Source organism: Moorena sp. SIO4A1 (genome assembly GCF_010672065.1).
GTDB lineage: Bacteria > Cyanobacteriota > Cyanobacteriia > Cyanobacteriales > Coleofasciculaceae > Moorena.
Window position 1 is genome coordinate 1 of sequence record NZ_JAAHHX010000013.1, and the last position, 43680, is coordinate 43680.

The window sequence follows — 43680 nt, forward strand, 5'->3', positions numbered from 1 at the left end:
TTCTCAACAGTACCAATAGAAGAGGTGGGACAAGATAATAGGGCTTGAAGAGCTCTCAAGCGTTCTGTATCATTAGCAGGTTGATGATAAACTGCAGACTGCTGATCAGCACGATGAAACACTTCCGGAGTCATCCAACGGCAGGTATCACAATCAATACAGGTGCTATCGACGTAAAAGTCACCACTAATATTTTGAGGGCGGCGTTGGTTGAGATGAGCCATAACTGTCTATGTCATAGGGATTGCGCTTAGTACCAGGCCAGATAGCTAAATCAATTGTAGCGAAAGGGCATTTTTCAGTTACACCCATGTAGGACAATAAGGCAATAGCCAAACTCTAAGCATTTGGCGAGATTACCAACCCTAATCCTATCGTGACTAAATTTCTGTTTGTAACTGACCTTGACAATACTTTAGTAGGGGATGATCAGGCTCTGCTTAAACTGAACCCTCTACTAAGTCAGCATCGCCAAGAACATGGTACAAGAATCGTTTATGCTACAGGGCGATCCCATAGTTCCTACCACGAGCTGAAAGCCGAGAAGCCACTTCTTGATCCAGATGCTCTGATCACCTCTGTGGGTACAGAAATTTATGATAATGATGGCCAAGATACGCCCAATCCAGACTGGTCGTCCAAGTTATCTCAAGGCTGGGATCGGGACATGATTGTGGAAACGGCTGCTCAATATCCTGACTTAATTCCCCAAGTAGAATCAGAACAACGTCCCTTTAAAGTCAGCTATCACCTGACGGAAGAAGCAGCTTTGACGGTGCTACCTCAACTGGAATCTCAGCTTCAGGCAACGGGTCTTAATTTCAAGTTGATCTATAGTGGTGGGAAAGACTTAGACATTCTACCCAGCAATAGCGATAAAGGTCTAGCGGTAGAATTTTTACGACAACAGTGGGGAATTGAGCCGGAACGGACAGTGGTTTGTGGCGACTCAGGAAATGACATTGCCTTATTTAGCGTTGGCTTTTCCCGAGGAATTATAGTGGGTAACGCCCGACCAGAACTTCGGGAGTGGTACGAAAACAACTCAGCGGATTACCATTACATGGCTCAAGCTAACTGTGCAGGTGGTATACTAGAAGGTTTGAATTATTTTAGCTTTTTGTGTCAGTAATGGTCGCCAATAATTAAGAAGTAGTTACAAGTTGCTGGTTGTTAGAGTTACAAGTTGCAGGTTGGTAGGTTGCAGGTTAATCGAGTTACAAGTTGCAGGTTAATCGAGTTAACAACTTGCAGGTTGGTAGGTTGCAGATTAATCAAGTTACAAGTTGCAGGTTGGTAAGTTGCAGGTTATGCTCTCAACTATCCTTCACTATTTTCGTGGTGGAGTACAACCTTAAACCAACCTTGGCCAATAGGCCACGCTACGCGAACAACCAAATAACCTCCCCTACTTCGGACGCCAAAGGCGAACAACCAAATCACCTTAAACCTTAAACCTTGGCCAATAGGCCACGCTACGCGAACAATCTTGGCCAATAGGCCACGCTACGCGAACAACGTTTAACCAACCTTAAACCTTGGCCAATAGGCCACGCTACGCGAACAACGTTTAACCAACCTTAAACCTTGGCCAATAGGCCACGCTACGCGAACAACGTTTAACCAACCTTCAACCTTGGCCTATTGGCCACGCTACGCGAACAACGTTTAACCAACCTTCAACCAACCTTCAACCAACCTTCAACCAACTAACCTTCAACCTTCAACCAACCTTCAACCTTCAACCTTCAACTAATGATCAGCTATCTCAAGGGGACAGTAGCTAGCATTCAAAAAAGCACTGGTAATCGCGTAACTCTGATTCTAGATGTCAACTACATTGGGTATGAAATACAAATCACTCGCCGTTTGTCCCAGGAGTTGCCCGTAGCTTTATCGGAAAAAACCGTGCAAATCTTCACCCATTTGCAAATCCGGGAGGAGCAACAGGTGCTATACGGTTTTGCTTCAGCCGCTGAGCGGGATTTGTTTCGTCAGTTAGTTAGTGTCAACGGTATTGGTGCTCAATTAGCGATCGCACTACTGGACACCTTGGGATTACCTAATTTAGTCCAAGCGATTGTCACAGGTAATATTCGTGCCTTATCCAAAACCCCTGGTGTGGGTAGCAAAACCGCTGAACGCATTGCTCTAGAACTGAAAACGAAGTTGGCTCAATGGCATAAGGTATCAGAGGTAGAGTCCCCACTATCTGCTAATGGACTCTCACCAGGAATTCAGGAAGATGTGGAGATGACCTTGTTAGCTTTGGGATATGAAAATGATGAAATCGCTCAAGCACTCCATGCTATCAGTGAGGATCCTCAGGTCGCTAAAAGTAAGAATGCGGAAGATTGGATTCGAGAAGCGATCGCTTGGTTGAGTCGCTGATCATGTTCCTGATCGCATCTATAAATATAGCGGTTCCACGAGTGAGGTACATCTGGATCAGCGCTACTAGGGGGAGAGTGGGAATAGGGGGAGGAGGTTGAAGAAATTTGGGTTTACCTCATCCCACAACAGAACCGCTATAATCTAACCGAAACCTGAAACCTGAAACCTGCAACCTGCAACCTGCAACCTGCAACCTGCAACCTAATAAATTACCCTTCGAGCACGAAATCCTTTAAGAGTCTGGGGCAAAAAAGAACAAGCTAGGGTTTTAGATTTTGGTAGATCGCAATCAAGACAATCGCCAGTAGAAGCTTTTACTCGTCTAGGAAACTTGACATGGAAGGTAGACCCCTTACCCACCTTACTCTCTACCGTAATCGTTCCTTGCATCAACTTGACTAAAGATTCTGTAATTGCCAGTCCTAAGCCGGTACCCGAGTACTTGCGAGTTGTGGTTTGATCAATTTGTTGGAACTCCTCAAAAATATGCTCTAAGTCATCTTGGGCAATTCCAATTCCCGTATCCCTAACAGTGAGCATCAGCCAGTCGGTGGAAATTTCCTTGACTACCACCTCTACCCTGCCAATTTCGGTAAACTTAATCGCATTGGAAACCAGATTGACCAAAATCTGCCGCAGGCGGAGGCTATCATTGATTACCATGGGATTTTGTAAATTGGTTTGGATATACAACCCTAAATCCTTCTGAGCAGCTAGGCAACGGAATTCATTGATAGTTTCTTTAATCAACCTGTCCAAATGCAAACTTTCCAAGGTTAACTCCAGACAAACTGCCTCAATTTTGGACAGGTCAATCATATCCTTAATCAGAGTCAGTAGATGTTGAGCATTATTCACAATGCGATCGATTATATCTGCTTGTTGGTGGGTCAAGGAGCCCTGACGCTGACGCAATAGGACCTGGGAAAAACCAATAATGGCATTCATGGGAGTCCGTAACTCATGGGATATTGTCGAAACAAACTGGGATTTCAACCGTGCTGCTTCCAACAATTGCAGGTTCTGTAGCTTGAGGGATGCATCTCTGATTTCCAGTTCTCGATTCTGCCGAGCCAGCATAGTGTTCTGAAACTCTAAACGCGCTTCTTGCTCCTCTAAGGCTTTAATCATGTGAGCATTATCAATTGCGATCGCAGCTTGTTCATTAATCATGCGAGCATTATCAATTGCGATCGCAGCTTGTTCACCCACTGCTCCTAGCAGATTCCGACCTGATTGGTCTAATCCCTCTGGGTCTTCCCAATTGCCAATACCTAGTACTCCCAAGCGTCCTGCTTGCACAGACTCAATCGCCACAGCGTAAATAGCTGTAGGTACTTCCTCTTCCGGATGCCGCGCATCCCAACCCTTGCGATGAATTAACTGAGATTTGCCAGTTAAAAAGACTTGAGATAGTAACCCTTGCTCAAGGGGCAAGATGTCTTCCCAGTGGAACTTTTGTGTATGAATTCCCTCGGTAACCCTTAATACTTCAGGGTTACCGAGGGAATTATTGAGAATGATGAAACAAAATTCAACCCCAGCAATCGCTTTAGCTACCTCCGATACGATCTCTTGCAACAGATTTGGAAGGTTAGTCAGTCGTTGATTGAGGAGATTAGTCAACTGGTGTAGGGTTCTCAATTGCTGTTGCTGTTCATTGAGAATCGTAATTACCTGCCTGAGATCATCACTCGCCTGGTTTGCCTCTCGGTATAAGCGCGCATTTTCAGTGGCTAGGGCAGCGCGACTAGCTAAATCCTCAGCCAACTTCACATCGATCTCATTGTAGCGGCGACCTGAGTCACTCCTGACAAACCAAATTGAGCCCAAGATTTGTGAACCCATTCGTAAAGGTACACAAATGTAACACTTAATTTTCAATGCCTGTAACATCCTGAGATGGTCAGGATCCTCAGCAGCAGCTCTTAGGAATTGATCAGAAACCTCAAAATAGGTATCCGTACAACCTGTACGTAAAACCTTGCCATTGCCATACTCTTCATCCCCCTGGGGAGGGTAGCAACGGTGCAGTTTCCAAATCAACTCCTCTTGCTCTGGGTTAACATGGGCAACCGCAAGACGCTGGTAAGACTGGGGAGTATCATAGCTATCAACTCCCGATACTACATCAATGGCACACCAATCAGCAAAGCGAGGGATTACCAGCTGCACTAGATTGTCCAATGTAGTCTGGTAATCGAGGGAAGCTGAAAGTACAGCAGAAGCCTCCGCCAGAAATCGCTGGGATTCTTCTGCTCGCTTCTGCTGAGTAATATCAGTAATTACACCAGACATCCGGAATGGTACTCCTTGATCATTCAACTGGGCTTTGCCACGAGCAGTACAGTAGCGATCTTCTCCAAAAGCACAGGGTAGGTGAAATTCTACATCCAGTTCAAGATAATCTTGTTGGTAACTAGCCACCGCCTTAGTAACTTTGAGTAGATCTGAGGAATTTAGTAACTTAAATAAGAGATCAGGAGAAAAGTTATGGTGGTACTTCCCTATCTGTTCAGGGGACAAGCCAGTAATTTCATAGAAGCGGTCATTACAATACAGTTGTTTAGTGATCAGGTTCCAGTCCCAGATCCCGTTCTTGGAACCTTCTAGCACCAAGCGGTAGCGTTCTTCGCTTTCTTTCAGCCGCTGATGAGCTACAGCTGCTTCCCGTTCTGCGCGGTAGAGGCGAACTGCATTAGAGAGGCTACGTAAGAGATTTTCTGGTGAGATTTGGCTTTTGGTCAGATAGTCCGATGCTCCAGATTTCATCAGCTCAACCGCAATTTGCTCATTAATTTGCTCGTTCCCCTGGTCACTCAACACAATCACAGGGACTTCAATCCCAGCATCACGGATTTCTTTAACCAGAGTCAATCCGTCCCCATCCGGTAAGTTATAGTCTAATAGAATGCAGTCCAAACTCGCTTGGGTCAGGGTAGAGTTAGCGCAGCGTGATGCGATGATCGACCTAGCGCTTTTGCTGTCAACTGCAACAGCTATTTTTACGGGTATACCCCCTCTGTTAAGAGCTTTAATTATGGCTTTGCAGTTAACTTCATCATCCTCTACGATCAGTAGTCTGATAATCTCGTCCATGATTTAGCGGTTGAGCTGTTGTCATTGGTTATTGGCTAATAATGATTAGTGGATAGTGGGTAGTAGCAGTTCTTGACTGACAACCGACACCTGAGGAGGCTAAGGAATTATATTGAGCCGACTCTATTGTTTAAGTTGAAGTATTGCTCAAATTTAGTCAACCTTACGGACTTTACAATCTCTCCACGTCGCTTTAGATTGTAGGCTTCTACCTTACCTCGGTACTAGTAGGAGAGCTTCAGTAAAAATACCGATCTGACTAGGTACAGGACATCCCACGGTTGTGTAGTATCACCGAAACATTTGCCAAATCGATGAGAATCGACTAGGTATGAGTATACTTGTATAAAAACTCCCTTGATTAGTAATCTCACCCATCTAGGGAATGAACCCATGCTAATTTTCCAGTGGTATTTCCTGAGAAACAAACTCCCTTAGATAGATTTTTTAGGGGGTTTTACTCCCTATTGTATCCTGCTGTTGGATGAGGGAGCATGGGACGATCCGCAGATGAGCATAAAGAGTAGGATTTAGCGGAATTGGTCATTTCGTTCTGGTGAGACTACCTTAGTTACTCAATAAGCCGATCGGATGTCAATCCTGTTGAGAATCTCCTCTAACCGTTGGAATGGGAAATCCTGCCAACCCCTATGACAATTAGTTTTGGCACGACTAACCCCTTATACTCATAGAGTGTAAAGATTATAATAAGTAACTACCCATAGGTGCGCTCTTACTTGGCGAATTAAATTCGCCACGGGTCGCACCTCCTGTAAATTCTCAATAACTTTATATCTGATAGCGTAATCGTTTTTGACAAATGCTTTCATTCCAGCTCACTTTAAGTGATCGTTGCCAAGAGATGGTCTTTTGGAAACTCTATCCCAAAGTCATAAATATCTACAACTACCAATAGGTGGAGATCATGATGATTTTTACCAAAACTTTACAAATTTACTCTAAAAATCAATAAACTATAAATCTCACCCCCCTAGACGTTAATGATGGGTAAAATTCGTGTGGCTCTCATTGAAGACCATGATCTGACTCGGATGGGTCTGCGAACAGCCCTCCAACAAAGTGGTGAAATTGAATTGGTGGGCGAAGCGGCCAATGCCACTGAAGGACTAAAGTTACTCGCGGAATCTAGACCAGATATCGGGATTGTCGATATTGGTCTTCCTGACATGGATGGAACTGAATTAACTAGACAATTCAAAGAGTTTCAAGCAAAACAGGATGATTCTAAACAGGATGATTTTCCCACCAAAATTATGGTACTGACCTTGCAGGATGATGAAGAAGCCGTACTAGCCGCTTTCGCCGCTGGTGCCGACTCTTACTGCATGAAAAATATCACCTTTGATCAATTGCTAGAAGCTCTGAAAGTGACCTATGAAGGTAATGCTTGGATTGATCCAGCCATTGCCAGGATTGTACTTGAGCAGATCAAACCAAGCAAAGACACTCAGCCTACTGAAGCTAGTGAAACGATAGCTATCCATGCTGCTCCCAATGAATACAATCAAATGATTGAAGCTTATCCTTTAACGGAAAGGGAATTAGAGGTTTTGCAGTTGATTGTAGAAGGTTGCAGCAATGCTGTGATTGCCGAAAGGTTATATATCACTGTGGGAACTGTCAAAACTCATGTCCGAAATATCTTGAATAAACTCTGTGCGGATGACCGTACCCAAGCAGCTGTCCGTGCCCTCCGCTCTGGCTTAGTTATTTAAGATTATACCATAAAGTAACTTTTTACAGTTATAAGGTTAGTTGGTTGAAGGTTGAACGCGCACGCGTGGCCAATAGGCCAAGGTTCAAGGTTGAAGGTTCAAGGTTGAAGGTTCAAGGTTGAAGGTTCAAGGTTGAAGGTTCAAGGTTGAAGGTTCAAGGTTGAAGGTTCAAGGTTGAAGGTTCAAGGTTGAAGGTTCAAGGTTGTTCGCCCTAGGGGTCCGGTGTAGGGTAGGTTGAACATTAGAGCCTTAACAACTCAAAGCCGGATGTATAATTGGCAACCTGTAACCTAAGCACTCAGCTATCAGCTATCAGCTATCAGCCATTAGCCTTGGCCAAAGGCCACGCTAAGCGAATGGCCACGCTACGCGAATGGCTCACGGCTGACGGCTGACGGCTGAATGCTTACCCTGTAACTGGCAACCTGTAACCTTGGCCAAAAGGCCACGCGTGCGCGTTCAACCTTCAACCTGTAACCTGTAACCTGTAACCTGTAACCTTGGCCAAAAGGCCACGCGTGCGCGTTCAACCTTCAACCTGTAACTGGCAACATTCAACCTTCAACCTTGGCCAATAGGCCACGCGTGCGCGTTCAACCTTCAACCAACCTTAAACCTTCAACCCAAATGACTATCAAGGTCTACCTTGCTGCCATCTAGCGATCGCTTCTTGGGCAGCCTCATAGTAAGGGGTATCTTTTGGGACTAATTTTGCTGTGTTAATCGCTGAAAGAAACTTGCCTCGCGATGCACGGGACTTAGCAATCAGATAAATCTTATCGCTAGCTTGAGCAATTAACGCTTGTGCTGTGGCATACTTAGGTTGACCCGGTGGAATCTTACGGAGGGTTGCGATCGCACGATTATAACTAGATGCTTGATTACGTTGCACTTGTTTGATGGCTGTTTGGATAATCTGTTGATTCTGCGACTTCTGTTGGGATAGAATCTGCCACTGTTTAATAGCATTGTTAGCCAAAGCATAAACAGAAGGGTTATCTTTAGGAACTAGTTGGGCAGCTGCTATCGCTCCTTCAAAATCACTTTTTTTTGCCCGTTTCTTGGCTAGAGCCAGAATTGAATGACTCCAACTAGTGATATATTGTTGTGTCTGATCATAAAGAGGATCCCCAGGTTTCACCTGACGGGCAATTGCGATCGCATCACTATACACAGATGCCTGCTTCGGTTCAACTAACTGTCTTGCCTCGTCCAAAGCTGCTTGATTCGCCTTAATCCCACTCGGTTCCAGCGATTTCTGTGCTTTAGTTTCCAGGGATTTACTCTTGGAATTTGGCAAGGGAGCTGGAGTTGCCTGGGATGTTGACCCTGCAGGTAATGTTACTGGGGAGTTACTGACCTTGGTAGTCTCTGGTAATTTGGTAGTTAATGTGGTATTGTTCCTGTTTTGTATTACCTGCTGACTAATCAAGCCTTCCTGGTTACGGACAACAGTTAAGCTCACTAGTCCTAACAACAAAGCTATACCACTACCCCAAAACAACCATTCTCGCCATGACGATAACTCTTCTGTATCAGTTTGAGGCTGGCTGTCTGAATAAGAAACTAAAGCTACTGAGTTAGATGACTCCTGGTTTGAGCTGTCAGTGTTAGTGGGTAAAGACCTATTTTGATTAAGCTTTACCACAGATAAAGGTTTTTTGGCAAATTCACTCTCAAGATTCTTCTCATCTTTAGAAAGAACTACCTTGGTAGCTTCTGAGTCAGTGCTTGGGTCAGCCCATTGATTTTCTGGTGGTGAGCTTGCCCCTTCAGGCCAAATTTGTTGTTGTCGATACTCCTGTAAAGGAATTACCGTCAGAGGAATCTGAACTGGTCGCCAATGGTGTTGGCTCAACTCCGGTAGCCGCTCCCTGAGATACTCGTCAAGATTTTCAAGGGTAATCTCAGTATGATAGTAACCCAGTGCTTCTAGAAGTGCTGAGGTGAATAAGCCATTCCCTAGAGCCGCCGCTTCGTGAGAAAACTGGTTGAGTTGACTAGAAAGTATCAGGGAAATATCCATTTTGTAGGCTAATTCCACTGTTTCAGCACCAACTGGTTCACCAGATGGCATTCCCGGTGAGCGGTTTATGTCTAACAATACCAGGATTTTATTGCCCCCCATAGTCTTGAGAGAAGAAAACAGGCATTCTATTGGTATACCTGTTCCTGGAATATCATCTGGATTGCCATCAATCGGCATGAGGTAGTCAACTTTATCCCAACTGACCCCACAGCCACTGAACAAGAACCAACGCCAACTTTCTGGAGAACCTGGACTCTGGCGAATCCTGTCGAGGCATCTTAAAATATTTTCTCGGTTGGGGTAGGTTAAAAAATCATCAATCGGTGGTGAAGTATCAGTTAATAAAAGAAACTCAGTGGGTTGCAGATGAGCTTGGTCTACAAAAAACCCTTGTAGTCTTTGAGCGTCTGCTTGACCATAGTTTAGAGGTTGTAAGAACTGATAGCGGTTGATGCCAATTGCTATACCAGCGTAATTTGCCATTTACCCCATACCCTAGTGGCTGAAACTAGTAGATTTTATGCCTATATATGCCTAATTTTATTACTATTGCTGTAGTTTACCCTTACACTTAAATTCTAATCCAACCCTGTTAAGCTTAACCTAACGGCTTAACTTTATTAATTAATTAATTATAACAATATCGAACCTAGTCCACCTTTCAAGGCTCTTGAAGTAGTTTTTGTAAATCTAGTTTCTGTCAAGATTTTCCTTCATCATGAATCTTTTCCTTTTTTGGCCTAATCAGAGGATATAATAGTATGTTGTCCAAATTAATCCGGCTATTGGTATTGCCCGGCTTAGTAGGGGTTAGTTGGCTGACTACAGTTGCCATTGTTCCCCAAAGCGCGGAAGCCAAGACAGCTCGTATTAATGTTACCCTCAATCGTGAGCCTGACGAAACTTACCAAGGCTTTATGCGGCGTGCTGAAGTAGTTGCTAGAGCAGCAGCTCAACGCAGCTTCGATAGTGACATATTGACTACAAAGGTAGCGATTACTATTCTAGGACAAAATCAAGGAGAAATCGCCCCAGTCTTGTTGTTAGAAGTCAGCCGTCCATCCTGGAAAAGACGACCGGATGCCAAGTATTGGGCAACTTACTTTCCCAATACCCAGTTCCTACTGCGAGTTGAGGAACCTGATTTTTCCCCTCAAAGTCAGCCACAGTCCCTGGAACCAGCCAACAACCAGGCTCCTGAGCCACCACCAGCCAACAACCAGGCTCCTGAGCCACCACCAGCCAACAACCAGGCTCCTGAGTCACCGCCAGCAAACAACCAGGCTCCTGAGCCACCACCAGCCAACAACCAGATAGAAGACCGAGATACAAGACAATGAAATAAGATAGAAAAGCTGTCTAACAATTTAAATAATTTACACTTATGGCTGTTCCTAAGAAGAAAACCTCAAAATCCAAACGGGATAAACGTAAAGCTAACTGGAAGCGCAAAGCGCATCTGGAAGCACAAAAAGCCCTCTCTCTCGGTAAAGCAGTCCTGAGTGGGCGTTCTAGCTTTGTTTATCCAACACAGGAAGAAGAAGACGAAGACTAGGTTTACTCCTGCCCACCGGGCGATGACGGCGTATCGCTTATTTTTCCCATGGTTCCGGTGGGTTAGGTATCACGAAGACAACGCGCTATACACCCTGTTGCCCTAACACCTCTGACGACTTTCGGGTCTCCAAGCTACTTACCTAGCTTAATAGATCTGAAGCTAATACTGAAGCTAGGCGTGAGAGTCATGACTCATCAAGGAGTGCTGTCTTCTCACCGCCGTTAATAAATTTTCAAAATTTTCTAGCCCTATTATCAGTATCCTGGTGAGTATATACCAGGGAAAGTCCAACCCTCAACCCCTACCGGACAACTATCTGAGGTCACGGGTTGCTGGGAATTTAACTGGCATATCTAAAATTGATTTCTGTTCGTTAACTGTTGGTGGTTAACAATTAACAGAAAATCATGAGTCGGGCTGTGCCAATTAGATGTATCACAGCTTAATACCATTGAGTTGAGTTTCAAGTAAGTGCCAGACAATTTACCAAACATTTTGAATGGTTAATTGTTAAATTTTGCAACTCAATTTTGCAACTCAATTTTTAATCTCAATGGTCAGTAACCAAGCATAAGTTCGTAACTCCACCAATAATTGAAATTGCCCAATGATAAGAAAAATTTTAATATCTGTAGCTGGTCGGGGACTGTGTGAAGAAATGTTCAACATGTTGGCCGAAATTCCTGCCATACAACAGGCATCGGTCACAGTCCTACATGTGGTGCCTCCTCAAGTCACGGCTGAAGCCATGTCAGCTAAGTTAGAAGAGGGGGGTAAGATTTTAGCAGATGCGGTCAAATCCTTAAAGGTTGACCCCAGCCGAATCACGCCCAGACTCAAACAGGGAGACCCTAAAAATATCGTTACCCAAGTGGCAGACGAAGAAGAAACCGACCTGATTATTATGGGTTCGAGAGGACTAACTCGCCTAGAAGCGATTTTGGAAAACTCCGTTAGCCAATATGTGTTCCAATTGTCCTCCCGCCCGATGTTGTTGGTCAAAGACGATGTCTACGTCAAACAAATCAGACGGATTATGGTCGCAATGGATAAATCTGATGCTGCTCAAAATTCCTTCGAGTTGGCTCTATCCCTAGTGCGAGACATGAAGAATGTTCAACTATATCTAGCTCGTGTCATTCCCGAAGCCAAACCTGATCAAGTGATGAGCAATGCTGAAGCAGACCCAGTTCTCGCAGAGGCAGCAGCAAAAGCGAAAAGGCTTGGTGTTTCTTACCGTTGTGTTCTAAGTGGCGGTAAGCCCGGACCAGGAATCTGCGAGTTAGCAGAAGACAAGAACATCGACTTGCTGATTCTCGGTTCTCCTGACCGTCGCCCTTCTATGGCCAAGAGTTTAGTAGATTTAGATCGATTACTCGGGAATTCTTTATCAGACTACGTCAGAGTGAAGGCCAATTGCCCAGTGTTGTTATCACGCACAACTACTTGAAGTAGTCAGTTATTAACCATTAGTCATTAGCCATTAGTCATTAGCCATTAGTATTGCCAGTAAACCTCTTGTTGGTTACATGTTGCTTAAAAAGGGTTCATGATCAAGGTTTAATGACAAAGGGTTAATGACTAATTATTTAAACTTCCACCTACTTGAGATTTCACTTACTTTAGTGGTGGGAGCTAGACTCATAAATCCGGTAATCGCTGATAATCCCGCCTACTTTAGTGGCGGGAGAAGTCAACTTCACCGTTATTTAATTGAAATTAATTATACAACGTTATACAAGGTTATACAAAAAATCCCTTGGACTTTCATCCTGGGAAGAATCCCACGCTGACCTTTGGCTAAGGAGCAATGCTTGGGCTTTTGGTACAGGCGTGGGGATTATCACCAGATCAGCTAACTAGTTTCCTGAGCCTTCACGGCTCGCGGTTTGGATATAAAGAATTAGCAGGAAAACCGCAGGCACCAGCACAAACAAAATGCTGGCAACAAACCCTAGATCGTTAACTTGCATGATTATTAGTTCCTCTAAATCGTTTTTAACCCACCAGCTATAGGATACCATTAACACGGCTGTTCGCGAAGCGTCGCCTTCGGCGAATCGAAATAGAAGATTGAAATATAAGCCTGGCAGGAGGAAATCCGGCTAATGGTAGATAAGCGGGTTGAAAATCCTGGTGAGATACATTCCATTGTCTTAGCTTTATTCCCTACTCCCTACTCCCTACTCCCTGCCCTTTGGAGCAAGCTACGGGAACAAACCCAAGACGAAAGCACCTCACCCAATTGATCAATGCTATAAACCCTATGTAAGCATCTATACAAGGAGCAGTATTCAGCTGACAATCTCTCGCCAGCTAGCTCTAAAATCCCTTGCTATGGTTAGATGGCAGCAGATGGGGATTTGCTCTTCAGGGTTGGTTTAGTTTTAACACTCACAGGTCCATTCACCAAGACTTGACAGGCTAATCGGTAAGTATCTGGCTTTTTCTTTAGTTTCCGATTTTCTACCTCAGTTCTAGGGGATAAATTTTCTATGCCTGCCACAATTTCCACAATACAGGTACCACATTGACCATAACCGCCACAATTGACCAGCTTGCCCCGAAACGTGTAGAGATCTATGCGATTTTGCAGCATTTTCTCTCGTAAGTTCGCTCCATTGGCAGCAATGACTTCTTGGTCTTCCTTGACAAATTTGATATTAGCCATGATTTGTCCCAAGTCTGATCTTATTTTCTGATAGTATTTCTATTTTATTAAGGAATGTTAAAAAAATAAGCATCCCTGGTTAATGGTTCATGGCTAAGTTGGCCATAAACCATTAACTCTAAAGCAGAGCAGGTATTCTGTCAATTTAGTTTTGCGAGTTAGGGCAAGGTTAATCCTATTAGATATTAGAGATCAGTCCTTAACGTCTAATACCTAGGGTCTAATACCTAGTGTCTAATACCTAAGATCTAATACTTAGTATCTAATACTTAGTGCCTAATTGGGACAAGTCTAGTTTACCCCTTAATTCAATTAAGATCGAATACTACGGAATATCACTAACTTTACTGTCTGGTAGATTACTCACTGCCCGTTGCAAGTTGGCCAGAGCGCGGTTGTAGCCCAGAATTGCAGTAAGTCGGTTAATCTTAGCCCGGGTAAGGGCGGTTTGCTGGTTAATTACGTCCGTTTGGGTACCAACCCCTGCCTGAAATCTTAACCGAGCTAGCCGGAGGCTCTCTTCTGCTACGTCTAGGGCCAAGGATGCCGTTTCAATACTCTTTTTATTGGAGTTTAATTGAGAATAAGCTTGTTCGATCTCAAAGCGTATTTCATCCCTTTGGTCAGCAAAACTGCTTTCTGCTAAGGCAATATCAATATCTTCCTGCCTGGCTCTAGCCATTGCTGCTCCGCCATCGAAAAAATTCCACTGCAATGTTGCCCCTACCGAGTAACCATCACCCATGGTAACAGTATCATTGAAGTTATCAAATAGGTCGATTTGACCAAATACACTCACCTGGGGTCTGACCGCAGCCAGAGCAATGGTGCGCTGTTCCTTGTTGATCTGGCGTTGCACCAGTTGCTGTTCCAACTCAGATCGGTTTTTATAAGACAGGATCAGGCTATGTTCTAGAGATAAATCCCAACTTCCAGCAATTTCGATGGGATCGGCTGCCGTAATTTCTGCGGATTGAGATAAGTTTAATAACTCCGCCAGCTGACGTCGGGCAATACGTTGGTCACTCAGAGCATTGGTCAACCCTTGAGAGTCATTGGCTAGCTCAACCTGCTGTTGCAAGACCTCAAATCGGGTGCCTAAGCCAGCTTGTTCCAGTAACTCGGTATCCCGTAAAATCTGAGCAGACTCAGTGACTGCCGCTTGGGAAATCTCAACACGAGCATCAGCCTCTTGTAAATTGTAATAGGCAAGGGTGACCTGAAGTCTGATCTCTTCAGAAAGCCGTTCTACCTCCAGCTGCTGCAACTTTACCTGTTCCTCCCCTAGCCGGACTTGTGCTGGTCGTTGCCCACTAGTGTATAGGTTATAATCTAACCTTAGGGCTGCATTGAAAGTTCCTGACGGCTCATTGATTGGAAGTAATCCTTGCTGGACTCTTATCTCGTCTGATACCTGTCCTGATGCACTATCGGCATAGTTAATTCCTGCAGTTGTTGTCAAATTAGGATACCAAGCACTTAAGGCTTCTTGGAGAACAAACTGATTACGTTCCAAGGTCAGTTGCGCTTGCTGTAATTCCTGATTATTACGCTTTGCCAGTTCTATGGTCTGTTGCAGGGTAATGGGCTGTGTGATATCGATCTGGACTTCCTGGCTTTGGGTAGGAAATGATAAAGGATTGGGGTCAGGATCAAGAAACTCTGGCGCAGAGGTTCCAGGGGTTCCTGAGCTTCCAGAGGTTTGTGACATTAATTCAGGGTTTTCCCCTGTGGCAGATTCAACCACCGTATCCTCACCAACGTCTACGGATTCCGTTCGCGAAGCGTCGCCTTCGGCGAATGGCGCTGCTAGTTCAGCCACCGCAGGAATCGACTCCTCCTGCTTTGGCTGGTCAGTAGGCAGGATGGTTTGATCAATAATTTCTTGGACTAATTCTTCTTGGACTAATTCTGCTTCTGAGAGTGAGGAATCTACAGAGGGAATAGACTCCTGTTGCTCTGGTTGATTGGAAGCTGGGGTAGTGTTATCCATGACTTCTACCACTAGCTTCCCTACCTCTGGGTTTGGGGCTGCTTCTGTTAAGGATTCTTGGTTAGGTGTAGCTACTGAGTTACTCTGAGGCTTAGTAAGTGATGGTAAATCTTCTGAGGCTCCGGATTCCATGCCGCTCAAGGCAATTGCCGTCCCCACACCCACAGCTAATATATAACGAAAAGTTGGCATAGATTTTACAGTTGATTTTAGTCTTAGCAGAACTACTTCTCTTGCTCAATTTAGCAACCAATGGCAGGATAATGGCTTGCTATTGGGTTTAGCAAAGGAATATTCCCGGTTTGCATATCTAAATCAGGATTGAGCCTCAAATTGCCATTTTTATAGGAGTTGCCTTTTAACAAGACTTTATTATAGTGGGCAATGGCTTCACAGTATCCTCATATTGGCAATTTTCTGTTGCAGGGAGAAAAGTGACTAGATGCGTTTGCTTTTAGCGGAAGCAAAGCTTCATCGCTTTTAGCGGAAGCGAAGCTTCATCGCATAACCCCTAGAATAATCTGTCACACATTTCAATTGTGAATAGGGGCTGATCAGGAGATTGGGAGATGGGGAGATTGGGAGACTGGGAGATCGGGAGATGGTAGACTGGCTTTTGCACAAGGGTCGCGATTGACCGTAGGTCACGCTACTTGAGGTGGAAATTTAAATGCATATTAGCTGACTGCTTGCTGTGATCGTAAAACTGGGTTGAGTAGGGATGGGAAGATAGGAAAATTGCAGGATGGAGAGATGGGAATTGATCAACTTTTTGTCAATCCACATATCGGGTTAATCGGTTAAATTATATTACTGAGCCGATGATATAGTATCAGGAATTGGCATCAATTACGATAAAACTCTTCTTTTTTGACCTTAGGTTAGATTGCGGTGGGGTTGAACAGCCGGACAGGTTTTCCAGTCTGCAACACTACCAAAGCATTATCTCCGTTTTTGTCAAGATTACTTGATAGTCAGGGTTAGTTTTGTTCCAAGGGATTTGCCTTCGCTTTTAGCGGAAGCTGAGGCCTTTGGCCACGCGGGGCGCGTTCGCTTCATCGCGTAGCGGCTCGTACCGAGCATCGCATTCTATTGCTTAATATCTATTAATAATCGACCAATTAACCAAACTGTGTATGTCTAAGGTCTATAGCTAAGGATTGACAGTGGGATAATGTTCTTTCTTGAAACAAAGCGTTAGCAATCGGGCAATAGACCTTCTTCCAGTCAAATAACCTAAGTTTTTAAAAAATAAGCAGCCATAAAAATAAGTCGCCCATGGAGCAAAAATTCATCAATAAAAATTACTTATTTTTTAAATAAGTTTTATGAATACATTTATAGTATTTATCATAGATATTTGTGATAGGTTTTTATCTATTTATATGACGTATTAACTATTGCCTTAAAATCCATACTTTTTCGGTTCCCTGTTCCCTGTTCCCTGTTCCCTGTTCCCTGCTCCCTGTTCCCTGTTCCCTGTTCCCTGTTCCCTGTTACCTGTTCCCTGTTCCCTGTTCCCTGTTACCTGTTCCCTGTTCCCTGTTCCCTGTTCCGCTGTTTATACACTTCATCGCTAGCCTAACTTTGTCTATTTTTTTTCTATAGTTTTTTCTAGTTCAGATTAGATAATTTAGTCAGAAAATTAAGAGCACCACTGACTAATTAATAATGATAAAACCCTGAACTATATATTATGAAGCACTCTGACGTTCAGCATAATTATAATGTGGTTAACCTATAAAAGTGAGAAGCCATTAATTACAAAAAATCTTGAAATTTTTTATTTTGGAGAACTTTGATAGCTTTTTTGATGTCCTGGGTACGGTCTTTTTTTGCAATTAAGGTAGCATTGCGATCGCGTACCACCACCACATCGTCTAAACCAATAGTAACAATCACCTCATCGTCACTACTAGAGTAGACAATTGCTCCTTGAGTATCCAGTTCTACATGATTAGCCATTGCGACATTTTTAGCATCGCCATTATGCAAGCGTTCTAAGGCATTCCAATCTCCCAAATCATCCCAACCAAAGGAGGCTGGTAAAACATAAGCTAGCTTTGTTTTTTCCATCAAAGCATAGTCAATACTTTTCTTCTCTAGCTCAGCATAAGCCGCCACACCTTTTTCTTCTAAAGGGGCAATAATTTCTGGTGCATGGGTGCGCAATTCATCTAAAACTACCCCAGCCCGGAAAATGAACATCCCACTGTTCCAGCTGAATCGACCAGTAGACAAAAATTCCTCAGCCGTCTCCTGGTTAGGCTTTTCGGTGAACCGACTGACCTGATACACTGGCAATCCCTCAAACGTGCCAGTCTTATCACCTTGCTCAATGTAACCGTAGCCTGTAGAAGGGTATTGGGGGGTGATGCCTAAGGTTACAATCGATGACTCAGCGGCAGCCAATTGAGCAGCCGCCTTGATAGTTTGCTGAAACCCTTGCTCATCTTCAATCCAGTGGTCAGCAGGGAAAAAGCCCACTACCGCATCTTCTCCGTAAGCCTTAGCAATCTCTAGAGTTGCCCAAGCAACCGCTGGTGCTGTATCCCGTCCTTCTGGTTCCGCTAATAGATGCTTCTGGGGTAATGATGGTAGTTGTTGAGTCACTCCCTCAGCTAACATAGCAGAAGTAATCACCCACAAGTGTTCTGGCCCGACCGTCAGCTTACTCAATCGGTCAGCCGTTGCCTGCAAAAGACTCTTGCCACTACCATCCAAACATAAAAACTGCTTGGGTCGGTGCTTACGGCTCAACGGCCAAAACCGTTCTCCTTTGCCACCAGCAAGAATCACAGGGATGAGAGAGTTATCCATGATGTAGCCTTAACTGTAGTTTTCTGCTACATACTAACCTCACTTTCCCTGATTCAGCTGCTATTGGCTGTAGATTATGAAAAATGGTTAAAGTACTTCTTTAGCCATTACATTAGTTCTTACATTAGTCCTTAAATTAGTCATTTGTCCACCAATTCCTTCATCCCTGTTCAGGGATTGCTGTTGTGCATTGATCACAAAGGACTAATCACTCTTAGATGTTCCTCAAAGCGCTTTCACCAGGAGCTTTAGCCGTGGGTAGCCAAAGCGCTTTTTTCAATTAAGCCACTTTGAAGGTAGGCAAAATGCTTTATTGGCTTTGACTTACAGACTTATAGACTTATAGGCCAACAACAATATCTTAAACTGTACCCAAAGGCTACAGTTTAATTGGATAGCCAACTATAGGCTTGGAACTTGAATCCTTTAACAGTCATCACAATTCATAGGTAGATTTGGATACAGGTGTGATTAATAATGCCTCAGCTTCAACACCCCAACCATCACCCCAAGAGGGTGATACAGGAGTTTCCTACTCTCAGCTTGACCTGACTACAGACCTAGACGCTTCTGTGTCTGGATTAAGATTAACCTTTGCCCCCTATTTGCGGTGGGTATTCTGGAGTAGCGCTTTTGTCCTGACAGCAGTTATTTCTGCGGCTTTGGGAGCTACCTTAGCCCTAGTTACCCCATTGTCGCCCCTGATTAAATCCCATTCTCAACCCGAAAAGGCTAAAATCCCCCAGAATCAACCAGCCGCTTCTGAGCACAAGTCTTGGCGTAAAAGCTTTCCCTACAACCTGTCACGACCGGTGAATATCCTGGTGATGGGCATAGACCGAGTCCCAGATGCGTTGCCAGGTTCCCCAGAGGTTTTTGGTGGTCGCAGTGATACCCTATTGCTGTTGCGCTTAGACCCCAAGGACCACTCCGTGAATATGCTTTCAATTCCACGGGATACGAGAATAGAAATTCCCGGTGTTGGGATAGTTAAAATTAACGATGCCAATGTCAAAGGTGGATCTACCTTAACCGCAGAAGTGGTTAGCCGTACCTTAAATGATGTGCCAATTGATAGGTATGTGCGCATTACCACTGATGCATTTCGGGAACTTGTGGACTTGGTCGGTGGGCTGGAAGTCTTTGTGCCTGAGAGGATGGAATATGTAGATCTCACTCAGAAACTGGAAATTGATTTAGAACCAGGGTGGCAAACCTTGAATGGAGACCAAGCCGAACAATTTGCTCGATACCGAAAAGACAATGGTGATATTGCTCGGATACAGCGGCAGCAGATCTTACTCAAGGCACTGCGCCAGCGTTTAGTTACTCCCAGTGTCGTGCCTCGTTTACCAAAAATCCTGCGAGTGATGCAGCAGTATATTGATACTAATCTTAGCTTAGAGGAAATCTTGGCACTGGTCGGTTTTGGTCTAGAGGTTGGCAAAGATAATATCAGAATGGTACTCTTGCCCGGTCGATTCAGCAAGGCTGATGAATACATTGCCAGTTACTGGCTGATGAATTCACGAGGGCGAGACCGAGTGATGAGTGAGTATTTCGAGCAAGAGCCCAAATACAAGAGTTCATTAAAGCGCCGCCGTTCACCCCATCGGGTCAGAATTGCAATTCAAAATGCTACCGATGACCCAGAACTTGGTCGCCGTGTTGCCCGGTATTTAGCCAGAAATGACTTCTACAATGTCTATTATGTCTCAGATTGGCCTGACCGCTTGTCCCAGACTGAGATTATTGTTCAGCAAGGGGACATAAAAACAGCAGATATTGTCAAAAAAGTCCTGGGACTAGGTAGAGTAGAAGCATCCTCTACTGGTCATCTCAAATCTGAGCTGACGATTCGAGTCGGTGAAGATTGGTTAGAGAGGGAGTTTTAGGCTTTAAGTTTTAAGGAGTCAGGTTGACAAGTGATTAGGGTGATTTGGCGACGCTTATTGGGACTAATTTTAGTTCTGGTTATGGCTTGGCTATGGGTGCTTTTATCGGCTACTCCTGCCTATGCTCAGGAGAATACAGTAAATCATGCCCTTACGGATTTGAGTTATCATGACTATTCCAATCAGAATTTAGTTGGTGGCGTATTTGCAGGCGCTGAAATGCGAGGCACAAACTTCCAAGGTGCTGACCTGAGTGGATCTATCTTCACCAAGGCCAATTTATTGAAAGCCAATCTCGAAGGTGCAAATCTGACCAATTCTTTGGCAGATCGGGTATTTTTAGACCAAGCTATTTTGACCAATGCTATTTTGACCAAGGCAATTATGAATAGCACCAGGTTTTACGATGCCGAGATAACTGGTGCTGATTTTACTGATGCCTTGATTGACCGCTATCAGGCTAAACTGATGTGTAAGCGTGCTACTGGGGTAAATCCTGTAACTGGTATCTCCACACGGTATAGTTTAGGCTGTCGCTAGGCTTAAGGAGTTGAGTTGGGCTAAGGGGTTCCAGAGCAGGATGTCTTGTAATAATTGCTGATAACCAGCCACATTGGGATGGAGACCATCTGGAGATAGGTGTTGGAAGCACCAATCATAACCACGGGACGTCCATAAATCAAAAATGTCCAGATAGGGAATTTGACGCTTCAGACACGCAAGGCGAGTTGCTTCTTTGTAGTAGTACTGGTCAGCATGAGTGTAGTAAAAACAATCGAGAAAGGGCATTTTCCTTTCATCAACTGGTACCATGCCCACAAATAGCACTGGACAGAGTTGCTGAGCTAGCTCAAGCAGATTGGCTAGTTCTTCCTGGAAACTCTCAAAATTAGTAAAATTCTTGCCATCGGGACGTCCTAAACGGGCTGAATCGTTAACGCCCACCGATAAAATAATGGCATCTGGTACACGGTTTCTGAGTTCACCACGACTGCGAAATTCATGTTCTAGTCGCTTGTGGACTTGGGTAACCCCATCACCCCGAACTCCCAAATTGTAGAGTACATGACCAGGACTATCGGGTAACATCCACTGACGTCGCAGTCGCTCTACCCAGCCGCCACCTTCTGGATCTCCAAATCCATAGATCAGACTATCTCCGAGGACAACGAACTTCAGGGGAGTTCTTTGAAGCTGATGGAATGACTCAAAGCTAGGAGCGGCAAGTGTTTGCATAGACAAGATTTATTTGGTCAGATAATTGTTAACAACTCGACACACTCTTGATAGCTTAGCAATGGTATGATTTTTTGTATATGTAAAAGGTACATCTACCACAGGAGTCAATCTAAGTACTCTGACCCCTAAGGTAGCCCATCAATGCGATCGCATCGGTGCTGCGATACTATTGAGAGATACCATGTACAGACCCCATTTACCAAAAATTTTGGGTTTAAAGCCCCGTCCTTCTAGGACGGCTTTTGATTGAAACAAGAAAAAACTTAATATTATACACGAAGTTTGTTGTATAATTAAGATAGGTACAGGCGGCAAAACCGTTGGCTCAGCCGGGAGAGAGACCCGTCACTGATTGACCATAAAGGAGTAATGCCTAGAGGGTAAGGAAAGTCCTCTTAAAAAACCTAATCGTCAATTAACAGTTGGCGTGTGAACCCAGAAAAATCACTATGCACGATAAGCAAGGTACGGTGGGGTTAGAAGTTACCGTAATCAGAGGGTCGCCTTTAAGGGTTACAGGCTATGCATAAAAGGGTTAAAACTTTTTTATTAAGGCGACCCTCTGATAAGGTTTCGTCTCCGGCACACCGAAACCTGAGCAAAGGAAGAGAAACAGACTTTTTAAGGCACTTCCAATAAGTACTTAAACGCCTAAGAAGAACTGCCCTCTGGGTCTGTCGTGAATTGACTGGGAATTTGGTCTTGAACGGATTTGCGGGTTTTGTACTGTCCCATTTTTGGCAGAGTCAAAGATAGGAACTCGGCGGTTTAAGGCGGTTCGTTGATCTAGGAATCCCCGCTATGCGCAAGGCGGAGAGTGTCAAACATAAGTAGGCTGGGATAGTTTGGTAGAACTTCCCAGCCTTGGTTAGATATATAGTTTCGGTATAGTTAGTAGATGAGGTATAGATAGTACAAATTCACTGTTCTTTCTTATTATTGTCATACATAGCAAGCAATGTAAGTAGCAATCACGCAACTTCACAAATTCTTTCACTTTTTGATGGTATATTATTAACCTCAAGAAAAGTTTTATGACTTGTATCAGGGGTAACCCCTAGTTTAGGAGTGAAGTATGCTAGGGTAGAGGGGGCGATACTGATTTTAACCAGAAATAGCAAAACCTGATAAACCTTATGCTGCACAAAAGCTATAACTTTGATTCAATGGACATTCTGCAACGGACGGAGCAGCTAGTAAGTGCAGCTTCTAATCGTTATCGGATCACTGTACAAGTGGCCAGCCGTGCCAAGCGCCGTCGCTTCGAAGATTTTGAAAGTCTAGATGAGCCATCCATGAAGCCAGTGCTGCGAGCAATTGTTGAGATGTCTGATGAATTGACCCAGCCAGAGATTATTGCGGACTAAGCTATAGTGCTGAGTGAGTCAGGGGGTAAGGGCGTCAGGGGCAAGAGTAGTTCATTCCCTAGTTTCATCTTAAGGTTGTGTCGGAATGTTCCATAGCCGTATCGAAGCAATGTACAAGACTAATGGAATTAAACTAGCGCTAGGTTTAGCTCTTACCACTTTGACGAGTGGTTTACTATTGCTGTGGGAATCCCACGACCAAGGGTCCGGTGTCTTCCAGCTCCTAGGAGCACAGCCTGCTGTCGCCCAGTTTTTTATTCCCCCTGAGCTTAGCAAGGTAGTATATCAGCGTTTACCGGATTTACCACAAGAGAACCAATACATTAGTAAAGAAAGCGGTGAAGTAGCTGCCAATAATACCCTGGTTAACCGCTTAATTCGGTATCACGTCTATGGTAAAAAACGGTTGCCCAATTACCGTTTTGATTGGAAATTGACCATGGCTGACTATCTAGGTGCGTACGATTACCTAGTCGCATCCCAGTATCCCAGTGGGGATACCTTAACCGAAAATCCCATGGAAGGGGATATTGCAGCGATAGAACAATTAACTCGTGCCGAACGGGATGCATTAGTAAGCGTTTTAGTCAACATATTCAATCCCAATCGCAGTGAAACTGTGGCACCAGAGTCGAGCACACAACCATCACCTGCCACACCATCACCTGCTACAACCTCCAATCCTACATCACCTGCCACAACCTCTAATCCTAGAAGAGGAGTATCTTTACCTCAACCAGGAGATGCTCAGTTACTCAAACCTAATTGACTTGTTGGTGAATTGGGCAGAATCAGGTTTATGGAACGTCTGGTTAAACATGGAGAAGGCTGGCGTATTGGTTGGGATCCTGAGGCTCCTAACTATAAAGGTTTAGTGGGTGGTGAGGACTGGGCATTTGAGCTAACGGAGTCGGAGTTGAATGACTTTTGTCGCTTGTTGCTGCAATTAGCTCAGACTATGAGTGAGATGGCAAGTGAGTTGATGGATGAAGAGAAAATCACTTGCGAAGCAGAAAGCGATTGGCTATGGATGGAGGTAGAGGGCTATCCTTCCGCTTATACGCTACGGTTGATTTTGAATCAGGGACGCTGTTGTGAGGGGAGCTGGGTGGCAACAGCGGTTCCAGGGTTGCTAGCAGCAGCTAAGTCTGTGAAAGTATTTTAGTTTGGTTGTTCAAATCTCGAATAGTGTGGTATAGTAAATAAGGTTTTCCGGGGCGTAGCGCAGCTTGGTAGCGCACCACTTTGGGGTAGTGGGGGTCGTGGGTTCAAATCCCGCCGCTCCGATTCATTGGCTATATATAGTCAAGGTATAGAGAATGGTATGGGGCTTCGTTCAGAATTGAGGCGGAGCCTATAGACAGACATAGCCTGTTCTCTAGCCTGTTCTTGTGGAAAAAATTATTTATCTTGAAATAGTTTACCAATGTGGTAAACTATTAGTGTGAGTATAGGTATTAATGTCAGTTTCGCATATCCAAAACTGAAAAAGCTATGTGAGCAATCATCAGCTCAAAAGCAATTAGGAGCAAAAGCAGCACAAAAGCTCAAAAGGCGATGATCAGATTTATTCGCAGCCAAAGCGGTCACGGAGTTAGTGGCAGCAAGACCTCATGCCGTGCAGTCCCATAAATTAGGCAAAAGCTTTTATCAGAAATTTTCTAATTTTAAACACCTATTTGCTCTCGACCTACATAAACGAGTTCGTTTAGTATTCCAAGCTGATGTTGAACCGTTGCCCTTGAAGGCAGATGAAAGCTTGGATTGGTCAAAAGTTAATCAGCTTTGTATTCTATTTGTGGAAGATTATAATGACTAATTCTAACTATACCTTTGAACCGGATTGGGTCTCTCCTCCAGGAGAGACAATTGCTGATTTGCTGGAAGAACGAGATTGGACGCAAGCAGCTTTGGCAGACCGTTTGGGCTATACTCCTAAACACCTTAGTCAGCTTGTTAATGGTAAAGCACCTATTACGAAAGATACCGCAGTGAAGCTGTCACGGGTATTAGGAAGTACAGAGGGGTTTTGGCTCGAACGAGAAGCTCAATATCGTGCTGCTTTAGCAAAAATCGCAGAAGCTGAACGTCTTGAAAGCTGGGTAGATTGGCTCGACGAATTTCCTGTAAAGGAATTGCAGAAAGCAGGACAAATTAGTGACTGTCGTTTGGATTCAAGAAATAAGCCTCGTGTTGTGCAAGAGCTGCTTCAGCTGTTTGGAGTGGCTTCTCCTGATCAATGGCGAGCTTGTTATGGTAACCTAGCGGTGTCTTTTCGACGTTCTCGTACTGGACAGGATAATACCGGTGCCATCACAACTTGGATGCGCCTTGGTGAAATCAAAGTAGAGAAGTTAGATTGTCCCCAATTCAACCGCGCCAAGTTTGAGAAAGCGGTTCAGGAAATTAGAAAATTGACAGTACTACCACCAGAAGATTTTCTACCACGTCTTCAACAGCTTTGTTTTGAGGCTGGAGTGTTATGGGTGTTAGTGGAAAAAATCCCAGCTGCGGGGGTTAGTGGGTTAGCAAGGTGGTTAAATCCTCATCGACCTCTGATTCAGATGTCTCTTTATGGCAAAACTAATGACCGTTTCTGGTTTACTTTTTTCCATGAAGCTGCTCATATTATTTTGCATGATAAAGAAGAGAAAAATGCTATTTTTCTAGATGAGTGGAATCAGGGAGAAAAACTAGAGTCAGAGCAAGAGCGCGAGGCTAATGAACAGGCGCGAGACTGGTTGATTCCTGCTGAATATGAAGAAGAATTGTATTATATTCATTCTAAGGAAAAAGTAAAAGCTTTTTCAGATAAGTTAGGAATTCATCCTGGAATTGTTGTTGGTCGTTTGCAGCATGAAGAAAAAATACTCTATAATCAGATGAACGATTTAAAGCATAAATTAACTGCTGATTTAATTCAGCAGCTATACCAACCTAATAATCAGGGACCAAAGGATAGTGCTCAGACAGGATTAGATGCTGATAAAAATCAATATAATGAGTCAGATTATGAAAATTTGCTTCAGTATATTACTGACAATTTAGATAAAGAATGTAAACGATCTCTGGGAGAGTTTAGAGGGATTGCACCCAAATTGTTAGAAGGTCAAGATGCTCAAGAATGGGTCAATAACCAGCGTGATCAATGGGCAGAAAGGGAAAAAGTCTGGAGATAAACAGAGTGATATTAGATGAGGCATTAGAGGGAGTTAAGACTATTTTTCTTGATACTTCTCCAGTGATTTATTATCTAGAGAATCATGCTGTTTTTGCCGATGTAGTACAAGGGGTAATCAATAAGTTAGATGGGGGAGAGTTACAAGGAGTAATTTCTCCGGTGACGTTGGCTGAATGTTTGGTCAATCCTTTGAAGAATCGCGATCAGAAGTTACAGCAAGATTATGTTGATTTTCTCCTGCGTCATAAGTCAATTAGGATGGTACAAATTGAAACAAAAATTGGAATTTTAGCTGCACAGTTACGAGCAAAATATAGTTTAAAACTGCCTGATGGGTTTCAGGTTGCCACGGCGATAAGAAGCGGGTGTGAGGCTTTGTTGACGAATGACGACCAATTCCGGCGCGTTTTTGATTTACAGGTGTTAGTAGTTAAGGATTTTGTGACAGGGAATATTTTGTGATGGGTGAGGGGAGGTTAAAACGTGGGTGGCTTGTGTGGCGTTCGGTAGCCCTCAAGCTCCTGAAGTTCGGGAATATAAGGGCTATGGAGTTGTTTAATTTAATCGGAGTAGTGCGATGAAGCGTTTCGGCAAAGCCGACGCTACGCGAACGCAAAGCGTGGCCTACGGCCTCAGCTTCCGCGCTTATGCGATCGCACTCAGTTCTTCAAGGATTGGACAAGGGTTGGTATCTTTGGAGAAGCGATTAGCCCAAAGGGCTACGCTACGCGAACGCATTTTAAATTAATCTCCATAAAAGTCTTCATCTAATAGCTGTTCAATTGTAAAAGGACATTGATTGGGATAGTCTTCAGGGTTGGGCTTACGAATGCCAAAGCTGGCTTTTTTACCTTCTTTTATAGCTAACCTTCGAGCATCTTGATAAGCTTTAGCGATCGCGTAGCGTAGCCCTTTGGGCTAATCGCTTCTTCTAAATAACGTTTAAATGAAGGACTGTCTTGTAAATCTTTTTGGATACGAAACCGATGTTCTGTGACTGAACTATACCAACTTCCTTTCATGGACTCAGCAGCGTCAGTTTGAACCATTATTTTGAGTAAATGGGCAATCAAGATGGTTAAATTGCTAATGAAGGCTCGCTTTTCAGCCTTTCCCATGTCCTCTAACTCAAGCAGCAAATTATCCCAATCAATTGCCGATAAATTTCTGGCTTTTATTTGTTCAACGAGGATTTCTCGCCAACGGTTAAAATCTTGTTCATACATAGTTTTTTATCAGTTAAAATTAGGCTTTATACCAACAATAAATGAACCGATTTCAAAGTAGTATTATTATACCATTAAAGTTGTATTTTGGGTGAAACGATAGTTAAACCCAACACAGGATCATGTAAATCTCATCAAGATTTACCGTAAAGTACATCGCACTATCCTAATAGTTTGTCAGATGCGGCCTGTGTTCCTTTCCCTCTTCCCAATAAGCGCCGCCACATCACCTGTATAATTGAGTTAATCTCAGTAGTTTCCTCTTCTGACTTCCCTACTCCCTACTCCCTACTCCCTACTCCCTAGCAGGAAATTACCTTATCCAATTGATAACTGCGTAAGCATTCAGCCGTCAGCATTCAGCCGTCAGCCGTGAGCTAAAAGCTCACGCGTGCGCGTTCAGCTTACGTAACAAAGATTAAACGAATGCTTACTTGTTTTATTTAAAAGCTCAAAGCTCAAAGCTGAGAGCTTTGAGCTTTGAGCTGAATGCTTACGATAAAAAGCATACATACCAGGGTACAGAGCAATGTCTATTCCAGAAATTAGCCAGGAAATTATTCGTTCTTATACCAGTAGCCAATCTTGGCAAAGAGGAAAAGCTTATTATCACGATGGCCATGTTATAAGAGTAGTTCAACGGGGGAAATTAATTACAGCAGACGTTGAAGGTAGTGATATTCGCCCTTATCAAGAGGTGCGACCCGTGGCGAATTTAATAATTAGATGCGGAAAGCGCACCTATTAATATTGGTTTTGAGGAAGAGGAATTAGACACAGGTTATTGTAGTTCTAGGATTATGGAGGCTACTGCCAACATATTAACATTATTAGTATGCTTGCATAAACCAGAACTAGTTGAACAGCGTCCTAGTTTAGAGTAAATTTTAGATCGCCTTAATGAAGTTCAGACACAAAATTTAATTCACGAGTTAGTAGCTAATAACCCTCAATTAATGGATGATATTGAGTATTTTGCCGATCGGGTTGCGCCACTATATGTAATTACATCATCTCCAGAAACCCTCCCCCAACGGGAGATGGGGAGATGAGGGAGATGGGGGAGATGGGGGAGATTTTTATTAAGGGTATAGCAGTCGAAGTAAAGCTTAGGACATATTTCTTTTCCCAGCTGTTGGAGCTCCCAGCTGTTGAAGCTCCCAGCTGTTGAAGCTCCCAGCTGTTGAAGCTCCCTTTAAACCAAAATACTATGTCCTAAACTATATTTCAGTTGCTATAATTAGCCTCACATGATATAAGCACCTCAAGTAGAACCTCAAGTAGCGCATTAGCTGATACGCGACACGCTGATAGCTTACATTAACAATTACCTTTTGAATTTAGCAATGCCCAAAATAGCTTTCCTGCTACTGGGCTACTTGGCTAAGCTGACTTGCAACTCCAGGCAATTCCGACCATTGACCTGTAAGCGATACTCCACCCGATCCATTAGTCGATGGATAATTAGCCAGCCATAGCCGTTTTCCTGTAAATCACCTGGATTCGGTGGTTTATAAGAGGATGGGTCAAATCCTTGACCATAGTCCCAAATCTCCAGAGCAATATCCCGTTCTTTGAGTTCTAGGCGAATCAAGATCGGTAAATTCGGTTGATCGCGATGAGCATGACGAACTACGTTAGAGTAAGCTTCCACTAACACCAATCGCAAACGATTGGATAGACTAGGCCAATCAACACGATTTCCGAGTTCAACCTGCAAAATCCCCATAAACCAGTTTTCGACAATGCTCAAAAACTTGAGGTCACTCGGTATCTGTAGTTCTGTTTTCATCCACTACAATACCTCCAGAGATACTAGGGTTTGGTCGTCTTCCTGAATCGGGTTGGTACGCTCTCGAATCCGAGCTAATAAATGACTCAGGTCAAAGGGAGCAGGCTCCTGAAGCAGAAGCTCCCAAAGACCGGATGACTCAAGCCTAGAACTGGTGCTGGTTGACCCATCGGATGAAGAACCTGTCACTGGATTCACTGGATTCAGGGTTGCTTCCGTAATTCCATCACTTGTTAGTAGCAGGATGCTACCTGAATTTAATCTTAAATGTCCTGATTCCGCCTGCCAAATTGGCAAAATTCCTAAGGGAATACCCCTAGCCTGAAGGTAAGTCGGCTCTGGAGTTTTTGACTCTGAGTGTTGTTGGACTACTTGGTGATCAGACCAAACCATAGGATAGGTATGACCAGCATTAGCGTAAACCAACTGTTGCTTGTCAGGGGTATAACGAGCCAAGACCAGGGTAATAAAACAGTTGGTATGATAGAGGTCATCTGACATGATGTGGTTAAGATTTTGGATCACTGTTTTTGGGTCTGGTGATGTTTCTTGAGCAAGTTCCCGTCGTAACATCGACATGGCACTGGTCATAAGTAAGGCAGCAGGTACCCCTTTACCGGACACATCTCCCACTGCTAGCCATATATCTCCTTGGGGATGAACATAGACTTCAAAAAAATCCCCACCAATCTGTCGCGCTGGGGTGCAGTGAGCTTGCACTCTCACCTGTTCCATCTCTGGCCAACTCTGACGCAGCAAATTATTCTGAATCTGGCGAGCTACATCTAGTTCATCCCGCATCTGCTGAGCCTGTAACTGGGTGCGTTGGAGTAGTTTTGCCTGAGAAATCGCTAACGCTGCTTGTTTAGCAACGGCTTCTATCAGCTGGATATCTTCTTTATTCCAAGACCCTTCACTCCCTTGCTGGTAGAGACACAACACCCCTAAGATCTGTTGTTGGTCCGGTAGGGGAACGATCAAATGCACCGAATTCTGACCATCCCTTGTTTCTGGCCACGACTTAGTCTCGGGTTTATCTAATACCTGTTGTATCATCAAATCAGGATTAGGGATATGAGGTGTATTGCCATCCCCAGAAACCTTGTAGGTGAAACATTCTGGTGTGAGTTGGTTGAACTCTACCGGTCGCAGGATACAACCGGTAGCATCAAAGGCTTGACCCATGGTGGTCACTACCTTTTGCAGTAGACTACTATAATCTAGGGATTCTCGAATTGCCGTTGTCACCATATTGAACAATTCTTCCCGTCGTAAGGCCCGAGAAAGTTCCCTGGTTCTTTTTTTTAGCACTTGGTAAGTTTCCGCAGCTTGTCGCACCACTGCTTTTAGTTCCTCACCCTGCCAAGGCTTTGTGATGTACTTATAGACCTGACCTGAGTTAATTGCTGCCACCAAATCTTCTATATCTGTGTAGGCAGTCAACAGGATGCGAATTGTATCTGGAAAACGCTCTACTGTCCTGCTTAAGAATTCTGTTCCATTCATTCCCCCTAGGCGCTGATCTGAGATAATAATCGCCATCTCTCCTTCGGTGTCCAAAATATCTAAGGCGGTTATGGCATCATTAGCTCTGAAAACTTGAAATTTTCGGCGGAAGGTTCTGTAAAGTAGATCTAAGTTGTCAGACTCATCGTCTACTACCATCAATTTGAGTTTGTCTTGATTTCCCTGACTCATCACTAATTTTGCTTGGTAAGGGGAAAACCGAAAACTCCTGTGATTTTACCCACGGGCAGGAGGCTTTCCCCTTTGAGTTTAGCTTGGAGTTTCTGTATGTCCCTAGAGTCCACTGTTGGCGAAGTCGTCATTAAGCAAAACCTTGAACAGTTTCTCCTAGTGCTGTCGGTGTCTTTGAGTGTGGCAACCCTATCTAGGATTTTTTCCTGGTTCCGTAAAATTCCTTACACCCTATTACTGGTAATTGTCGGGTTAGGGTTGGCTTTTGTGGATGTCCGACTGGTTAACTTATCACCAGAACTGATTCTGGAAATTTTCCTACCCCCCCTACTCTTTGAAGCCGCTTGGAATATCCGCTGGCGGGACTTACGACGGGATTTGGTACCGGTGAGTCTATTTGCGATCGCTGGGGTAATTATTTCCGTAGTTGGCATTGCCTTTGCTATCAATCAGCTGACAGGACTACCCCTGACCATTGCTTTATTGGTTGGAGCTAGTCTTTCTGCAACTGACCCAGTTTCGGTTATTGCTCTATTTCGGGAATTGGGTGCGGATAAACGGCTGAAAACTCTGATGGAGGGGGAAAGCCTATTTAATGATGGGGTAGCAGTGGTTGCTTTTAGTTTATTAGTCGGACTACCCCTAGGACTAGAAGAATTTTCCATTGCCACTAGTGTTGCCCGTTTCTTAGGGTTTGTGGGGATTGGGATTGGCATCGGTTGCATCATTGGTTTTGGGATTTCCTACGCCACCCAACGCTTTGATTTACCCCTGGTGGAGCAATCCCTGACCTTGGTTTCTGCTTATGGCACTTATTTAATTGTGGAGGAACTAGGGGGATCCGGTGTGATTGGGGTAGTCACCGTTGGGGTGATCTTGGGCAATTTTGGCTCCCGGATTGGTATGAACCCCCGTACCCGGTTGATTGTGTCTGAGTTTTGGGACTTTTTAGCCTTTTTTGTGAACTCGATTGTCTTTCTACTGATTGGTGATCAAATAAAGATAGCTAGTTTAGGCCAAAATATCCACTTAATTGCGGTTACTATCTTGGCTGTACTACTGACGAGAGCGATCGCAATTTATGGTTTGGGCGCATTCAGCAATATCTTGGTCAACTCTCAAATTGGTTGGCGGGAACAAACTGTCCTATGGTGGGGTGGCTTGCGAGGTTCGGTTTCCATTGCTCTGGCCTTAAGTGTGCCAGTTGTGTTAGAAGGACGGCAAGATATTATCGAAACTGTGTTTGGCGTGGTACTGTTTACCCTGCTAGTCCAGGGGTTAACCACCCGATGGTTTCTCGAAAAGTTAAATTTAATTGGTGACCAACCCCTACGTCAGCAATATTCGGAAGTTCTTGCCCGTCGCATCGCCCTGAATCGGGTCAGAAATTATCTTGAGGAGGGCTTAAAGACCACAGAAATCGATTCCGACCTGTGGCGCTATCAAACCAAACTTATCGATACCCAACTGACAACGATTAACGATGAAATTGAGGAGTTACGGAGTAACAACCCTCAACTCCAAACCCTTGACCTTGAGCAACTTCAAGAAACCATGTTAGATATTGAAGCCGATACCTACGCCGAATTTATTCGTTCTGGACGGCTCAATGAAAACCTTTCGCCCATTATGCAGCAGGTACTTATTGAGGCAGATCAGAAAACCATTGATATTGAGGGTGTGAGCTAATTGTGGAATGATTAAAGGTAATTTAGAACAGTTTGGGGCGAGAGGGTCGCTAATTGGCAATTTAATTGAAGGCTTGCTGGCTCTAAGTACAGTAATTGTTTTTGTGTTTAGCACCTGGCCTGTTTTCACTCGGATTTCGCGAGGGATGGATTTACACCATCATGGTTATCAAGTTGTCATGGTTCAGTAGACCAAGCGGCTAATCCCCCAAACCTTATTTAGGTATGATTTCTAGCCAACGAATCGCACGTATGTCCCTGTACCAAGGATGAGTATTCTTGAGATTGGGTAAAGTCTTTTTCTGGGAGTAGTAATCTGGATTGTCCCTTAATTCGGAAAGATGGCAGACAAGAGGACAAGCATTAATTGAACAGCGATTTTCCTCGTACCAACGAAACCGATCGGCCAACAAATAGTTATATTGAGCACACAGCATTGACAGCCAGTGATCTATCTTGGCTTTTTGCTGCTTTGTTGGTTTTAAGCGGTACTGGTACGCGATTCTCATTTGACTTGTTCTCTAGCTCATCGAGCTACTATTAGTATAATATACAGCTAGTCAAAGCGCTAGTCATAATGAAAACAATAAAAATTACAATTAGACTTACCGATTTCGAGAAAAGACAATTGGAGCAAGAAGCAAAACGGAGGGGAATGACTCAGTAATCAATACATACAATGAAGTTTTATAGCTCGTCTTCGTGATCCAAAAGACCCTGTGCAAAATTCATCCCACACTCATGCTGCGCATGTTCGTTGTGGGGCTTCTTTTGCCGGACAGCTAAGGGGATGCAGTGGAATGCCAAATCCCAGGCTGCAAACCAGGGATATTCCCATTTATCTGGCATAGAAAGAATATCTGCATTGTCGAGATGATTCCATTGGTGATTCCTGACTTTGAGACGTTCTGGTGGAGGTGGGGGTTGATTGGGGTCACCCTTGAGCCAGGTTTCTACGTTGTAGTAATAATACTGTTTACTCCACAACAGTCCTGCGAAGGCTTGACGCTGAATATTACGCTGATCATTATTAAGTCCGGATGGTGCGATCGCATGGTAAAACTGATCCGCTTCTGAGCGACGGGTGGCAATAATCCTTGAAAACTCACTGCCAAAGGGTTGGGGGATATTGGGAGCATCACTCAGCCACAGCTTAATCACCCGAGTCTCCCCAGCACCAATAGTAAATCGGTAATGGGGAGCCACTTTTGTGCCGACTCTGCTAGGATTGACGGCATTATTGTCACCCTGAACCACATAGTTATTAATGCCATCTTTAACATAGGCAGACTGATTCTCTACCCCAAACAAGCGCTGATAATTGGTTTCGTTATCAGTAACTAATAATTCTGGTGAACCCTCACAGTAAAACCACCGTTGTCCCAATGTGGGATGGGAGGCTTCCAGGACACTGAATTGGTGATCAGATTTAGCAACCTTGATTAAGGGCTTGGGAGAATTAGCATTCCAAGACCAAGTATTGCGGAACCAGAGAGTAGGTAGGATATGGAGAGTTTGAGGATCTGGTCCTCGATTAATCGCAGTAATTTGGATTAAAATTTGCTCCGCCGAGGCTTTGGCATACTCTAGGAATACATCATAGTAACGATTTTCCTGGAATATCCCTGTATCGAGCAGTTCAAACTCTGGTGCTTCCCGTCCCCGACGTTGGTTTTCCTGCACTAGCCAAGTATAGGGAAACTCAGCTTGGGGATATTTGTATAATCCCTTCATGTAGGAGTGGGTAGGAGTACTATCTAGATAGAAATAATACTCTTTAACATCTTCCCCGTGATTACCTTCAGTGCCCGTTAAACCATAAATCCGTTCTTTAAGGATGGGGTCTTTGCCGTTCCATAGCGCTAGGGCAAAACACAAATACTGTTGATCATCACAAATACCCAAAATACCATCTTCGCCCCAACGGTAAGTACGCGATCGCGCCTGGTCATGGGTAAAATAATCCCACGCTTGTCCATCCGGGCTATAGTCTTCTCGTACTGTTCCCCACTGTCGCTCACTTAGGTAAGGACCCCAGCGTTTCCAATGGATAATGTGATTGCGAGCTTCTTCCAGTCTTTGATATTCTTCAGTCATAACTCAGGCCAGCTGCATCGCTTTTAAAGTTGAAAGTTGAAGGTTGAAGGTTATTTTATTTAAGCTTAATTGGTGGTTCGCGTAGCGTGGCCGAAAGGCCAAGGTTTAAGGTTAGTTAGTTGTTCGCCTTTGGCGTTCGGTGAAGGGTAGGTTTAAGATTAGTTGGTTGACGCTTAGTTGGCTTTGCTGGACTCCCGCTTCCCCTGCATAAATTAAACCATCGTTATCCAAGTGAATGCTGTAGCGAGTTCCCCGACGATGCCAGTCAATTACCTCTTCTAGAATTGGAAACAATTCCGCTATCAACCTCTGATCTTGCGTCGCTTCGTAATAGGCACGGATTGCCTCGAAATACCAGAGCGTAGCATCCACGGTGTTGTATTCTGCTTCCGTTCCTACATCTGGGAAGAGATTGGGTAACATCCCTTGATCTATATAACGGGCAAAGGTGGGAAGAATAGTGCAAGCAACGTCAGGAGGACCGGTCGAGAGAGTCAATGCTGGCAAACTAATCATGGTATCTGACCCCCAATCCCCAAACCAAGGGTAGCCTGCGATAATCGTTTTATCATCAGGTGCATCTGCTAACGGGCGGTTGACCATAAACTGGTCAGCCGTCCATACTAATTGCGGATCCAACTGGGGGTAGTTTTGAGATTGTGGGCAGCATCCCAACCCTTGATTAATGTCATTGGTAATTTTGGTAATTGTTAGTTTAAAATTGGTACTTGGCGAGTACCAATTTTAAATTAGTTTAAGTTAATTTAAATTAGTTTAAATTAGTTTAAGATTATTTGTTCATAGCAACGATTTCCGCAATATCCATAGAGCAAATCATCACAGCAGTGTCCTCAAAACTTACTAAGTTAAGATGATCCGGATTATCTATCAACTGTTGTGCTGCTAAAAAGCCAGCAATTGTCCAGGTTTGAACTTTCCTAGCTTTCTTGCCAATCAGGCGACCATTTTTACCATCATAGTACTCTGGCCAGTTATCCTTAAGCAGGCATTGGGCAGCAATGGTTAAGGCTTTACGAGCCAGTTCAGATTTGCCAGTTTTTTGTGCTGCTGCTGCTAATTCCCACAACAAGAACGGCCAATTCCCCGCATTATGGTAAGACCAAGGAGTATTTTTGGGATCACAACCTGTGATAATTTGCCAATCGCGACCTTCCAAAGCCGGAAAACAAACTTTCATGGGCATTTCTCCCACTAAATCCTCCCAGCGTTGCTCGATCAAGTCCATAATGGCTTGGGATTGTTCTTCAGTAGCTAGGGAAGTAATAATTGCCATTAAATTACCTTGGGCAAAAAAGCGAAAATCCATCCGCCCTGGTCCAAGGTTACCCACAAAATATCCCCCTGAATCTGGCAACCATTGCATTAGCCAATCTGGAATAGTGTCAGCATAGACATTAAACTTATTGATTGCGGCTTCACCGAACTCTTCCACATCGTAGCGATAGATTTCCTTGAGGCGGTCTAAATTCAACCAATAGTAATTCCGAATATGATAAGTCAGATGACCCAAGCGCTCCTTGACCACAGGAACATAATCATCCTCTGGCAACAATAACTCACTCGCCGCCTGCAACGCAGTGTAGAATAGGGCTTGAATATCCAACGGATACCCATCAACTCCCATCCGTCGGTCAATCATGAAGGCACCATCCGGCACCAACATCGTGGGAAACAGATCAAATCGCTTAGTCAGACACAGATCTAGAACTAATTTGATTCCCCGTTGGAACCGTGTCTGGTGGGCAAGGGCTTGATCACCAGTTGCCTTGACATAAGCCCTTAACACCAGCAGCCACCACAAGCCAGAATCTACTGGAGCAACTCGTGCGATCGCATGTTCCCCAAAATCCGCCCCTAAATACTCCTGTTCCTTCTTATGTATCACTTTAAAGCTCGCTGGCATCAATCCAAGACCCGCCTTAAAGCAATCCATATGCTTTTCACGGCTTTGAAGCCCTAGGGTTTCGATCAGGAAATTGCGCACAATTTCTCCCTTGCCCCTCATCAGCAATGCCATAGCCGACACCGCGAAATCCCGGGTAAAGCACTGGTCATAATTCAGGGCTTCCATATCCGAGTCTTTCGACGCCACTGTGCCCACGGGATGACCTTGATAATAGATAATCGAATCTTCCAGGGCTTGCCAAGCTGCCTCGATCAGATTACCTTCGCTTCCCATATAAAATTTCTCCTTTAAGTTGTCCATCTGGTTGATGCTAGCTTAACTCCTTTGAAAAAATCCTGGAGTACTTGGCTCGGATATCGAAAGACAAAGAACTTCGGGAACTTCAGATCAAGGAACTTCGGATCAAGGAACAGGGCATAGGTCAGAAGAATTGACGCAGTTTATATCATAAAAATACTAATGCTGCAAGGTATCAGCAAACAATCTTTAAGCAAACAACCTTGGCCTATTGGCCACGCGATCGCGTTCAACTTTCAAGCAAACAACCTTCAACCTTTAACCAAACCACCTTGGCCTATTGGCCACGCGATCGCGTTCAACCTTGGCCTATTGGCCACGCTTCGCGAACAACCTTGGCCTATTGGCCACGCGATCGCGTTCAACCAACCTTGGCCTATTGGCCACGGGTGCGCGTTCAACATTCAACCAAACAACATTCAACCTTCAACCAAACAACATTCAACCTTCAACCAAACAACATTCAACCTTTAACCAAACCACCTTGGCCTATTGGCCACGCGATCGCGTTCAACCTTTAACCAAACCACCTTGGCCTATTGGCCACGCGATCGCGTTCAACCTTTAACCAAACAACATTCAACCTTTAACCCTATTGAATTTAGTCACTCAGGACTGGCTCAAGTAACATTGCCGTACCGACAGGAAAGGGATAGGATATATTTTCGGTCAGGGCAGACACTCGATAAAGCATCGCTCCCCCTTCTCGATTTTGTTCTACCCCATCCATCACAATGCGCAGAACATTGCCTGGTTTAACAGGTTCATTCAAGGTCACCGTAAGAGCGGTACCACCTTCAGCACTCTTAGAAACTGCTGTGGTTGCTGGCACTCTCTCACCAAACTGATTAGTAACCTTTGCTTTGCGAACACCAGCGAGATTGGTACACTCAATCACAAGAGCATTAATGGGAAAGGCAGCCACAGCAACGGTAATAAAATGCCTATCCCCTGCAGCTCCAGCAATTCCAGCACTGGCAACATAGGGAGCATTCGGCACAAAACCGGCTTGAGCCTGAGCTACTGGCACCAGACTGGGGATGGCTATAGGCAGCACAGATGCGGCGAATGCTAGGGCTGAAACTGCTCCGAAAACTGGTTTTTTCATCACTCAATCGTCTTGGGATACCAGACTTAAACAACGTTGAGTTGATTTTAAAAAAGACCTATCGAAATTGTCTGCCTGAAAAAATCGGTAATTTGACCTAGATTTGACTAGGCCATCTGCTGGTAATTTTCGTAAAAAATTGGAAAAAATTGCTTGATTGGACGGAAATTTTGGCAATTCTATGTCAAAGTAAAACTAGTGTTTGGTGTGTTGGCTTTCAACCTCATCAATGATGGCAGACGAAGCCCTAGCTGTTTTGGACACAATTTTGCCCGATTACTCCTTCAGTAACCTTCAAGAGACCGTCTTCTGTGAAGTTTGGGAAGGGAAGACTTACGCTGAGATTGCGGAAAGCTGCGGGTATGAGCATAGTTACATTAGAGATGTAGGATTCAAACTTTGGCAACGTCTGTCTGTGGCTCTCAAACAAAAAGTTACCAAAAGTAATGTCCGCTCAGTTTTGAGGCGGTACTCCCGAGCTCAGCTATCCTCTCTAGGGATTTATGGCTATCAGGACAGGATAAAAACCAGCGTCGGGAATTCCCTATCCCCTGCTCTGGTACCAGAGCTAGACTTTCCCAGTGGTCCGGTACCACTAAACTCCAATTTATACATCGAACGTCCTCCCATTGAAGCGCTCACCTACGCAGAAGTTAGCAAACCAGGTAGCCTCATTCATATTAAAGGCCCCAGACAGAAAGGAAAGACTTCCCTAGTGCGAAGGATTTTGGCTTATGCCAAGAAACAGGGCTTTCGTACTGTTAGTTTAAGTTTACACCGAGCTGACTCCCAAGTTTTCAGCAACCTGGATAAGTTCTTACGTTGGTTTTGTGCCAACGTCAGTCGGCAATTGGGTTTATCCCTCCAACTCGATCACTATTGGGATTCTGACATTGGCTCTAAGGTGAGTTGTACCACTTACTTTGAAGACTATTTGCTAGAGCAAGTCGATAGGCCAATTGTTATTGCTTTAGATGAAGTTAATCAAATTTTTGAGTATCCAGAACTTTCTAGGGATTTTCTGTCTTTGCTACGCTCTTGGTATGAAGATGCTAGGGAACTGGAAATTTGGCAAAACGTAAGATGGGTGATAGCTCATGCTACAGATGTATATGTGCCACTAAAACTTAATCAATCGCCCTTTAATGTTGGCCTAGCCATTAAACTCCCAGAATTTACCAATGAGCAAGTGCTAGACTTAGCCCAGCGTCATGGTTTGGATTGGGCAAAAGGTGACCAAGCCATGAAACGTCTTGCTCCTTTAGTGACTATGGTAGGTCGTTGTCCCAGTTTAATTCGTCTTGCCCTTTATCATCTCACTAAACAGGATGTTAGCTTAGAACAATTACTAGAGGAAGCCCCAACTCAAACTGGAATTTATAGTAACTATTTGCGTTACTATCTAGCCGCTTTGCTACCCCATCCTGACCTAGTCGCTGCTTTTAAGGAAGTAGTCATGGCCACAGAAAGTGTGGAATTAGAAGCACTAACTGCCTATAAATTGGAAAGCTTGGGTTTGATCAGAATTCAGGGGAATCGAGCCACAGCTAGCTGCGAACTATATCGTCTATTTTTTAGAAATCAATTTCTGAATGGCATAAGAGTTAGTGGTTATTAGTTATTAGTCATGTCAACGAGATACAAAAAAAGCGATCGCCTAGCGTGACCTACGGTCAATCGCGAAGCGTGACGGGTCGCACCTGTGGAATAGGCATCTTGCCTGTTCGGGGATTTTTTGGAGCGGGCAGGATGCCCACTCTACTCCGATCCATTCGTTTGATTCAGCAACGCCATCCTAGTCACCAATTTACGATTAGATCTAACTAGTGGAGGTAAGCGGACTCGAACCGCTGACATCCTGCTTGCAAAGCAGGCGCTCTACCAACTGAGCTATACCCCCAGGCAAAGACAACTTAAGCTAAATTAAGCTTAGTTAATCAACCGCACTTTTGTTATTATACAACATACAAATGGAAAGTCAAGCAAGATAGCCAAAAAATTTTCCTATAGACATCGCAACAGTACTATTACCATAGCAGGTTAGTGCGGGGTGTTACCATACGTCAGAATAGTAAATAGTGAGGCACTTTCCGACTCAGGACTCAAAACTCAGCACTATTTTCACCCCTTAACCGGATCATGACCCAGGTAGTTGCAACATTTTACAAATTTGTCAAATTGCCAGACTTTGCGGATAAACGACCCTCCTTGCTAGCCCATTGTGAAGCTCAAGGCATCACAGGAACCATTCTCCTCGCAGCAGAAGGCATTAACAGCACCATCGCAGGCTCCCGTCAAGCCATTGATTCAGTCCTAGCGTTCCTCCGTTCCGATCCCCGTCTGGCCGACTTACAGCATAAAGAATCCTACACCGACTCCCCCCCATTCAACCGCCTGAAAGTCCGGTTAAAGAAAGAAATTGTTACCATCGGTTTGCCAGAGGTTGACCCCAATCAACAGGTAGGTACCTATGTTAAACCCCAGGACTGGAATGCTCTAATTTCAGATCCAGACGTAGTACTGATTGATACTCGCAATACCTATGAAGTAAATATCGGAAGCTTCAAAGGTGCCCAAAATCCCCATACTGACTCATTCCGACAATTCCCTGATTATGTTCGCCACCACCTCGATTCCACCAAAGATAAAAAAGTAGCCCTGTTTTGTACAGGGGGTATTCGCTGTGAAAAAGCCTCATCCTTTATGTTGAGTCAGGGTTTTAAACAGGTCTATCATCTCAAAGGTGGCATTCTCAAGTATTTAGAACAAGTCCCAGAAGACGAAAGTTTATGGGAGGGGGAGTGCTTTGTCTTCGATCAACGGATTGCTCTCAAGCACAGGTTGGAAGCTGGAACCTACCATATGTGCTACGGTTGTGGAAATCCAATTTCCCAAGCTGATCTCAATTCCCCTAAATATATCAAAGGTATTTGTTGCCCTTACTGTTTTGATGATTTCACCAAGGAAGCATAGACGTCAGTGGTCAGCGGTCAGTGGTCAGCGGTCAGCGGTCAGCCGTCAGCCGTCAGCCGTCAGCGGTCAGCCGTCAGCGGTCAGCCGTCAGCGGTCAGCCGTCAGCGGTCAGCGGTCAGCCGTCAGCGGTCAGCTGACGTAACAGAGATTAAACCAATGCTTACCTGTTTGATTCAAAAGCACCTCAAGTAGCACCATCTGTAGCGCATTAGCACCTCAAGTAGCGTGCCCGTAGCGCTTAAGCTGATAACTGATAACTGATAGCTGATAGCACCTCAAGTAGCGTGCGCGTAGCGCTTAAGCTGAATGCTTACCTTCATACTTCTGACTTCATACTTCTGACTTCTGACTTCTTTAGCGCTAGGGTCAATCCATCAGCAATCGGTACCAAACTAAGGGTTACCCGTTGGTCTTGAGATAGCTTTTGATTAAATGCTCGAATTGCCTCAGTTTTGTTATCGACTACCTCAGGATCTGCTACTCGCCCCGACCAGAGGACATTATCCACAGCAATTAGTCCACCATTACGCACCAGTTTCAGTGCCTGCTCGTAGTAGTTTTCGTAGTTCCGTTTATCTGCATCAATGAAGGCAAAATCAAACGTACCTGCTTGTCCCTCTTCCAGCAACCGATCCAGAGTGTCCAGTGCTGGGGCAATTTGCAGGTCAATTTTGTGAGCTACTCCGGCTTGTTGCCAGTAGCGACGTGCGATCGCAGTATACTTCTCACTGATATCACAAGCAACCACCTGGCCGTCTGGTGGCAAAGCTAAGGCTACAGCTAAAGCACTATAGCCCGTAAATACCCCCACCTCTAGAGTTTTCTTGGCTCCCATCAACTGCACTAGTAAGGCCATAAACTGCCCCTGTTCAGGAGCTATTTGCATCATACCCATGGAATGCTGTGCTGTTTCCAGCCTCAGCTGGGTCAAAACTTCTGGCTCTCTTAGAGAAACAGATTTTAAGTAGTCGTAAAGCTGCTTGTCTAGTCCAAAGGTTTGATTAGCCATTGATATTTAGTTTGCTCAAAGCTATTATTTTCCAGAGGTTGCTCAATCTATAGCGTTGATCATACTTATGAGGTACCTTCAAGTTTCTTATACCAAGTTGCGGTCAAAGGTACAACTTTCTCTTCCGCCAATCTCCCTATCTCCCTATCTCCCCATCTCCCCATATTCCCCTCCTGGGAGGGGTTAGGGGTGGGTCCCTATCTCCCTATCTCCCTATCCAACCAATCTACTCTCTTTGAATGCAACTCGGTATTACCCCTACTCCCGACTCCCGACTCCCTACTCCCTTTGCTAAATGATAGTATTCATCGTTAATTTTTCATCAGTCCATGTTGCTTTGGTTATTCCTTGCTGTTCCCTATTGGTGGGATGATTTGTACAGTCTCGCGATTAAACCCCAATAAATAGGGATAATACGGTATTTAATACCATAAAACAGACATTGACATTTTGCTAGCGCTAGAGTAAGATTAAAGTATACGATTCAGAATTAACGATGCCCAAGAAAATAGGAGCAACTAGAAAAATATCGACTCAAATCGTCCCCGTAGTAGGGATGACTGAGTCGGTTAAGACAGAGTTGTTGTTCACAATGAAAAAATTGGGCATTGTCAGATCTGAGTCTTACAACAAACTGGGAAGCATTAATCACTGGGGACTGGACTGGAAAAAGGCCATCCCGGAAGTAAAGAGTTTCAGGAATCCCGACAGCTTAGGGCTGCCTGCTAAATTAATGGATTGGGCTATTAATGATGTAGCAAAAGCCATTACGGCTCAGCAGGCAGCCTGTATAGATGCAGTAGCAAAAAGAATCTACAGAAGGTTCCCTGGAAAGGAAAATCAAAATAAACGAAAGGAGCTTTGCAAACAGCTTAAGACCGTTGCTTTTCTGGACAATCCTCTTCTACACAGACTTGTTAGAAGGTTTTTCCAAAGAGGACATTCTTGGATTAAAAACCAGATCGTCTATCAACAAGTGGGTTACAAATGTAAAAGGCTTTCCCGTAACACTTACCAGTTAGAATTGGCGGGATTAAGGAGAGGGAAGAGGAACAGGATAGTTGTTAGATCTAATCGAAAAATAAAAGGACAAATCAGACTGATCCATAATCAACTCCTGCAAAAATTTGAAATCCACTTTCTGGTAGACCATGGAACCGTAGAAATTCCCTCTGAACGTCGAAGTCTCGGTGTAGATAAGGGTTACACGGAGGCTTTCTATGATTCAGACGGTCAGGCACACGGCAAAGATCTGGGAAAAGTCTCTACTAAGAAATCAGATCGCATATGTGCCAAGAACCGCAACAGAGGGAAACTTTGGGCACTTCACAGAAAGCTAGAGAAAATAGATTCAGTTAAATCGGCTCGAATACTTGAAAACAACCTAACTAGAAAAACGGAAAATCGCCGTTACAGAAAAAATCAAGCAGAGTTGACGGCGATAATAGGAGCAGCCTCTAAGTCTCTTTTCAATGGAGAATCTTTAAAGGTCTTTGCTGTTCGCGTAGCGTGGCCTACGGCCTCAGATTTAACACAACCAATCAGAAATAAGCGCCAGTCTAAAGCCGTGTCCCGCAAACTCAATAGTTGGATGAAAGGAGTGATGCGTGATTCTTTGCAAAAATGGGCTGATTGGACTGGCTCGGTTGTTACAGAAGTTCAGCCTAGTTACACGTCGCAAATTGACTCCAGGAATGGCACCCTGTTGGGCAAAAGGACTGGGGACAATTTTACCGGATTTGATGGGGTCGTGTTGCAGGCTGACCATAATGCTGCCAAAAACATCCTTGCTCGCGGTACCGACTTCGAAATTACTCGGTACATGAGTAAAACCGAGGTACAGGCGGTGTTATTGCGTCGTACCGCGCGTTGGTTGAAAGGAA

44 protein-coding genes, 2 tRNA genes and 2 pseudogenes are annotated in these 43680 nt (G+C 44.3%); 28 read left to right on the top strand and 20 right to left on the bottom strand.

From position 1 onward, the window contains the following. Window positions 1–224, bottom strand: a 224-nt coding sequence (locus F6K53_RS13845) for a ferredoxin (protein WP_293081110.1), incomplete at its 3' end; no start/stop codon positions are given. 152 nt (window positions 225–376) lie between these two features. Here F6K53_RS13845 and F6K53_RS13850 point away from each other — a divergent pair. Further along, complete coding sequence (locus F6K53_RS13850; RefSeq protein ID WP_293027494.1) at window positions 377–1132, top strand: sucrose-phosphate phosphatase; 756 nt, start codon at window positions 377–379, stop codon at window positions 1130–1132. A 188-nt stretch (window positions 1133–1320) separates the two neighbouring features. Here the strand turns inward: F6K53_RS13850 and F6K53_RS13855 are convergent, their stop codons facing one another. Next, entirely contained in the window at window positions 1321–1497 is a 177-nt protein-coding gene (locus F6K53_RS13855; RefSeq protein ID WP_293027491.1) for a hypothetical protein, read from the bottom strand. Window positions 1498–1755: 258 nt separating this feature from the next. On the opposite strand from F6K53_RS13855, the gene ruvA reads away from it, so the two are divergent. Beyond that, the gene (gene ruvA, locus F6K53_RS13860) at window positions 1756–2391 is read left to right on the top strand and encodes a Holliday junction branch migration protein RuvA (RefSeq protein WP_293027487.1); all 636 of its coding nucleotides are present in this window, start codon (window positions 1756–1758) and stop codon (window positions 2389–2391) included. 204 nt (window positions 2392–2595) lie between these two features. Here the strand turns inward: ruvA and F6K53_RS13865 are convergent, their stop codons facing one another. Continuing rightward, a complete protein-coding gene (locus F6K53_RS13865) occupies window positions 2596–5493 on the bottom strand; it encodes an ATP-binding protein (protein WP_293027484.1) in 2898 nt (965 codons plus the stop codon). Window positions 5494–6497: 1004 nt separating this feature from the next. Between F6K53_RS13865 and F6K53_RS13870 the strand changes: the two genes are divergently transcribed. After that, window positions 6498–7229, top strand: coding sequence for a response regulator transcription factor (locus F6K53_RS13870; protein ID WP_293027507.1), 732 nt, complete (start codon window positions 6498–6500; stop codon window positions 7227–7229). Window positions 7230–7863: 634 nt separating this feature from the next. Here the strand turns inward: F6K53_RS13870 and F6K53_RS13875 are convergent. Continuing rightward, window positions 7864–9741: a caspase family protein gene (locus tag F6K53_RS13875; RefSeq protein WP_293027480.1), complete on the bottom strand. Its 1878-nt coding sequence runs from the start codon at window positions 9739–9741 to the stop codon at window positions 7864–7866. Window positions 9742–10019: 278 nt separating this feature from the next. Between F6K53_RS13875 and F6K53_RS13880 the strand changes: the two genes are divergently transcribed. The 3 genes from F6K53_RS13880 to F6K53_RS13890 all read left to right on the top strand — a co-directional run bounded on the left by F6K53_RS13880 (window position 10020) and on the right by F6K53_RS13890 (window position 12266). Beyond that, a complete protein-coding gene (locus tag F6K53_RS13880; protein WP_293027477.1) occupies window positions 10020–10598 on the top strand; it encodes a hypothetical protein in 579 nt (192 codons plus the stop codon). A 44-nt stretch (window positions 10599–10642) separates the two neighbouring features. Next, complete coding sequence (gene rpmF, locus F6K53_RS13885) at window positions 10643–10813, top strand: 50S ribosomal protein L32 (RefSeq protein WP_293027472.1); 171 nt, start codon at window positions 10643–10645, stop codon at window positions 10811–10813. 610 nt (window positions 10814–11423) lie between these two features. Continuing rightward, the gene (locus F6K53_RS13890) at window positions 11424–12266 is read left to right on the top strand and encodes a universal stress protein (RefSeq protein WP_293027468.1); all 843 of its coding nucleotides are present in this window, start codon (window positions 11424–11426) and stop codon (window positions 12264–12266) included. A 409-nt stretch (window positions 12267–12675) separates the two neighbouring features. Here the strand turns inward: F6K53_RS13890 and psbM are convergent, their stop codons facing one another. Continuing rightward, entirely contained in the window at window positions 12676–12789 is a 114-nt protein-coding gene (gene psbM, locus F6K53_RS13895; RefSeq protein ID WP_044495836.1) for a photosystem II reaction center protein PsbM, read from the bottom strand. Window positions 12790–12924: 135 nt separating this feature from the next. On the opposite strand from psbM, the gene F6K53_RS13900 reads away from it, so the two are divergent. Continuing rightward, a complete protein-coding gene (locus F6K53_RS13900; protein WP_293030512.1) occupies window positions 12925–13065 on the top strand; it encodes a hypothetical protein in 141 nt (46 codons plus the stop codon). 92 nt (window positions 13066–13157) lie between these two features. On the opposite strand, the gene F6K53_RS13905 is transcribed toward F6K53_RS13900, so the two are convergent. The 3 genes from F6K53_RS13905 to F6K53_RS13915 all read right to left on the bottom strand — a co-directional run bounded on the left by F6K53_RS13905 (window position 13158) and on the right by F6K53_RS13915 (window position 18300). After that, window positions 13158–13487, bottom strand: a complete 330-nt coding sequence (locus tag F6K53_RS13905) for a 2Fe-2S iron-sulfur cluster-binding protein (protein ID WP_008191595.1) — start codon at window positions 13485–13487, stop codon at window positions 13158–13160. A gap of 325 nt (window positions 13488–13812) precedes the next feature. Then, entirely contained in the window at window positions 13813–15672 is a 1860-nt protein-coding gene (locus F6K53_RS13910) for a TolC family protein (RefSeq protein WP_293030507.1), read from the bottom strand. A 1569-nt stretch (window positions 15673–17241) separates the two neighbouring features. Further along, window positions 17242–18300, bottom strand: a complete 1059-nt coding sequence (locus F6K53_RS13915) for a mannose-1-phosphate guanylyltransferase (protein ID WP_293030090.1) — start codon at window positions 18298–18300, stop codon at window positions 17242–17244. Between the two features lie 455 nt (window positions 18301–18755). Between F6K53_RS13915 and F6K53_RS13920 the strand changes: the two genes are divergently transcribed. Together F6K53_RS13920 and F6K53_RS13925 are read left to right on the top strand one after the other, a co-directional pair. Next, window positions 18756–20195, top strand: coding sequence for an LCP family protein (locus tag F6K53_RS13920; RefSeq protein WP_075899763.1), 1440 nt, complete (start codon window positions 18756–18758; stop codon window positions 20193–20195). A gap of 30 nt (window positions 20196–20225) precedes the next feature. Then, the gene (locus F6K53_RS13925) at window positions 20226–20735 is read left to right on the top strand and encodes a pentapeptide repeat-containing protein (protein ID WP_293030096.1); all 510 of its coding nucleotides are present in this window, start codon (window positions 20226–20228) and stop codon (window positions 20733–20735) included. Here F6K53_RS13925 and F6K53_RS13930 read toward each other — a convergent pair. After that, entirely contained in the window at window positions 20721–21431 is a 711-nt protein-coding gene (locus tag F6K53_RS13930) for a GDSL-type esterase/lipase family protein (protein WP_293046805.1), read from the bottom strand. The genes F6K53_RS13925 and F6K53_RS13930 overlap by 15 nt on opposite strands. A 1142-nt stretch (window positions 21432–22573) precedes the next feature. Here F6K53_RS13930 and F6K53_RS13935 point away from each other — a divergent pair. The 8 genes from F6K53_RS13935 to F6K53_RS13970 all read left to right on the top strand — a co-directional run bounded on the left by F6K53_RS13935 (window position 22574) and on the right by F6K53_RS13970 (window position 26730). After that, entirely contained in the window at window positions 22574–22801 is a 228-nt protein-coding gene (locus tag F6K53_RS13935) for a DNA-directed RNA polymerase subunit omega (RefSeq protein WP_334220033.1), read from the top strand. A 109-nt stretch (window positions 22802–22910) separates the two neighbouring features. Continuing rightward, window positions 22911–23570 carry a hypothetical protein gene (locus tag F6K53_RS13940; protein ID WP_293070591.1) on the top strand — a complete coding sequence of 220 codons (660 nt, stop codon included), beginning with the start codon at window positions 22911–22913 and terminating at the stop codon, window positions 23568–23570. A gap of 30 nt (window positions 23571–23600) precedes the next feature. After that, window positions 23601–23966 carry a DUF1818 family protein gene (locus F6K53_RS13945; protein WP_293025960.1) on the top strand — a complete coding sequence of 122 codons (366 nt, stop codon included), beginning with the start codon at window positions 23601–23603 and terminating at the stop codon, window positions 23964–23966. Window positions 23967–24014: 48 nt separating this feature from the next. Then, a tRNA-Pro gene (locus F6K53_RS13950) sits at window positions 24015–24088 on the top strand. Between the two features lie 310 nt (window positions 24089–24398). Beyond that, the gene (locus F6K53_RS13955) at window positions 24399–24620 is read left to right on the top strand and encodes a hypothetical protein (RefSeq protein ID WP_293025958.1); all 222 of its coding nucleotides are present in this window, start codon (window positions 24399–24401) and stop codon (window positions 24618–24620) included. Beyond that, on the top strand, window positions 24613–25980 hold the full coding sequence (locus tag F6K53_RS13960; RefSeq protein WP_293025956.1) for a HigA family addiction module antitoxin: 1368 nt from the start codon (window positions 24613–24615) through the stop codon (window positions 25978–25980). Before F6K53_RS13955 ends, F6K53_RS13960 begins: the two co-directional genes overlap by 8 nt. Window positions 25981–25985: 5 nt before the next feature. Continuing rightward, window positions 25986–26444 carry a PIN domain-containing protein gene (locus F6K53_RS13965; protein ID WP_293070594.1) on the top strand — a complete coding sequence of 153 codons (459 nt, stop codon included), beginning with the start codon at window positions 25986–25988 and terminating at the stop codon, window positions 26442–26444. Between the two features lie 115 nt (window positions 26445–26559). Next, window positions 26560–26730: a hypothetical protein gene (locus tag F6K53_RS13970; RefSeq protein ID WP_293070596.1), complete on the top strand. Its 171-nt coding sequence runs from the start codon at window positions 26560–26562 to the stop codon at window positions 26728–26730. Here F6K53_RS13970 and F6K53_RS13975 read toward each other — a convergent pair. Further along, window positions 26727–26879, bottom strand: a complete 153-nt coding sequence (locus F6K53_RS13975) for a DUF29 family protein (RefSeq protein WP_364303730.1) — start codon at window positions 26877–26879, stop codon at window positions 26727–26729. The two genes, F6K53_RS13970 and F6K53_RS13975, sit on opposite strands and share 4 nt — an antisense overlap. Further along, window positions 26846–27208 (bottom strand): DUF29 domain-containing protein, encoded by a 363-nt coding sequence (locus tag F6K53_RS13980; protein ID WP_293025951.1) that lies wholly within the window; start codon window positions 27206–27208, stop codon window positions 26846–26848. The genes F6K53_RS13975 and F6K53_RS13980 overlap by 34 nt, the downstream gene beginning before the upstream one ends. 174 nt (window positions 27209–27382) lie before the next feature. On the opposite strand from F6K53_RS13980, the gene F6K53_RS13985 reads away from it, so the two are divergent. The 3 genes from F6K53_RS13985 (at window position 27383) to F6K53_RS13995 (ending at window position 28379) form a co-directional block, all read left to right on the top strand. Then, window positions 27383–27514: a hypothetical protein gene (locus F6K53_RS13985; protein WP_293025949.1), complete on the top strand. Its 132-nt coding sequence runs from the start codon at window positions 27383–27385 to the stop codon at window positions 27512–27514. A 223-nt stretch (window positions 27515–27737) separates the two neighbouring features. Beyond that, entirely contained in the window at window positions 27738–27956 is a 219-nt protein-coding gene (locus F6K53_RS13990) for a hypothetical protein (RefSeq protein WP_293025947.1), read from the top strand. A gap of 300 nt (window positions 27957–28256) precedes the next feature. Then, on the top strand, window positions 28257–28379 hold the full coding sequence (locus F6K53_RS13995) for a hypothetical protein (RefSeq protein WP_293025945.1): 123 nt from the start codon (window positions 28257–28259) through the stop codon (window positions 28377–28379). A 204-nt stretch (window positions 28380–28583) separates the two neighbouring features. Here the strand turns inward: F6K53_RS13995 and F6K53_RS14000 are convergent, their stop codons facing one another. Together F6K53_RS14000 and F6K53_RS14005 are read right to left on the bottom strand one after the other, a co-directional pair. Then, on the bottom strand, window positions 28584–29000 hold the full coding sequence (locus tag F6K53_RS14000) for an anti-sigma regulatory factor (RefSeq protein WP_293025943.1): 417 nt from the start codon (window positions 28998–29000) through the stop codon (window positions 28584–28586). Window positions 29001–29003: 3 nt separating this feature from the next. After that, window positions 29004–30698 (bottom strand): SpoIIE family protein phosphatase, encoded by a 1695-nt coding sequence (locus F6K53_RS14005; protein WP_293025968.1) that lies wholly within the window; start codon window positions 30696–30698, stop codon window positions 29004–29006. 96 nt (window positions 30699–30794) lie between these two features. On the opposite strand from F6K53_RS14005, the gene F6K53_RS14010 reads away from it, so the two are divergent. Both F6K53_RS14010 and F6K53_RS14015 read left to right on the top strand, forming a co-directional pair. Next, window positions 30795–32387 (top strand): Na+/H+ antiporter, encoded by a 1593-nt coding sequence (locus F6K53_RS14010; RefSeq protein ID WP_293025941.1) that lies wholly within the window; start codon window positions 30795–30797, stop codon window positions 32385–32387. Window positions 32388–32394: 7 nt separating this feature from the next. Beyond that, window positions 32395–32577 carry a hypothetical protein gene (locus F6K53_RS14015; protein WP_293081114.1) on the top strand — a complete coding sequence of 61 codons (183 nt, stop codon included), beginning with the start codon at window positions 32395–32397 and terminating at the stop codon, window positions 32575–32577. A gap of 60 nt (window positions 32578–32637) precedes the next feature. On the opposite strand, the pseudogene F6K53_RS14020 reads toward F6K53_RS14015, so the two are convergent. From F6K53_RS14020 to F6K53_RS14035, 4 genes and pseudogenes are all read right to left on the bottom strand, one after another. Beyond that, a pseudogene (locus tag F6K53_RS14020) lies at window positions 32638–32895 on the bottom strand (helix-turn-helix domain-containing protein); the annotation flags it as partial. Window positions 32896–33073: 178 nt separating this feature from the next. After that, window positions 33074–34483 carry a hypothetical protein gene (locus tag F6K53_RS14025; protein WP_293066368.1) on the bottom strand — a complete coding sequence of 470 codons (1410 nt, stop codon included), beginning with the start codon at window positions 34481–34483 and terminating at the stop codon, window positions 33074–33076. Window positions 34484–34669: 186 nt separating this feature from the next. After that, a pseudogene (locus F6K53_RS14030) lies at window positions 34670–35113 on the bottom strand (amylo-alpha-1,6-glucosidase); the annotation flags it as partial. Between the two features lie 160 nt (window positions 35114–35273). Continuing rightward, window positions 35274–36683, bottom strand: coding sequence for a glycoside hydrolase 100 family protein (locus tag F6K53_RS14035; RefSeq protein ID WP_293019368.1), 1410 nt, complete (start codon window positions 36681–36683; stop codon window positions 35274–35276). Between the two features lie 227 nt (window positions 36684–36910). On the opposite strand from F6K53_RS14035, the gene F6K53_RS14040 reads away from it, so the two are divergent. Then, window positions 36911–37228 carry a hypothetical protein gene (locus F6K53_RS14040; RefSeq protein ID WP_293019370.1) on the top strand — a complete coding sequence of 106 codons (318 nt, stop codon included), beginning with the start codon at window positions 36911–36913 and terminating at the stop codon, window positions 37226–37228. Between the two features lie 80 nt (window positions 37229–37308). Here the strand turns inward: F6K53_RS14040 and F6K53_RS14045 are convergent, their stop codons facing one another. Continuing rightward, on the bottom strand, window positions 37309–37815 hold the full coding sequence (locus F6K53_RS14045) for a DUF2808 domain-containing protein (RefSeq protein ID WP_293066364.1): 507 nt from the start codon (window positions 37813–37815) through the stop codon (window positions 37309–37311). Window positions 37816–38044: 229 nt separating this feature from the next. Here F6K53_RS14045 and F6K53_RS14050 point away from each other — a divergent pair, with 229 nt between their 5' ends. Continuing rightward, window positions 38045–39433 (top strand): AAA-like domain-containing protein, encoded by a 1389-nt coding sequence (locus F6K53_RS14050; RefSeq protein ID WP_293066361.1) that lies wholly within the window; start codon window positions 38045–38047, stop codon window positions 39431–39433. A gap of 209 nt (window positions 39434–39642) precedes the next feature. On the opposite strand, the gene F6K53_RS14055 is transcribed toward F6K53_RS14050, so the two are convergent. Then, window positions 39643–39715: transfer RNA gene (locus F6K53_RS14055), tRNA-Ala, on the bottom strand. Between the two features lie 239 nt (window positions 39716–39954). Here F6K53_RS14055 and F6K53_RS14060 point away from each other — a divergent pair. Both F6K53_RS14060 and F6K53_RS14065 read left to right on the top strand, forming a co-directional pair. Further along, window positions 39955–40788: a rhodanese-related sulfurtransferase gene (locus F6K53_RS14060; protein ID WP_293081116.1), complete on the top strand. Its 834-nt coding sequence runs from the start codon at window positions 39955–39957 to the stop codon at window positions 40786–40788. Window positions 40789–40794: 6 nt separating this feature from the next. After that, the gene (locus F6K53_RS14065) at window positions 40795–40980 is read left to right on the top strand and encodes a hypothetical protein (RefSeq protein ID WP_293081119.1); all 186 of its coding nucleotides are present in this window, start codon (window positions 40795–40797) and stop codon (window positions 40978–40980) included. A 124-nt stretch (window positions 40981–41104) separates the two neighbouring features. Here the strand turns inward: F6K53_RS14065 and F6K53_RS14070 are convergent, their stop codons facing one another. Continuing rightward, window positions 41105–41797 (bottom strand): class I SAM-dependent methyltransferase, encoded by a 693-nt coding sequence (locus tag F6K53_RS14070; RefSeq protein WP_293081121.1) that lies wholly within the window; start codon window positions 41795–41797, stop codon window positions 41105–41107. A 189-nt stretch (window positions 41798–41986) separates the two neighbouring features. Here F6K53_RS14070 and F6K53_RS14075 point away from each other — a divergent pair, with 189 nt between their 5' ends. Both F6K53_RS14075 and F6K53_RS14080 read left to right on the top strand, forming a co-directional pair. Further along, a complete protein-coding gene (locus tag F6K53_RS14075; RefSeq protein WP_293019380.1) occupies window positions 41987–42112 on the top strand; it encodes a hypothetical protein in 126 nt (41 codons plus the stop codon). 181 nt (window positions 42113–42293) lie between these two features. Continuing rightward, the coding region (locus F6K53_RS14080; RefSeq protein WP_293066352.1) for a zinc ribbon domain-containing protein at window positions 42294–43680 on the top strand (1387 nt) is incomplete at its 3' end.

Excerpts from the sequence above, each read along its gene's own strand:
- ruvA (WP_293027487.1), top strand. The coding sequence starts at position 1,756 with ATGATCAGCTATCTCAAGGGGACAGTAGCTAGCATTCAAAAAAGCACT.
- F6K53_RS13865 (WP_293027484.1), bottom strand. The coding sequence starts at position 5,493 with ATGGACGAGATTATCAGACTACTGATCGTAGAGGATGATGAAGTTAAC.
- F6K53_RS13870 (WP_293027507.1), top strand. The coding sequence starts at position 6,498 with ATGGGTAAAATTCGTGTGGCTCTCATTGAAGACCATGATCTGACTCGG.
- F6K53_RS13875 (WP_293027480.1), bottom strand. The coding sequence starts at position 9,741 with ATGGCAAATTACGCTGGTATAGCAATTGGCATCAACCGCTATCAGTTC.
- F6K53_RS13880 (WP_293027477.1), top strand. The coding sequence starts at position 10,020 with ATGTTGTCCAAATTAATCCGGCTATTGGTATTGCCCGGCTTAGTAGGG.
- rpmF (WP_293027472.1), top strand. The coding sequence starts at position 10,643 with ATGGCTGTTCCTAAGAAGAAAACCTCAAAATCCAAACGGGATAAACGT.
- F6K53_RS13890 (WP_293027468.1), top strand. The coding sequence starts at position 11,424 with ATGATAAGAAAAATTTTAATATCTGTAGCTGGTCGGGGACTGTGTGAA.
- psbM (WP_044495836.1), bottom strand. The coding sequence starts at position 12,789 with ATGCAAGTTAACGATCTAGGGTTTGTTGCCAGCATTTTGTTTGTGCTG.
- F6K53_RS13900 (WP_293030512.1), top strand. The coding sequence starts at position 12,925 with ATGGTAGATAAGCGGGTTGAAAATCCTGGTGAGATACATTCCATTGTC.
- F6K53_RS13905 (WP_008191595.1), bottom strand. The coding sequence starts at position 13,487 with ATGGCTAATATCAAATTTGTCAAGGAAGACCAAGAAGTCATTGCTGCC.
- F6K53_RS13910 (WP_293030507.1), bottom strand. The coding sequence starts at position 15,672 with ATGCCAACTTTTCGTTATATATTAGCTGTGGGTGTGGGGACGGCAATT.
- F6K53_RS13915 (WP_293030090.1), bottom strand. The coding sequence starts at position 18,300 with ATGGATAACTCTCTCATCCCTGTGATTCTTGCTGGTGGCAAAGGAGAA.
- F6K53_RS13930 (WP_293046805.1), bottom strand. The coding sequence starts at position 21,431 with ATGCAAACACTTGCCGCTCCTAGCTTTGAGTCATTCCATCAGCTTCAA.
- F6K53_RS13940 (WP_293070591.1), top strand. The coding sequence starts at position 22,911 with ATGTACAAGACTAATGGAATTAAACTAGCGCTAGGTTTAGCTCTTACC.
- F6K53_RS13945 (WP_293025960.1), top strand. The coding sequence starts at position 23,601 with ATGGAACGTCTGGTTAAACATGGAGAAGGCTGGCGTATTGGTTGGGAT.
- F6K53_RS13960 (WP_293025956.1), top strand. The coding sequence starts at position 24,613 with ATGACTAATTCTAACTATACCTTTGAACCGGATTGGGTCTCTCCTCCA.
- F6K53_RS13970 (WP_293070596.1), top strand. The coding sequence starts at position 26,560 with ATGAAGCGTTTCGGCAAAGCCGACGCTACGCGAACGCAAAGCGTGGCC.
- F6K53_RS13980 (WP_293025951.1), bottom strand. The coding sequence starts at position 27,208 with ATGTATGAACAAGATTTTAACCGTTGGCGAGAAATCCTCGTTGAACAA.
- F6K53_RS13990 (WP_293025947.1), top strand. The coding sequence starts at position 27,738 with ATGTCTATTCCAGAAATTAGCCAGGAAATTATTCGTTCTTATACCAGT.
- F6K53_RS13995 (WP_293025945.1), top strand. The coding sequence starts at position 28,257 with ATGAGGGAGATGGGGGAGATGGGGGAGATTTTTATTAAGGGTATAGCA.
- F6K53_RS14000 (WP_293025943.1), bottom strand. The coding sequence starts at position 29,000 with ATGAAAACAGAACTACAGATACCGAGTGACCTCAAGTTTTTGAGCATT.
- F6K53_RS14005 (WP_293025968.1), bottom strand. The coding sequence starts at position 30,698 with ATGAGTCAGGGAAATCAAGACAAACTCAAATTGATGGTAGTAGACGAT.
- F6K53_RS14010 (WP_293025941.1), top strand. The coding sequence starts at position 30,795 with ATGTCCCTAGAGTCCACTGTTGGCGAAGTCGTCATTAAGCAAAACCTT.
- F6K53_RS14015 (WP_293081114.1), top strand. The coding sequence starts at position 32,395 with ATGATTAAAGGTAATTTAGAACAGTTTGGGGCGAGAGGGTCGCTAATT.
- F6K53_RS14025 (WP_293066368.1), bottom strand. The coding sequence starts at position 34,483 with ATGACTGAAGAATATCAAAGACTGGAAGAAGCTCGCAATCACATTATC.
- F6K53_RS14035 (WP_293019368.1), bottom strand. The coding sequence starts at position 36,683 with ATGGGAAGCGAAGGTAATCTGATCGAGGCAGCTTGGCAAGCCCTGGAA.
- F6K53_RS14045 (WP_293066364.1), bottom strand. The coding sequence starts at position 37,815 with ATGAAAAAACCAGTTTTCGGAGCAGTTTCAGCCCTAGCATTCGCCGCA.
- F6K53_RS14050 (WP_293066361.1), top strand. The coding sequence starts at position 38,045 with ATGATGGCAGACGAAGCCCTAGCTGTTTTGGACACAATTTTGCCCGAT.
- F6K53_RS14060 (WP_293081116.1), top strand. The coding sequence starts at position 39,955 with ATGACCCAGGTAGTTGCAACATTTTACAAATTTGTCAAATTGCCAGAC.
- F6K53_RS14070 (WP_293081121.1), bottom strand. The coding sequence starts at position 41,797 with ATGGCTAATCAAACCTTTGGACTAGACAAGCAGCTTTACGACTACTTA.